The organism is Chitinophaga sp. 05T412 (assembly GCF_056396465.1).
Genome location: NZ_JBFTLN010000024.1, coordinates 1 through 57671, shown reverse-complemented (window position 1 = coordinate 57671; position 57671 = coordinate 1). Strand labels below are relative to the sequence as shown.

38 protein-coding genes (1 of these 38 running past the window's edge) are annotated in these 57671 nt (G+C 46.1%); 20 read left to right on the top strand and 18 right to left on the bottom strand.

Annotated elements, in window-relative coordinates; translation table 11 throughout:
* Together AC1DFM_RS33490 and AC1DFM_RS33485 are read left to right on the top strand one after the other, a co-directional pair.
* On the top strand, window positions 1–1237 hold the 3' end of the coding sequence (locus AC1DFM_RS33490; RefSeq protein ID WP_477081146.1) for a SusC/RagA family TonB-linked outer membrane protein. The gene continues 1925 nt to the left of window position 1, outside the view; only the last 1237 of its 3162 coding nucleotides appear in the window; the start codon falls outside the window, past its left edge; it ends in the stop codon at window positions 1235–1237.
* 11 nt (window positions 1238–1248) lie between these two features.
* Window positions 1249–2655 carry a SusD/RagB family nutrient-binding outer membrane lipoprotein gene (locus AC1DFM_RS33485; protein ID WP_477081145.1) on the top strand — a complete coding sequence of 469 codons (1407 nt, stop codon included), beginning with the start codon at window positions 1249–1251 and terminating at the stop codon, window positions 2653–2655.
* Window positions 2656–2729: 74 nt separating this feature from the next.
* On the opposite strand, the gene AC1DFM_RS33480 is transcribed toward AC1DFM_RS33485, so the two are convergent.
* Window positions 2730–3962, bottom strand: a complete 1233-nt coding sequence (locus AC1DFM_RS33480; protein ID WP_477081144.1) for a nucleoside recognition domain-containing protein — start codon at window positions 3960–3962, stop codon at window positions 2730–2732.
* Between the two features lie 67 nt (window positions 3963–4029).
* Between AC1DFM_RS33480 and ychF the strand changes: the two genes are divergently transcribed.
* The 4 genes from ychF (at window position 4030) to AC1DFM_RS33460 (ending at window position 12331) form a co-directional block, all read left to right on the top strand.
* Window positions 4030–5133: a redox-regulated ATPase YchF gene (ychF, locus tag AC1DFM_RS33475; protein ID WP_477081143.1), complete on the top strand. Its 1104-nt coding sequence runs from the start codon at window positions 4030–4032 to the stop codon at window positions 5131–5133.
* A 170-nt stretch (window positions 5134–5303) separates the two neighbouring features.
* The gene (locus AC1DFM_RS33470; RefSeq protein WP_477081142.1) at window positions 5304–8630 is read left to right on the top strand and encodes a HEAT repeat domain-containing protein; all 3327 of its coding nucleotides are present in this window, start codon (window positions 5304–5306) and stop codon (window positions 8628–8630) included.
* A gap of 15 nt (window positions 8631–8645) precedes the next feature.
* Window positions 8646–10298, top strand: a complete 1653-nt coding sequence (locus AC1DFM_RS33465; protein ID WP_477081141.1) for an SWIM zinc finger family protein — start codon at window positions 8646–8648, stop codon at window positions 10296–10298.
* 467 nt (window positions 10299–10765) lie between these two features.
* Window positions 10766–12331, top strand: a complete 1566-nt coding sequence (locus AC1DFM_RS33460) for a reverse transcriptase family protein (protein WP_477081140.1) — start codon at window positions 10766–10768, stop codon at window positions 12329–12331.
* A 277-nt stretch (window positions 12332–12608) separates the two neighbouring features.
* On the opposite strand, the gene AC1DFM_RS33455 is transcribed toward AC1DFM_RS33460, so the two are convergent.
* Window positions 12609–15500 (bottom strand): TonB-dependent receptor, encoded by a 2892-nt coding sequence (locus AC1DFM_RS33455; protein ID WP_477081139.1) that lies wholly within the window; start codon window positions 15498–15500, stop codon window positions 12609–12611.
* Window positions 15501–15650: 150 nt separating this feature from the next.
* On the bottom strand, window positions 15651–16691 hold the full coding sequence (gene metX, locus AC1DFM_RS33450) for a homoserine O-acetyltransferase MetX (protein ID WP_477081138.1): 1041 nt from the start codon (window positions 16689–16691) through the stop codon (window positions 15651–15653).
* A 133-nt stretch (window positions 16692–16824) separates the two neighbouring features.
* Between metX and AC1DFM_RS33445 the strand changes: the two genes are divergently transcribed.
* The 5 genes from AC1DFM_RS33445 (at window position 16825) to AC1DFM_RS33425 (ending at window position 22281) form a co-directional block, all read left to right on the top strand.
* Window positions 16825–17244, top strand: coding sequence for an OsmC family protein (locus AC1DFM_RS33445; protein ID WP_477081137.1), 420 nt, complete (start codon window positions 16825–16827; stop codon window positions 17242–17244).
* 21 nt (window positions 17245–17265) lie between these two features.
* Entirely contained in the window at window positions 17266–18453 is a 1188-nt protein-coding gene (locus AC1DFM_RS33440) for an O-succinylhomoserine sulfhydrylase (protein ID WP_477081136.1), read from the top strand.
* A gap of 153 nt (window positions 18454–18606) precedes the next feature.
* Window positions 18607–19281: a hypothetical protein gene (locus AC1DFM_RS33435; RefSeq protein WP_477081135.1), complete on the top strand. Its 675-nt coding sequence runs from the start codon at window positions 18607–18609 to the stop codon at window positions 19279–19281.
* A 39-nt stretch (window positions 19282–19320) separates the two neighbouring features.
* The gene (locus tag AC1DFM_RS33430; protein WP_477081134.1) at window positions 19321–19674 is read left to right on the top strand and encodes a hypothetical protein; all 354 of its coding nucleotides are present in this window, start codon (window positions 19321–19323) and stop codon (window positions 19672–19674) included.
* Between the two features lie 84 nt (window positions 19675–19758).
* Window positions 19759–22281: a DUF5686 and carboxypeptidase regulatory-like domain-containing protein gene (locus tag AC1DFM_RS33425; RefSeq protein WP_477081133.1), complete on the top strand. Its 2523-nt coding sequence runs from the start codon at window positions 19759–19761 to the stop codon at window positions 22279–22281.
* 70 nt (window positions 22282–22351) lie between these two features.
* Here AC1DFM_RS33425 and AC1DFM_RS33420 read toward each other — a convergent pair whose 3' ends face one another.
* Window positions 22352–22477, bottom strand: a complete 126-nt coding sequence (locus tag AC1DFM_RS33420) for a hypothetical protein (RefSeq protein ID WP_291923810.1) — start codon at window positions 22475–22477, stop codon at window positions 22352–22354.
* A gap of 258 nt (window positions 22478–22735) precedes the next feature.
* On the opposite strand from AC1DFM_RS33420, the gene AC1DFM_RS33415 reads away from it, so the two are divergent.
* Window positions 22736–22942: a hypothetical protein gene (locus tag AC1DFM_RS33415; protein WP_477081132.1), complete on the top strand. Its 207-nt coding sequence runs from the start codon at window positions 22736–22738 to the stop codon at window positions 22940–22942.
* A gap of 111 nt (window positions 22943–23053) precedes the next feature.
* Entirely contained in the window at window positions 23054–24073 is a 1020-nt protein-coding gene (gene trhO / locus AC1DFM_RS33410; protein WP_477081131.1) for an oxygen-dependent tRNA uridine(34) hydroxylase TrhO, read from the top strand.
* A gap of 202 nt (window positions 24074–24275) precedes the next feature.
* Here trhO and AC1DFM_RS33405 read toward each other — a convergent pair whose 3' ends face one another.
* The 7 genes from AC1DFM_RS33405 to AC1DFM_RS33375 form a co-directional block, all read right to left on the bottom strand.
* A complete protein-coding gene (locus AC1DFM_RS33405) occupies window positions 24276–27377 on the bottom strand; it encodes an efflux RND transporter permease subunit (RefSeq protein WP_477081130.1) in 3102 nt (1033 codons plus the stop codon).
* Window positions 27378–27389: 12 nt separating this feature from the next.
* Window positions 27390–28706 carry a carbohydrate porin gene (locus AC1DFM_RS33400; RefSeq protein WP_477081129.1) on the bottom strand — a complete coding sequence of 439 codons (1317 nt, stop codon included), beginning with the start codon at window positions 28704–28706 and terminating at the stop codon, window positions 27390–27392.
* 4 nt (window positions 28707–28710) lie between these two features.
* Window positions 28711–29802, bottom strand: coding sequence for an efflux RND transporter periplasmic adaptor subunit (locus tag AC1DFM_RS33395; RefSeq protein WP_477081128.1), 1092 nt, complete (start codon window positions 29800–29802; stop codon window positions 28711–28713).
* 4 nt (window positions 29803–29806) lie between these two features.
* On the bottom strand, window positions 29807–31084 hold the full coding sequence (locus tag AC1DFM_RS33390; protein ID WP_477081127.1) for a TolC family protein: 1278 nt from the start codon (window positions 31082–31084) through the stop codon (window positions 29807–29809).
* A gap of 93 nt (window positions 31085–31177) precedes the next feature.
* On the bottom strand, window positions 31178–32548 hold the full coding sequence (locus tag AC1DFM_RS33385) for a HAMP domain-containing sensor histidine kinase (protein WP_477081126.1): 1371 nt from the start codon (window positions 32546–32548) through the stop codon (window positions 31178–31180).
* Window positions 32549–32564: 16 nt separating this feature from the next.
* The gene (locus AC1DFM_RS33380; protein ID WP_477081125.1) at window positions 32565–33251 is read right to left on the bottom strand and encodes a response regulator; all 687 of its coding nucleotides are present in this window, start codon (window positions 33249–33251) and stop codon (window positions 32565–32567) included.
* A gap of 92 nt (window positions 33252–33343) precedes the next feature.
* Window positions 33344–35305, bottom strand: a complete 1962-nt coding sequence (locus tag AC1DFM_RS33375) for an ABC-F family ATP-binding cassette domain-containing protein (protein ID WP_477081124.1) — start codon at window positions 35303–35305, stop codon at window positions 33344–33346.
* Between the two features lie 132 nt (window positions 35306–35437).
* Between AC1DFM_RS33375 and AC1DFM_RS33370 the strand changes: the two genes are divergently transcribed.
* Both AC1DFM_RS33370 and AC1DFM_RS33365 read left to right on the top strand, forming a co-directional pair.
* Entirely contained in the window at window positions 35438–36022 is a 585-nt protein-coding gene (locus AC1DFM_RS33370; protein WP_477081123.1) for a DUF3347 domain-containing protein, read from the top strand.
* 67 nt (window positions 36023–36089) lie between these two features.
* Entirely contained in the window at window positions 36090–38453 is a 2364-nt protein-coding gene (locus tag AC1DFM_RS33365) for a TonB-dependent receptor (protein ID WP_477081122.1), read from the top strand.
* A gap of 108 nt (window positions 38454–38561) precedes the next feature.
* On the opposite strand, the gene AC1DFM_RS33360 is transcribed toward AC1DFM_RS33365, so the two are convergent.
* A complete protein-coding gene (locus AC1DFM_RS33360) occupies window positions 38562–38933 on the bottom strand; it encodes a hypothetical protein (RefSeq protein WP_477081121.1) in 372 nt (123 codons plus the stop codon).
* 609 nt (window positions 38934–39542) lie between these two features.
* Between AC1DFM_RS33360 and thrS the strand changes: the two genes are divergently transcribed.
* Complete coding sequence (thrS, locus tag AC1DFM_RS33355) at window positions 39543–41483, top strand: threonine--tRNA ligase (RefSeq protein ID WP_477081120.1); 1941 nt, start codon at window positions 39543–39545, stop codon at window positions 41481–41483.
* 172 nt (window positions 41484–41655) lie between these two features.
* Window positions 41656–42354, top strand: a complete 699-nt coding sequence (infC, locus tag AC1DFM_RS33350) for a translation initiation factor IF-3 (protein WP_477081119.1) — start codon at window positions 41656–41658, stop codon at window positions 42352–42354.
* Between the two features lie 137 nt (window positions 42355–42491).
* Here the strand turns inward: infC and AC1DFM_RS33345 are convergent, their stop codons facing one another.
* The 3 genes from AC1DFM_RS33345 to AC1DFM_RS33335 form a co-directional block, all read right to left on the bottom strand.
* Window positions 42492–43010: a hypothetical protein gene (locus tag AC1DFM_RS33345; RefSeq protein WP_477081118.1), complete on the bottom strand. Its 519-nt coding sequence runs from the start codon at window positions 43008–43010 to the stop codon at window positions 42492–42494.
* Between the two features lie 26 nt (window positions 43011–43036).
* Window positions 43037–43615: an HD domain-containing protein gene (locus AC1DFM_RS33340; protein WP_477081117.1), complete on the bottom strand. Its 579-nt coding sequence runs from the start codon at window positions 43613–43615 to the stop codon at window positions 43037–43039.
* Between the two features lie 295 nt (window positions 43616–43910).
* On the bottom strand, window positions 43911–45122 hold the full coding sequence (locus tag AC1DFM_RS33335; RefSeq protein WP_477081116.1) for a serine hydrolase domain-containing protein: 1212 nt from the start codon (window positions 45120–45122) through the stop codon (window positions 43911–43913).
* A gap of 313 nt (window positions 45123–45435) precedes the next feature.
* Between AC1DFM_RS33335 and serA the strand changes: the two genes are divergently transcribed.
* The 3 genes from serA (at window position 45436) to AC1DFM_RS33320 (ending at window position 49225) form a co-directional block, all read left to right on the top strand.
* On the top strand, window positions 45436–46671 hold the full coding sequence (serA, locus tag AC1DFM_RS33330) for a phosphoglycerate dehydrogenase (protein WP_477081115.1): 1236 nt from the start codon (window positions 45436–45438) through the stop codon (window positions 46669–46671).
* A gap of 184 nt (window positions 46672–46855) precedes the next feature.
* The gene (locus AC1DFM_RS33325; protein ID WP_477081114.1) at window positions 46856–47614 is read left to right on the top strand and encodes a hypothetical protein; all 759 of its coding nucleotides are present in this window, start codon (window positions 46856–46858) and stop codon (window positions 47612–47614) included.
* A gap of 33 nt (window positions 47615–47647) precedes the next feature.
* Window positions 47648–49225, top strand: coding sequence for a S41 family peptidase (locus AC1DFM_RS33320; protein ID WP_477081113.1), 1578 nt, complete (start codon window positions 47648–47650; stop codon window positions 49223–49225).
* 49 nt (window positions 49226–49274) lie between these two features.
* Here AC1DFM_RS33320 and AC1DFM_RS33315 read toward each other — a convergent pair whose 3' ends face one another.
* The 3 genes from AC1DFM_RS33315 to AC1DFM_RS33305 form a co-directional block, all read right to left on the bottom strand.
* Window positions 49275–50528, bottom strand: a complete 1254-nt coding sequence (locus AC1DFM_RS33315; RefSeq protein ID WP_477081169.1) for a family 20 glycosylhydrolase — start codon at window positions 50526–50528, stop codon at window positions 49275–49277.
* 293 nt (window positions 50529–50821) lie between these two features.
* Window positions 50822–51115, bottom strand: coding sequence for a hypothetical protein (locus AC1DFM_RS33310; RefSeq protein ID WP_477081112.1), 294 nt, complete (start codon window positions 51113–51115; stop codon window positions 50822–50824).
* A 173-nt stretch (window positions 51116–51288) separates the two neighbouring features.
* The coding region (locus AC1DFM_RS33305) for a T9SS type B sorting domain-containing protein (RefSeq protein ID WP_477081111.1) at window positions 51289–57671 on the bottom strand (6383 nt) is incomplete at its 5' end.

The following is a 57671-nucleotide window of genomic DNA, read 5'->3' as shown; positions in this document are numbered from 1 at the left end:
GTACGGTAAAATCCGCGTGTCTTGGGCCCGGATTGGTAAAGACACAGAGCCTTATAGTACCAGCTCTGGCTACATTCCACTGGTGGATGGTCCCATCGGCGGTTCGGCTATTGGCTGGACCCGCGCCGACCAGCTGGGGGACCCGCACCTGAAACCGGAGTTTACCAATACCTTTGAAACAGGAGCGGAGTTACGGTTTCTGCATAACCGTTTAGGCGTTGACGTGACATGGTACACCGCTAAAAGTACGAAGTTGCTGATTCCGGTGAAGGTATCTAATGCTACCGGTTATGAAGACTACATCACCAATGCAGGATCTATCCGGAACACCGGGATAGAGGTATCGCTGAACGCCACTCCAGTGAAAACGAAAAACTTTAGCTGGGATGTACGGGTTAATTTCTCTTCCAACCGTAACGAAGTAGTCAGCCTGGGCAAGGGATTGAATGAGGTATTGATTGGCACCCAGTTTGGGTATGCTGGTTCTACTGCCGCTATGAAATATATAGTAGGTTATCCGGCCGGCGCCATCTTTGGAACCAGCTACCAACGCTACTATGGCAGCGATAAGGAAGATCCGCTGAAGATTGATTACAGTAAACCGGTAGTGATCGGGCAAACCGGCAGCAGCRCTGGCTTCCCATTGATAAACAGTTCACAGAAGTACCTGGGCAATTCACAACCTAAATGGATTGGTAGTATTTTCAACACCTTTAATTATGGTCCGTTTACGTTGTCGTTCCTGATTGATACCCGGCAAGGGGTGAAAAAATACAATCAGCTGGCCAACTTTATGTCGGCATTCGGGGAATCAGCAATAACCGGCAACAGGGCAGATCAGGTAACATTCCCTGGTGTGCTGGCAGATGGCACACCGAATACCCAGAAGGTATATTTGCAGCAGGGCAAAGGACCTGATGGTCGTAACTATGGCGCAGGCTTCTATCGTAACGTATACCGCGGGGTAACAGAAAATTTTGTGGARGATGCTGCCTGGGTGAGATTGCGTAATATCAGCTTCACTTATCAGTTGCCGGCTTCTCTGCTCAGTGCCACCCACCTGATTTCCGGCGCCAGCATTACCCTTACCGGTAATAACCTTTGGCTGCATACTAAATACAGTGGCTTTGATCCGGAGTCCAGCTCCAGTCCCTCCGGCAGCAACGTGGATGCCTTCGCCGGATTCACGTATCCGACTACACGAAGTTTCCTGGCAACCCTTCAAGTTACTTTCTAAAACGGCTGATTATGAAAAAATTACTCTCCATATTGTTATATACCGCTGCATCGGCAATACTGTTTACAGCCTGCGAAAAATCGCTTGATATCAACAACAACCCGAACCAGGCCACTACACCGCCGCTGAATGGGTTACTGGTGTCTGCTACCTATCATACGGCTATTAACGTGTACCAGGTCAGTAACATCACCTCTTACGTGGTACAATACCTCGCTTCACCCAATGCAGATGGGGCAACAGATACCTATCAATCCACCGACTACAGCGCCACCTGGAAACTGCTGTATCATAATATGACCGATATCCATGACCTGATAGAGCAGGCAGGCAAGGTGGGAGCGGCCCGCCACATAGGCGCCGGCAAAGTAATGATGGCCCTCAACCTGGAAATGCTGAACGACCTGTGGGGAAGTGTGCCTTACTCCAGTGCATTTAATGCTAACATCATCCAACCACCTTATACGGCCGATGATAGCGTGTATACTTACTGTCTCACTTTACTGACCGAGGGCATTGCACAACTGGAAGCTACTGACACCAAATATGAACTGGATGGCACCAAAGACCTGCTCTTCGGCGGTAATACCAGCGCCTGGATTAAAACGGCGTATGCGGTCAGGGCCCGTTTACTCAATCATCTCTCTAAAAAAACTACCTACGATGCCACCGCTATTTTGGCGGCATTGGACCATGCGTACACCACTAATGCAGACGATGCGCAGATGCTGCAGTTTCAGTCGCTCAGTCCCTGGAACCAGGCGGCTGTCAACAATACCAATAACAGCCTGGATGGCTGGCTCAGTGCTCATTTTGTAGACGCGTTGAACGGAAAAACCTATGGTGTATTTGATCCGCGCCTGCCGCTGATAACCGATACGACTAAGTTTGGGGACTATAGGGGCACCATTAACGGTGCGGGACGCATAGGGTCCGGAACCAATAAGGAAGAATGTTACCTGTCGCTTAAAGGATTTTATTCAAAGCCTGGTGCACCTTTACTGGTGGCCACTTACGCAGAATGCCGCTTTATCGCCGCAGAAGCAGCTTTCCGGCAGGGCGATAAAAAGAAAGCTTATGGCGCCTACATCGACGGCATCACCGCTAACATGGATAAAATAGGCGTGGATACTGCCAAACGGAATGCTTACCTACGCAATCCCGTGGTGGGCGTGGGAGAAGGAGCCATTACCCTGGATCTTATTTTGAAAGAAAAATACGCCGCACAGTTCCTGCATCCTGATACCTGGAACGATGCCCGCCGGTATGATTATAAGTATAAAAACTTCAATCTGCCGGAAAACGCCAAGCTGACCACGTTTATCAGGCGCCTGGCTTATCCGGACACCGAGAAAAGCCGTAATGGAGCCAATATGCCGGTAGTGCAACTGACCGATCATATCTGGTGGGACCAATAAGTATTCATCTTCATAAAAAATGGCTGACGGGATATCCGCCAGCCATTTTTGTTATAAAACAATGATGTAATTAATTAGTGAAAGAAGAAATACCCCAGCAAAATAGCGCAGAGCATTCCGAAGAAATCKGCTATCAGGCCCGCTGCCAGGGCATACCGGGTTTGTTTGATATTAACGGACCCAAAGTATACCGCCAGTACGTAGAAGGTCGTTTCTGTAGTACCCTGGATGATGCTGGCCAGCTTGCCCACAAAGGAATCTACTCCATGTGTTTTCAGGATATCCACCATCAGGGCACGGGCGCCACCACCACTCAGCGGCTTCATAAAGGCTACCGGTAACGCCGGTACGAAATCAGTATTGAGCCCCATTTTACCAACGAGGTATCCGATGGCATTGGTCACATAGTCCAGGCACCCTGTGGTACGGAATACGCTGATGGCTACCAGCATCCCCACCAGGTAAGGAATAATCCGCACAGATACCTGGAATCCTTCTTTGGCGCCTTCAATAAAAGCGTCATATACATTTATCTTTTTTACCATGCCTGCAATGAGGAAAGTAACAATAATCACGAAGATCACGGCGCCGCCAAGAGAGGCGGTTTTAGGCCCAATTTCCGCTGCCGGTAGGCTATTCACCCAAAACCAAAGCAAGGCCATAATACCCGCGAAAATGCCCATAGCAATTAATACAGTCAGCTTAAAGAGATTAATTTTTTGGAAGATGGATACGGTCACCATACCCATAATAAACGCCATAAACGTAGATATGACCGTAGGGATGAAGATATCCGCGGGATTGGCTGCGCCTGCTGCCAGCCGGATGGCAATCACCGAGGTCGGAATCAGCACCATGCCAGCGGTGTTCAGCACCAGAAACATGATTTGCGGATTGCTGGCCTCTTCCGGTTTAGGGTTAATTTCCTGCAATTCCTTCATGGCTTTGAGTCCCATAGGGGTGGCGGCATTGTCGAGCCCCAGCAGGGTAGCTGAAAAGTTCATCATCATAGACCCCATGGCCGGATGCCCCTTGGGTACATCAGGGAACAGCTTGGAGAAAAAGGGATTCACCAGCCGGGAAAAGCGGTTAATCATGCCGGCTACCTCGCCAATACGCATGATACCCAGCCATAGCGTCATAATCCCCGCCAGGCCCAGTGAAATTTCTGCGCCGGTTTTAGCGCTGGCAAACATGCCATTCATAATGTCGCCGAATACCGATGCGTCCTGTAAAACTACCGACTTGAAAACTGCTACAACGAATGCAATAAGAAAAAATCCCAGCCATACGTAGTTTAATGCCATTAGATTATTGGTTTATTCAATCAACAAATAAACTAAAATAAACCTATCTTTGCGCAAATTTTAAAAAATGGCTTTGCAAGTTGGAATTGTAGGATTGCCGAATGTAGGAAAATCGACTTTATTTAATGCGGTGAGCAACAGCGCTAAGGCGCAGGCCAGTAACTACCGCTTCTGTACGATAGAACCGAACGTAGGACAGGTAGATGTGCCCGACGAACGTATGTATAAACTGGAAGAGCTGGTAAAACCAGAACGCGTGGTGCCTACAACCATCGAGTTCGTGGATATTGCCGGTCTCGTTAAAGGCGCCAGTAAAGGAGAAGGTCTCGGAAATAAATTCCTGGCTAACATCCGTGAGGTAGATGCTATCGTACACGTGATCCGCTGCTTCGAAGATGAAAACATTCTTCGCGAAGAAGGCGAAATCAACCCCGTAAGCGATAAGGAAATCATTGACACCGAGTTACAGTTGAAAGATCTCGACAGCGTGGAACGTAAAGTAGCCCGCACCGAGAAAATGGCGAAAACCGGCGGCGATCCTAAAGCGAAAATAGAATTTGAAGTACTGAAAAGATGCCAGGAACACCTGGAAAAAGGACGCAATATCCGCGAACTGGGCCTCGACAAAGAGGAACGCGTAGCCATTGCCGACCTGTTCCTCCTCACCGAAAAACCCGTGTTATACGTGGCTAACGTAGATGAGGCGTCTTTACATACAGGTAATAAATATTCTGAAGCCCTGCAGGAAGCAGTGAAAGCAGAACGTGCTACTGTCATCGTGATGAACAACACCATTGAAGCACAGATCTCCGAAATGGAAGAGCCAGCTGATAAGGAACTGTTCCTCGGTGAATACGGTCTGACAGAACCAGGTCTGAACCGCCTGATCCGCTCTGCCTACAACCTGCTGGAACTGATCACCTACTTCACTGCCGGCGTGCAGGAAGTACGTGCCTGGACCATCCACAAAGGCTGGAAAGCACCACAGGCGGCCAGCGTGATCCATACCGATTTCGAGAAAGGATTTATCAAGGCAGAAGTAATTGCTTATGATGACTACGTGAAATACGGTTCCGAAGCAGCAGCCCGCGATAACGGCCGCTTGCGTATTGAAGGAAAAGAATATGTGGTAGCTGATGGAGATGTAATGCATTTCCGCTTCAACGTGTAAAATATTCGTTTAAAGATGATAACAGCGAAAGGGCCGGAGTACATCCGGCCCTTTCTTATTTTACCCCACTAACGGTTACGTATATATACTTATTTATCCACGTTTTTATATTCAGGACTTTGTTTTTGTAAATCTTTTATTAGCTTAGCCCACTATTATTATTGTAGCACATGCGAATAGTCAAAAACGTAAAACTCTTTTTCCGTGAAGGAAACTCGGATAAGACGTATGAAATTGACCTTTGTGAAGTTGGCCCGGACCAGTATCTTGTTAATTTCCGATATGGAAAAAGATTTGGAAACCTGAAGGATGGAACCAAAACCGTTAACCCGGTAGCTCTTCCCGCCGCCACTACCATATTCGACGCCCTTGAAAAGGAGAAGCGAAGCAAAGGATATCTTGGAGAACAGGAAGCAACACAGGACTTATCATTTGTTCCGGTAGATACTACTGCCGTGGAAAATGTTAAGCACCGCGCTATTCTACGACGTCTACAGGACGCCATAGAAGGAAAATCTTCCTATAAAACCAGCTGGAATACTCCCCGCGTTATCTGGCGGGCAGGGGAAGAGAAGCTGAAAGAGGCCGTACCTTACCTGATTAAGCTGGTAGAAAAAGGAGACGCGTTGCAACGCTATAACGCCTTATGGGCATTGGGTAAATGCGCCGATCCTGCCGCTATTCCGGCACTTCGTTCTTATGCAGACAACAGCTCCTGGAAACTCAACGTCCGGATGCTGGCTGCCAACGGACTGTTGCTGGTATTGCCGCCGGAAGAACGGACAACGCATATACAATCCTATCTTCAACGGCTACCCGAAATTTTCCAGACCACCATTGCCACCAATGATGTGGGAGCGCTGTTCCAGCTCTTGCAGGAAAGAATAGTGAACCAGCAACAACCGAATTATGATGTACTGGAAGAACTATTCCTGGTAGCATATGAAAATGCCACCGTGAAACAGGCCATGATTGCCTTGTTACATCAGTTGCCATTCAGACCTTCCTACTTCCAGCATATCCGCCATATTTTCAAACAGGCTGAACTCCGCGACGATCAGGGCATTGTTGCCATCCTGGCCGCGAGATTTGAAAGGGAAGCCGCCATGTTTGTCAATCCCGGCAGTTACTTCAATTACGATGACGAAAAGGTAGCTGGAAAAGTTTACGTTCCTGAACTGCAGGAAACGATGCAGCCAGATAAAGAACTTCGTCGCCCTACGAGCAGACTGTCGTATTCCAATAAAACACGGGCTTACCTCCATCGTCGCGTAATGCGTCACCTGCAACAGTTCGGCGACACCAGCGACACGCAGTACGTACGCCTGGCCACCGCATTGCTGCTGCAATACGAAGAAGGAAGAGATGCTACCAAAGAATACCAGGTGCGCGATTATGCCTGGGAGAATGGTCGCTATGTAACCACCTACCGGCAGTTTCCGGCTAACTCCCGCGCCGTATTCCTGAATTATATATTACGTGGCAACGCCGCCAATCTCATACTACTGCCCCGTGGCAACGAATGGATGTTCAAAAAAGAGGACAGCACCGCTGCCTCCGGTCAGAATAAACCCGTACTGGGCGCCAATCCGGATGCCACTAAAAATCAGGATAAAAATGGACTGCTGAGGAAATTATTCGGCTGGCTGGGTGGAACAGAGAAAAACCTCACCACTGCCGCAGTGCCGCCAGAATACCAACCAGAGAAGGCGCCCGAAGTAGTAAGTGATGTACCTCACCTGAATCTATGGCAACAGTTGCCACAGGCATTCGTCCAATTGCTGATATCTGCACGGATGGAAGTGGTACATATTTTTGCCATGGAGCAGCTGAAACAACATCCCGACTATGTGTCCCTGAAAGCGAAGATGGATGAAAAAGTGATTGCCGGTTTACTGTCAAATCCTTTCAGCATCCCTTCCATGTTCGGACTGGAACTGGCGAAGGAAAGATACAATCCGGCCAATCCGGAACTGGGCCTGTTCTATGTGCTGATTAAAAGTCCGCTGGAACTGGCAAGGGTACAGGGTTTGCAATGGATCAGCGAGCATGAAGCCCTTTGCTTTGGCGATGCGGACTTCCTCATGCAGCTCATCTTCTCGCCTTACCAGGAAGTACGCAACTTTGTACGCAAACAGTTGAAGCCTGCGCACCTGCCGCTGGACAAAGCCAGGGTACTGGCTTCCAAGGCTATCAGTGGTTTACTTGCCCTGAAAACAGCTACGGAAGCAGGGAACGTAAACCTGAATGATGGCTGTGATATCATTGAAACCTTCTGTAAAGAAGCCCTCACGGAAACGGGTATACCAGTAATAGAAGACCTGCTGAAAAGCCCGGTGGCAGCCTGTCATGCTTTTGCTGCGCGCCTGCTGCTGCTCAAACAGGGTCATTTTAATTATACTGAAATATCAGATGGTCTGGTGAATAACCTACTGGCCAATAGCTTCCAACCGGTAAGAGAAGCTGGTGTGAAAGTGCTGACCGCCATGGGGACCACTGAATTGCTGGCCCGGCCAGAACTTGTACTTCAAATTATATTAAATACGTACACGGATGTACGAAACGGTATTCGTCCGCTGATCCATCAACTGGTAGAACAGGATCACCGCCTGGCGGTGTACCTTGTTAATGAGTTGGTACCACGGCTGATGCGTAAGGAAACCGCGGAAGGTATGCATGCGGATATCGCTGCTATTCTCGGTAATGAACTGGTAAATTATTTACAGGATGTAGATACCGACACTGCATTACGCCTGCTGTATTCCAATTATCGCGCAGCACAGGAATTCGGGTTGATCGTACTCAACAAATACATTCCGGCATCCGCATTATCGTTGAAACAAGTGATCGCCGCCGGTAGCCATGAATTGCTCGCCGTGAGAGAATGGTGCTGGCAGTTCTACTATACCAACATAGAACGCATCCGCTACGAACGCGATGCAGCTATCGGTTTACTGGATGCGAAATGGGAGGATAGCCGGCGCAGTGCCATGGAGTTTTTCCGTACACAGTTTAGTGAAAACGACTGGAGTCCTGAAACATTGGTAGCCGTTGCGGATAGCGTAAGGTCAGATATCCAGACCTTCGGCCGGGAACTGCTGATGCGCTTCTTCCGCGAAGAAGATGGCACCAGCTATCTCCTGAAACTGAGTCAGCATCCCAGCGAATCCATGCAGTTATTTGCGACCAATTACCTGGAGCGCTACGCCGCAGGTAACCTGGATTATCTGCAGCAACTGGAACCATATTTCCGGATCGTGTTAAGCCGGGTCAATAAAGCCCGTGTTGCGAAAGAAAGGATTTTTGGATTCCTGGAGAAAGAAGCCTTGAAATCAGCAGATGCCGCTACTTACATCGGACATATCATTGCGCATATTTCCGCTACCGTAGCCATTGGAGATAAAGCCCGCTGTATTGATATTATGTATCGCATACAGCAGCAGTTCACCATTGATCTGCCTATCCATATAGTGCCAACAGCGATAAGAGTATCTTAAAAAGTAATCCATTTTATGTTATTCAATTATAGATACAGTGGTAATTCTCAGGTGTACAGCAATGCTACTTCTGCCGGCATTTCCTTTGCACCGGACACCCACCGTGACCCGACTTTCTTTGTAGGGAAGCTGCACAAAAAAATAGCTTTCCGTGAAGCCATATCCGCCCTGCATGATGTAGTGGTGTCTGATTTGCGCTTTAAACCCAAAGATAAAACCGCTTATAAAGAATGGGCTGCCCAGCAGGAATCACTCTGGCTGGCGGAGTACATGAATCAATACGACGAGAAAGCTGCTGATGCGCGAATAGAAGCGGTCAGAGAAGAGCTGAAGGATATTGCGGTAGAGAAGGACAAAGTGATGGGACCTTTTTATAAAGCCCGGAAACAGTATTTCGACTTTCTATACCAGAAAGATCGCGACGCCTGGTTTGTGCTGGACCCCGTGATTACCGTACATCCGGATGAAATGTTCTTTGAATGTTTCAGCCAGGATGAATCTACTTACGGAAAACTAAGTGCCAGCTATAACGTATTCAAAGAGGTCAATGAATTTGAATGTGGTACTACCAACATCGATTATTCTGCGGCTTTGTATAATGAGTTCCAGAAGATCCGGGATTATAAAGAAACAGATTTTAAGATAGATCCGGGTGGCTTCCAGGTGCAAACTTCCCAGGAAGAATTATATCATGAGGTAAAGATTGATTTACCAGATAGCTGGGTGAGAGGATTTTTGCAGGTGAGTTCAGCGATGACATTACCCGCAGCCAGCTTCGATCTGCATCCGATGGATGTATATAATTTCTGTTCCTGGTTACGCCGGTTCAAAGAAAAAAATGGCCCGCGGTCTATCCGTTTTATTCTGGAACCAGGTAAACCAGTACGCGCCGTATTTGAACCCTGGAACCATGAAATCGTATGTGCGAGATCGTTATACACCGGTCCGCAGCGCCGGGAAATACGGATCTGGGGTAGGAGAAGGATGTTGATCCTGGAAAGACTGATCCCGATTGCCCGCAAATTTACGGTACATCTTACCGGTAATGGGTTGCCATCTTTCTATGTGGCAGATCTGGGTGATATGCAGTTTACACTGGGATTAAGTGGCTGGACTACCAACGACTGGTCACGCGCCGGACAATTTGATCTCATGGCGCCGAGAGCAGCAGTAGATGATGCCGCCAAGATCAAAGTAATGAATGACCTGAAAACACGTTGGATGGCGAAACCAGCCACCATTGCCAGTGCTACCGGTTTGGACAAGGCAACGGTGTTAGGCGCTCTGGGCATTTATACACAGGCGGGTAAAGTGATCTATGACCTGCATACAGGGCTGTATCGCTTGCGGGAACTGAGCCGGGAGCCATTGCCGCTGGATCAGTTGCGCTTCTCCAATCCACAGGAAGAATCCGCCAACAAATATATTAAAGAAGGGAAGGTAAGCGTAACGGAAACAGACGTTCCTKGCGTTGGATTACAACTAAAAGGAAATGTACAGTTAACACAGCGTGTATACCATCCCGTTATTACCATAGATGGAGATGAAAGATTAAGTGAAGGACATTGTGATTGTAGCTTTTTTGGTACGAATAAATTATACAAAGGGCCTTGCGAACACATGCTGGCACTGCGTATAGCGCATTCGGAAAGTAAAGCGGTGAAATAATTTTTTAGGGAGATATTTTATTTTCCGAAAATTATTTCTACCTTGCTGACTCGTTAATAACAAAGATCTTTGTAAAGAGGAATTGATTGCACTTGCGCCCGAAAAGGGACGAATGATGTTTCGTCATTCAGGTTTATTGACTATACATGCTTCACTAAATGCAATCTTTACTTTGGGAGGGGCCTACCATACGCATATTTCCGGTAGTAGCCCCGAGGGCTGAAATATACGTATGGTAGGCCCCTCCCTGGAGTTGATTGATTTAGTCAATGGTTCGCACGAAGGCCTTTCCTCTTTACAGAATTTTGTTTCTTCCCACTCAGCAAGGCTACACTGCCAGTCACCTTTCACCACCATCATTGTATTTTATTATTAAGCTTTTTGGGCGATTGTATGCCAATAGCAGCATGCTGTTGAGTCATATAGTTCCCCTTCAGAAAAAATGAATAAATACCAAAATATTTATCATGTCTTTAACCCGTCAACAGCTCTACGATCAAATACGTGCTTCCTCTAAAGAGGAATATATACTGGAAGAAATGTCCCGCCTGGGGTTCTGGCCTAATAATGTGGGACAGCCTACACCTGCGGTAACATTGATTCGTAAGGAGGGAGAGTTGCATCGTCAGCTGAATGAGCTCCTGGCTGAAAAGCAAAAATATCGCAACAAACGCAAGATGCTGGAAGACATGCGCAAAGACCGCATGGCCAAAGCAAAACTCAAGCGCGTAGAAACTAAAAAACGCAGAGAAGAAGAGCGGGCGAAACGCGCGGCAGAATGGGCCGTTGCTAAAAATCTGCAAATCGTATATCTGGGTGAAGACGTATCCGCCGGACTCAACAAAGTAACACCAGATGCCGCACAACTCGCAAAATTTGGTTTACCGGTATTGTCAGATGCGGTGGCATTAGCCAACGCAATGGATATTACCATTGGAAAACTGCGCTATCTGTCGTTTAGCCGGAAAGTAGGGCACCATACCCACTATCAGCGTTTTCTGGTGCCAAAAAAATCAGGCGGTACCCGCGTGATTTCTGCACCCATGCCACAGCTGAAAGCCGCGCAACACTGGATATTGGAGAACATCCTGTATAAAATAAAAAACAACGATGCCGCACACGGCTTCGTTCCGGGAAAATCTATCGTGACCAATGCTACGCCACATATAGGCCAGGATATTGTGATCAATCTTGATCTGAAAGATTTCTTCCCATCTGTAGCCTACAAAAGAGTAAAAGGACTTTTCTGTAAACTGGGTTATGCCGAACAGGTAGCTACGATATTGGGCCTCATTTGCACCGAGCCGGAAGTAGATGAAGTACTGATGGATGGCCGCAAATATTACGTTGCCAAAACAGAAAGACACCTTCCTCAAGGGGCGCCTACCAGTCCGGCTATCACCAACCTGATCTGCTATAAGCTGGATCAGCGTTTCGCAGGACTGGCAAATAAATACGGTTACGCCTACACGCGATATGCAGATGATATGACTTTCTCCGCAAAAGGAGATGTGGCAGATAAAGCAGGACAACTGCTCCGCGCCATTAAAATGTTTGTGAAAGAAGAAGGGTTTACCCTGCATCCGGAGAAACTGAAAGTTATGCGTCGCGGCGACAAACAAGAAGTAACCGGCATTGTGGTAAATGAAAAGCTGAGCCTTGATCGTACTACGTTGCGTAGATTTCGTGCGCTGCTGCATCAGATAGGACATACCGGTTTATCCGGTAAATCCTGGGGCAAAGGAAAGAACATTATCAGCAGCATGGAAGGCTATGCCAATTTCGTATACATGGTGAAGCCTGATCTGGGAACGAAGCTGAAAGCCTCCCTGACAGCATTACTGCAAAGAGAGGATATCAAAGCGGAAGCCCGTAGTATCTGGACTGGTGAGCAATTACCAGCTACACCCAGTGTTACAGGTGTTCATATCAATACTGCCCAACCCGTTGCACCGGCAGCTAACGTGCCTCCTGCAAATCCATCCACAGATAAACCCGCCACACCAGATAAACCCTGGTGGGATGTGTTGTAGCGGTTGGCCTGATCAGCGTACAAGACAATTGGTTTTTATATAAAAAGAGCCTTGCGTATTTATCTTTCTAAACACAATTGTTTAGAAGAATAAATGCACAAGGCTTTTGATATTTTAACGCGCTACACTTCCCTGAAAGCCACTGGCACAAGGCTTACACGGCGCCTGATGCTTCACATAGCAAAGGCCTTGCGTATGTATCTTCCTAAATATTTTTACTTAGGAAAATAACCCGCAAGGCCTTTGTTATTTTGTATTATCTGCTAAAAGAAAGCTATTACAAATTATATCCTAATGAAACATAATACTGCGATCCGATAGTAGGGTTACCCCATGATTGAATATATTTTTTATTCAACAGGTTCACCGCACCCAGTTTCACCGTAGTTTTAGCTTTCGGGAAAAATTTGCTCACCATCGCATCCAGCGTACCAAATGATGGCATTTCGCTGAGTCCTGCTACGTTTACAGCAGGTCCAACAAACGCAGATTGCCATACGAAGGAGTCCTGCCATTTCCATAAAACGTTCACCGCAAAATTTGAATTGGCAATGTTGCGATTGCCTACATTCAGGCTGTAACGAACTTTTGGTGTATTGTACATGGCGAGGAAAGTACCCAGATCCTTTTGATTGGTCAACTCATTGTAGGATACATTACCACCAGCCGTGAAATTCAGTGGCAGGCTGTAATCCAGTCCCAGTGCCCAACCCCATGAATGTACGGTTTGTTGTGCACTCACTGGAATAGAGAAAATATTACGCTTGGTAGGGTCAATTTTATCAGGTTGTACCAGTACCTGTGTACCATTCATGTGTTTAAAGTCATTTTTATAGATGTAGGCATCTATTAATAACTGCTTCGCGATGACCGCTTTGTAACCCAGTTCATATGCCTGGATTTGTTCAGGTAAGAACTCATTGAAGGTATACTGTTTGGGAGCGCCCGCCTGTACAGATTGCAGTGAAAATACCGGACCTGTATTCAAGCCATAACGTTCAATCATAAACGGTAAACCACCAATCAGGTGAGCCTGTGGCGTAACGAGATCAATGTATTGATCCTGGTTATGCGGAATACGGAAACCGGTTTGATAAGAAACGCGGATATTCTGTGTTTGCAGGAAGGTGTATACGGCTGACAAACGAGGACTGAACTGACCTTTGAAGTTCATGTTCTTGTCGTAACGTATAGAACCTGTCAGTTTCAGATGATCATTGATCAGTTTCTTCATTATCTGCACATAGCCGCCATATTCGTTGATACGGAATTCATTGCCGTTGTTATCCAGGGCAAAAAGTGTTTTCTCTGAATTGAGGGCATAGCGGCGATAGTTACCACCGACGAGGATTTCGGCGAAGGGTATCAGCTTATGGAAGTTGTACATGAATTCAGCCTGATACAGGTTAGTTTTATCTGTAAACTTCGCACCTACGCCAGAGGAGTCTCCTGGGATGGCTTTGTTTTTTACTTTGTCAGCAGCAGCATCAAAAGCAGCGGTACCGGGTATTAAGCGGCCTTCGTCTGCCTTGGTTCTGGCAGCCGTGTTAAAGGCGCCGCGATTACCGTTCACTGCATTCTGGGCGGCTGCAAGTGCAGCTGCCGGGGAGGCTCCTCCCTGTAATGCAGCACCGTATGCCTGTGCAAAGGTGCCAATGGAAGCGCCGGCATAAGTTTGAAAATAGTCGCCATACCATTTCTGACTGGTTTTCCATGCTTCATTAATACCGGAAGCCAGCGTACCGCCGGCATAGCTATCGCCGGATCTTTCCTGTGTAGTATATAATCTTACATAGAAGTCAGGGCTCTTTAATTCTACTTTATATTGGCCCATATTGAAGTTCTTCAGGGAGTAACGATCAGCCCCGGTGTATACGGTAGTACCGGCGCCATAACTACCCTGGATCAACGCTTCCAGGTTTTCATTAATCTTATAATGCAGGGCGCCATTCAATTTCAGATTCTTAGTGGTATAATCAACCACATCTGATTCGTTATAACCGGTACGGGTAATACTGCTGTTGGCTGCACCCGGAATGGCAGCTGCAAAAATCTGCGCAGGTGTTACCAGCCCATGTAACAGGCCAGATACCTGACTTAATTGTTTGGAGAAGTCGGAATTAGGATTGGCCGCCTGTGCGGCAAAGGTATTATACATGTTTACGGTATTTTCGTCACCATAAACATTCACACCATTATATCCTTCATTATTCGCGCGGGTGCCGTCGGCCAGCGTATGCCCGTTAGCAAGGCTCTGGTCGCGGTGATCATACGCCTGCCAGTCTTTCGCCTGCAGGTAGCCTACGTTTAATTTAAATGCCCATTTGTTATTAAAGGCATGTGCATACCGCACTGCTACATCATAATAGCCGGTAGTAGCACTGGTGCGACCGTTATCATTCAAAAAGCCGGTCTTTACCTGAGCGCTGACGCCCTGGTATTGAAAAGGGTTTTTGCTGGTCATCAGCACAATACCATTGAGGGCGTTCGGACCATAGAGGGCAGAAGCAGCGCCGGGAATCAACTCTACGTTGTCAAGGTCCAGTTCGGGAATACCCACCATGTTGCCTACGGCAAAGTTGAGGCCGGGAGCCTGGTTGTCCATACCATCATTCAGTTGTAACACGCGGGTATTACCATTGCTGTTGAACCCACGGGTGTTCACTGATTTGAAAGTTAAGCTCTGGGTGCTCATTTCCACACCTTTCAGGTTGCCGATGGCATCATAAAAGGAGGGGGCCGGAGAAGCTCTGATGGCGCGCGCATCCAGCTTTTCGATAGATACAGGTGATTGCAGGATGCTTTCCTGTACACGGCTGGCGGCTACCACCACTTCCTGGCCGAGGATTTCGGTGGTACTGAGTTCTACTGATACGTTGTCTGTAGCAGCACTGACTTGTCTCTCTTCAGTTTTGTAACCTACATACGAAAATACAAGCGTTAGCGGGAAAGCGTGCGTGGTTTTAAGAGTAAACGTTCCGCTACTGCCTGTAATAGTACCAGCAGTAGCGCCTTTGACACTAACAGTTACACCGGGGAGTACATGGCCATTGCCTTTTTCATGGACAACGCCACTAATACTCGTAGATGTTTGGGCTGAAATTACCTGGGTTAGGGATAATAAAAGCACCAGAACGCCCCATAGGGCTTTGATAGAAATGCTTTTCATACGCAGTGGATTAATACTTTAGATTTGGTCTTAATTTAAATATACCGAAAAAAAACTGCTTTGGACATTTTGGGAGATGGGATTAAAATAAAAAAGCAGCGGAACTGTCCGCTGCTTTTCTCTTCTTCGTATCTGATTGGGATACAAGCTTTATTTAGCCATCCATTCCCGGAGGATGCGACCTATTTTTTCAAATTCTATCAGGAAACCATCATGGCCATACGTAGAATCTATTTCATGATAAGTTGCCTGTGGGAGGTGGGCAGCCATGAACTGCTGTTCTTCCGGCGGACATAAAATATCGCTGCTGATGCCTATCAGCAGTGTTGGCTGCTGAATATGAGATAGGGTAGCGGTAATATTTTCGTGGCGACCACGTGCGATGTTGTGGCTGTCCATCGCTTTGGTGAGCAGCCAGTAGGTTTGCGCATTGAAGCGTTTCACCAGTTTATCGCCCTGGTAGTTGATATAGGAAGAAGCCCGGAAATGATCGGTTTTCTCTTTGTCTTCATCTGATTGCGCTTTTACAAAAGTCTGGTAATTGCGATAGGTGAGCATACCAATCGCCCTGGCAGCCTTGAGCCCTTTTGAACCAGCATGGTGAATGTCGTCCTGCCAGGTGGTATCCGCTTCTATGGCCAGTCGCTGTGCCGTATGTATCGCAATACCCCAGGCGCTTTCGGCAGCGCCGGTACATAACAGGAATAAACGGTCAATGAGAGAAGGTTCTGTCAGCGACCACTCCAGCGCCTGATAGCCACCCATAGAGCCACCTATCAATAAATGGATACGTGGTATCTGCAAGTGCGCTCTCAATAATACATGCGCTTGTACCATATCCCGGATGGTAACCGCCGGAAAGCTTTGATACCAGGGCCTTCCGGTGTCAGGATTGGTGGTGTGCGGACCACTGCTGCCATAACAGGAACCAATAATATTGGCACATACAATGAAATGCTGCTCCGGATCTATCGGCTTGCCTGCGCCTATTAGGCCGGTCCACCAGTCAGCTACATCGCTGTTTGCGGTTAACGCATGACATACCCATACCACATTACTGCCATCGGCATTCATCGTTCCATACGTATGATACGCGATATGTAATCCTGGTAATACCTGACCGGACTCTAACCGGAATGCTGCTTGACTGTAAAATACCTTTGCCGACAATGCTTTTTTGAATTTGCGCAAAACTACAATATTGCCATTAAAAAATTAAGAATATACATCAAGGGATTTACAGGTAGTATCCTGCGTATGTTCATAATTTGTAATTCGTAATGGCCATGGATTTTTTTATCTTTGTTCAAGAAACGCATTAATTATGAAGATAGCATTACAAAGAGTAGACGACGGATTTAATATGGAGGCAGTAGATGAAAACGGCCACAAAGTACTGATGGACTCATCTCTGGAGAATGGCGGTAAGAATAACGGGGTACGACCTATGCAAATGGTCATCATGGGCCTCGGCGGTTGTTCTGCCATTGATGTGATGATGATCCTGAAGAAACAACGTCAGGAAGTAGAAGATTTCCGCATCGAAATTGAAGCAGAAAGAGAAAAAGGAAAAGAACCTTCTCTCTGGGAAACTGCTCACCTGATTTTCCATCTCAAAGGTAACATCGATCCCGATAAAGCTGCCCGTGCAGTGGAATTGTCCATGAACAAATACTGTTCTGTTGCAGAAACCCTGCGTCAGGGAAAAACAAAACTGACCTGGGAAGTGAAATTGAACGCTTAAACAGCTGTAATTACCATATCCATGAGCAAAGACAGAAATCAGTATCAACCGGATACCAATGCGGTAAGAATTCAAATACCCAGAACGGATCAGATGGAACACGCGTCACCAATGTTCCTGACATCCAGCTTTTGTTTTGATAATGCAGAGGAAATGCGCGCTACGTTCGCGGATGAAACTGACTTTAATATTTACAGCCGTTTCAGCAATCCCAACGTAGACGAATTTATACAAAAGATGTGCGCCCTCGAAGGCGGAGAAGCAGGTTATGCTACCTCCTCCGGCATGAGCGCTATCTTCGCCAGCTTCATGGCCCTGCTCAAAGCAGGCGACCATTTGCTGTCCGCCCGCTCTATCTTTGGCTCTACTCATACCGTGATCACGAAGTTCCTGCCTAAATGGGGCATTGAAACTTCCTATTTCGATATGACAGATCCCGCCGGTATCGAAGCCATGATTAAACCCAACACCCGGATGATCTTCGTGGAAACACCTTCCAACCCCGGACTGGAAATCATTGACCTCGAACTGCTGGCCAATATTGCCAACAAACATAATCTCATACTGAACGTAGACAACTGCTTTGCTACGCCGGTATTACAACGGCCTATCGCTGCCGGCGCCCATCTGGTAACACATTCCGCTACCAAGTGGATCGACGGACAAGGACGTGTACTCGGAGGCGTAGTAGTAGGTAAAAAAGAACTGATCAAGGAAATACATACTTTCTGCAGAAGTACCGGCCCTGCCATGTCTCCGTTTAATGCGTGGGTATTGAGCAAGAGCCTGGAAACGCTGTATGTGAGAATGGAACGCCATACAGAAAGCGCTCTCAAACTGGCGCAGGCACTGGAAAGCAATCCACACCTCTTGTCAGTGAAGTATCCTTTCCTGCCCAGCCATCCGCAATATGCTATTGCCAAAAAGCAAATGTCAGGTGGTGGCGGTATCGTTTGCTTCGAGCTGAAAGGAGGCCTGCAACAAGGCGTGAAATTTCTGGACGCGCTGGAGCTGCTGTCATTGACGGCTAATCTGGGCGACAGCCGCAGCATTGCTTCTCATCCTGCCAGCACTACACATGCTAAACTCAGCGATGCAGAAAGAGCTATTGCCGGTATCACCCCAGGATTGATCCGTATTTCAGTAGGACTGGAAAACATAAAGGATATTCTGGCAGATATTGAACAGGCACTGGAAAAAAGTAAATAAGCATACATCACGGAGCTGACGGAAAGGAATGCCTGTAAGGGTTATCCGGATCGTCAGCTCTTATTATAACCGCATAGCCGGACTATTGCGGATCACGGTACTTCGTCACCTGCTCCCAAGTTTTATTAAACCTGTATTACCTATACTGCACTTATGAAAAAGTTATTACTGTGGCTTATATTAACCGGAATTGGTCCATTGCTGACAACCGGTCAAACCAGATATAATCATAAGATCATTGCCGTGCTGCCGGTGAGAACAATGTTTGTAGATTACAACATGCTCGCTGATAGTAGTATGCAGGGGTTTCAACGAACAGAATTAACTTATGGCCTGCAACTACAGCAGGCACTTTACAACACTATTGTAAGTGATACCAATCGCTTACTGGTTGTAGTACAACCGTGGGAAGTGACAGATAGTATCCTGAAGCAGGCGGGTGTCGACTTACGGAAAATACCCTACATGGACATAGATGCCGTGGCAAAGATATTAAAAGTAGATGCCTGTATTGTCACAACAGTACGCCGCAAATCCAGGAAGGGCAGCAACGTAGGACCTACTACGGGAGCAGCTTTAGGGGTTACGCCGGTAGCGGCAGCGGCTATAGGCATTGCCGGCGCTGCAGCCGCCCAGGAAGGCAGCCGTATGATTAAGAGTGATAGCAAATTGTTTTCGTATGAGCTGGTGGACGGAAAGTCTGGTAACACCATTTGGTCTTCTTCAGATGTAATTACCTTTAAAGACCTGACATTGTATAAAGATGGTCTTGTTTGCTCGCCTAATATTTTTGCACGGTTTAAAAAACGTTTTCCCTATTGCGATTAGCCCTGATATTTATTGCATTTTTCTGCTTATATTAGAAAGATGAAATCCTTTGCACATTTTATCCTGATCCTCATTGTGGCTTATATAGCCGGTATGGTATTACCCTGGTGGAGTGTAGCACTCGTTGCTTTCCTCGTTACCCTGCTGATGCCTTTATCTCCCGCAAAATCTTTTTTCAGTGCTTTCCTTAGCATTTTTGTGCTGTGGATGATGCTGGCGTTTTATATGGACGTAAGAAACGATCACATATTGGCTAACAGAATGAGTGAGATGATTTTGAAAGTGCGCAGCGCTCCATTAATGGGAGTAGTAAGTGCGTTTCTGGGCGCATTGGTAGCCGGTTTTGGTGCCATTACCGCAGCCTTCCTGAGGGTGGCTAAAAAGCCTGCCTGATGCTACTTATCATGGCTGTTAAACTTCTGATAAAACAGCTTACCATTTAACACGGTAAGCTGCACGCCATTATTTTTGGGACTTATGATGAAACAGCTGTTTACCCTGGTTTGTATTTTTATCTCCGGTTATTGTCAGGCGAATGTGATCAAAGGCCGGGTGACGGATGAGAAAGATCAACCACTACCTTTTGCAACCGTCTTTATTAAAGGAACCACTACCGGGACCACCACTAATGCTGCGGGACAATATCAGCTTGACTTACCTCCCGGAAACTACACGATTATTTGCCAGTACATCGGATTCCGCAAAACGGAATTGCCGGTTAACGTGAACGCACCTACGCAAACGCTCGACTTTCGTCTGCAGCCAGTTAATATGCAGATCCGTGAAGTAGTGGTGAAGGCAAATGGCGAGGACCCTGCTTATGCCATCATCCGGCAGGCCATTAAAAAAAGACATTTCTATCAGCAGCAGGTAAAGGAATACACCTGTATGTCCTACATCAAAGGCACCGTTGGCATGAACAACGTGCCAGGGAGATTCATGGGGCAAAAGGTAGATAAGGATGACATGGGCGTAGACAGCGCCGGCAAAGGCATGATGTTCCTTTCCGAATCAATGACTAAAATATCTGCCCGTCAACCCGATCAGATAAAACTGGAAGTCATCTCTTCCCGTAAAAGTGGCGGCGGATTCGGTTTAAGCTTCCCCGCCATTATCAGTTTTTACGATAATAATGTGGCAGCTGTCGTCACCCAAATGGGACCACGTGGCTATATTTCTCCTATCGCAGAAAATGCCCTGGCTTACTATAAATATCAACTGGAAGGCACGTTTATAGAAGATGGGAAAACAGTCAACAGAATTAAAGTAATTCCCCGCCGTAAACAGGAGCCCCTGTTCTCCGGAACCATCTTTATTACTGACAACGACTGGCGCATTCATAGCACCGATTTAATCCTCACCAGCGAATACCAGCTGGAACTCATGGACACCCTGGAGATCCGCCAAACGCATGTACCGGTAACGGCAGACGTATGGCGTGTAAAAGACCAGGTGATGCGCTTTGCCTTCAATAAATTTGGCTTCGGCATGGGTGGTAATTTTGTGAATGTTTACTCCGACTATAACGTACATCCCAATTTACCAGCGAAATTCTTCGACAACATTTTCCTGAAATATGATACCGCTTTCGATAAGCAGCAACATGCTTATTGGGATAGCATCCGCCCGGTACCATTGGAGCCGGATGAGGTGAATGACTATCATCAGAAAGATAGCGCCGCCCAGGCAGCGCGTGACTCTGCGTCATCCCCCCATTACCTGGACTCGCTGCAACGAAAACAGAAAGGCGTGAAGCTGATGAGTATATTATGGAGCGGCGTAAGACACAAATATTATTTCCGCCGCGACAGTGCCGTTCAGTCGCATTCACTGTACATAAAAGGCCTGGCAAAATCGTTGAAATATAATACGGTAGAAGGGCTTGCCCTGGCGTTGGAACCAGAGGTGACACTGAATACCGGCAATGAAAGTGCATTAAGCATTGCACCCCGCATCCGCTACGGATTAAGCAATACTCACCTTAACGCCTATACGGAATTTACGTTTGTCAACGAGAGCCGCATCCGCAAAAAATATGGCCGCAACACCTGGACACTGGCAGGAGGGAAGCGCATCTCCCAGTTCAACAAAGAAAATCCCATTGATAATATCGCGAATGAGTTCTATACCCTGTTCCTGAAAGAAAACTACATGAAGTTGTATGAAAACTGGTTCGGGAATCTTCGCTACAGTCGTGTTTTTCAAACCAACGACCGCTTGTCTGTAGGGGTGAATTATGAAAGCAGAATGCCTGTAGAGAATACCACCGACTTTGTTTTCTTTAAGAACGACAGGAAGGCCTTTACACCCAATCATCCATACGAACTGGCCAACGTGCCTTTTGAAAAGCATCAGGCGCTGGTGGTGGACATGAGCTTTACTTTTCAGCCCGGGCAACAGTTTGTGGAATTACCAGACCGCAAAATTCCGTTCGGCTCTAAATATCCGACGTTCGTAGTGGGCTACACCAAAGGAATTCCCAATATCGGTAACAGTGTGGTTGATTTCGACAAATGGAATTTCTCTGTGAAAGATAATATGAATTTTAAACTACTGGGTGAATTCCGCTACCATATTGGGGTAGGAGGATTCCTTAACAGTCATAATGTGCAGATTCCCGATTACCAGCATTTCAATGGTAACCAAACGTTCTACAATATCCAATACCTGAATAGTTTCCAGCTGGCGCCGTATTACCGGTACAGTACTACTGCGGCATTTTATACAACAGCCAATGTGGAACACCACTTCAACGGTTTACTAACTAATAAAATCCCATTGTTCAATAAGCTGAAATGGAACCTGGTGGCAGGCGCCAATGCTTTTTATGTAAATGGAGATAATAATTATGTAGAAGTATTCGGGGGACTGGAAAACATCTTTAAAATGATCCGCGTGGACGTAGTGGCTGGTTATCAGAGCCAGGAAAATACCCGTATAGGCGTGCGCGTAGGATTTGGCGGTATATTAGGCAACATTGTTAAATTCAAGACCGACTAATAACGATGCCGGGGATTTCCTTACCAGCCGTGGTCGCGAAATCCCCGTATCTCCATACGCACATGCGCCATTAAAACTTCACGGATTTCTTTCTGCTGCTTTTCAGTTCTTTCTTTTCGTCAAAGAAATAAGCCAGTAATCTGTAGATCCAGATACCAACAACTGCATAAATAAAGTAAGTAATGTAAATACTCATAACATAACATTTTCGGGTTAAACAATATTGCTTCTCTAAAACTAATTTCCAAAAAGGGTGCCAATCGGGGTTGTAACGTACATGCAAATTTATATACAATAATTATCAAATAGTTATAAAATCAAAAATATTTTTTTTTAGATAAATGAACCTTTGGTTGATAAATTACGTTAGTAAGATAAGTATATTTGGACTGGCGCTGTGCACATTTTACTCACATGTACGTGCCAAATGATCCTTGTTTTTTGAATCATCGATATGAGAAAATTAGCCCTTTACGCGCTGCTGGCAGGAATTATCCTGGCCGCTGCCGCCTACATCACGGAATGGAACGATCTGCCAKGTGCAGTAGAATTAAGAACCCCAGGTTTTATCGGTTATATCTTCATTATCAGCGCAATAGCCTGGTTTTCTTTACAAGTATTATACGACTGGGGTAAAGAAGCCGACTCCTATCATTACTGATATTCGGGCGTTTTTGCTACCTTTGCGCACTGATTAGCTGCTTTTTATGAAGAAGAAGCACTGATTGAATTTTGTTCACAACGCAAGTGTCCTTAAAATTCACGCGAAATTATGGCATTACACAACAGAGTATCTGCCGCCGAGTTGAAACAACGGCTGGCAAAAGAAACATTTAAACGCGTTACTATTTCTTTCTACCAGTACGCGAAAATTCCCGACCCACAAGCATTCCGGGATCAGTTATACGCGGATCTCTTTAAGCTCGACACATTCGGACGTATTTATGTAGCCCATGAAGGCATCAACGCACAAATCAGTGTGCCCGAGTATCATTTTGAGGCATTTAAGCAACAGCTGTATGCCATCGACTTCCTCAACGGCATCCGGCTGAATATTGCAGTAGATGATGACGGCAAATCCTTCTTTGTATTGAAAATCAAAGTAAGAGATAAAATCGTGGCCGATGGTATCGAAGATTCCACCTTCGATATGGCAAACCGCGGTCGCTATGTCAATGCAAAAGCCTTCAATGAACTCACTGAAGACCCCAACACCGTGATTGTAGACATGCGCAATCACTATGAGTATGAAGTGGGACACTTTGAGGGCGCCATTGAAGTGCCTTCAGATACTTTCCGTGATCAGCTGCCCATGGCCGTGGATATGCTGGCTGATAAGAAAGACAAAAATATCATCATGTATTGCACTGGTGGAATCCGTTGCGAAAAGGCATCTGCCTACATGCTTCACAATGGATTTAAAAATGTATTCCACCTGGAAGGCGGAATCATTGAATACACCAATAAAGCAAAGGAACAGGGACTGCCCGTTAAATTCAAAGGTAAAAACTTTGTATTCGACGACCGGCTCGGTGAGCGCATCAGCGATGATATCATCAGTCAGTGTCACCAATGCGGCGCACCTTGTGATAGCCACACGAACTGCCTGAATGATGGTTGTCACCTGCTCTTTATTCAATGCGAGGAATGTGCTAAAAAGTATGATGGCTGCTGCAGTGAATCCTGTCAGACAACACACGCACTCCCCGTGGAAGAACAGGCAGAAATGCGCAAAGGCGTGGAAAAAGGATTGATGTTTAATAAATCAAGACGCAGAAGAATACCAGAATAAAAAATCCGCCCCGCGTTGTTTCTTCTCGGCAGGGCGGAGTAGTTGACTATAAAATTGAATTGGCTGGAGTGATCCGGCCTTTTCTTTTTATAGCCATTCTATCAACCTATATGCGAACTAAAAAATTGAGCCGTTAGCAGTTAGAAAATGTAATGAAGACCAACATCATGTAATCTTCACTACATTTTCTAACTGCTAAAAGCTAATGATTAATGGCTGTTTTACTTCTATATGCACTGTAGAAAATGATGGGGAATACCAGCAACGTCAGCACTGTTGCGGTAATCAAACCACCAATTACTACGATAGCCAAAGGCTTTTGTGTTTCGGAACCAATACCATGGGAAATGGCCGCCGGTATCAGACCAATCGCCGCCATCAAGGCGGTCATCACTACCGGCCGGATACGGCTTTGTACCCCTAGTTTAATGGATTCGTTCAGTGATAACCGGTCTTCCAGGTTTTTATGGAATACCGAAATGAGGATCACCCCATTTTGTATACAAATACCAAAGAGTGCAATAAAGCCCACACCAGCAGAGATACCAAAGTTCATATTGGTCACATGCAGCGCCAGGATACCACCAATCAATGCGAATGGCACATTCATTAACACCAGCCCGGCATCTTTTACACTACCCAACATAATAAACAACACCATGAAAATAGCGATGATACTGATCGGTACTACCTGTCCCAAACGTTGGGTAGCACGCACCTGATTCTCGAATTCCCCTGTCCAGCCAATGCTGTAGCCTTTCGGCAGCTTCACCGCTTTGTTAATACGCGCCTGTGCTTCCGCAATGGTACTACCCAGATCACGATCACGCACCGAGAATTTTACACCAATGAAACGCTTGTTGCTATCACGGTAAATGAAAGCCGGACCAGTAATGGTTTTTATTTCGGCAATCTCTTTCAGTGGCACTTTGTTATTATTGATGGTGGGTACCATCAGGTTGGCAAGATCGTCTTCTGTTTTACGATAGTTTTCATCGTAACGAATCCTGATATCAAATTTTTTCTCGCCTTCATACAGCTGTGTCGCGGTTTTACCACCAATCGCCATTTCAATCACGGCCTGCGCATCGCCGGTGGCTACGCCGTATTGGGCCATTTTATTATCATCCAGGTTAATACTCATTTCAGGCTGACCAATGTTACGGATCACCCCAAGATCTTTGATCCCCTGTACTGTTTTCAGCTGGGCTACTACCTGCTGCGACAATGCCTCTAATTTTACCAGGTCATCTCCAAATACTTTCACACCATTGGCGGCCTTGAAACCCGCCACTGCTTCAGATACGTTGTCACTGATAGGCTGAGAGAAGTTGAGGATAATACCTGGGTATTTCTTCAGGCGGCCTTCCATTTCTGAAATCAACTCGTCCTGCGAAATTTTGCGTTTCCATTCTTCTTTGGGCGCCAGATCTACCTGGTATTGCACGAAGTAAAATCCGTTAGGGTCAGTACCATCATTAGAGCGTCCTACCTGAGATAGCACCCTTTTTACTTCAGGGAATCCGCCCAGGTCTTCGCGGATGGCATGAGCCATTTTGGTACTTTCTGTCATCGACATACTCATTGGCAACTCGGTGGTTACCCAGAGGGAGCCTTCGTTGAGCTGCGGCAGGAACTCTGTTCCCAGGAATTTCGCGGATGCAAATGTTACCAGCATGAATGCAATGGCCAGCGTAATACTTAAACGCTTGTTCCGGTAAGTCCAGCCAAAGCCTCTCATCACAATACGGTCAAAGAAATTCACCAGTATATTGTGTTTTTCTTTCACATTTTTATTCAGCAAAATGGAACACAGTACTGGTACCAGTGTTAAGGTAAACAAGAGGGCGCCCAATAAGGCAAAGCCCAGTGTCCACGCCAGTGGAGAGAACATTTTACCTTCTACTTTCTGGAAGGAAAAGATAGGTATCAGGGAGATGATAATAATGAGTTTGGAAAAGAAGATGGCCTTCGCCAGTTCTCCACCGGTTTGCTTGATCCAGCCCAGCTTGGCCATTTTGTTGAAACGCGCCATGCCATACTTATTGGCCTTATGATCGAGCATCACGAAGATACCTTCCACCATTACCACGGCCCCATCTATGATGATACCGAAGTCGATAGCTCCCATCGACAACAGGTTGGCGCTCATTCCTTTCAGGCGTAAGCACATGAATGCAAAGAGCAGCGCCAGCGGAATAATGATGGACACAATTACGGTGGTACGCCAGTCGGCCATGAAGAGGAACACAATCACCGTCACGAAAATGATACCTTCTGCGAGATTGTGCATTACCGTATGGGTACAGAATTCCATGAGGTTATCCCGGTCATAGAATGTCTCCATTTTAATGTCTTCCGGCAGAATGGTTTCATTCAGTTCTTTCAGCTTCTCTTTCAGTTTGATGAGTACTTCGGTAGGATTTTCACCTTTGCGCATCACCACAATGCCTTCTACCAGGTCATCATTTTTATCAATGCCTACCTGTCCCACACGTGGGGCAGAGGCTTCGTGTACATTGGCGAGGTCTTTTACCAACAGGGGCACCCCGTTGATATTTTGTACAATGATGTTATTAATATCCTGTATACTGTTCAGCAAACCAATACCGCGTACAACGTAGGCCTGTCCGTTCTTTTCAATTACATCACCCCCTACATTCACATTACTTTTGGTGACGGCCTGGTATAATTCCAGGGGAGTAATATCGTATTTGGCGAGTCTTACCGGGTCGGCAGAAATCTCATAAATTTTCTCCTGGCCGCCAAAGGCTACTACATCGGCAACGCCAGGTACGCTGCGGATCTGACGGTCTATCACCCAGTTTTGCCAGGTGAGCAGATCGCGGGAATCGCGCTTATTGCTTTTCAGGTAATACCTGAAAATTTCGCCGGTAGGGCCATACGGCGGCTGTACTTCGGGGTCGGCCCCTTCGGGCAGCCCCAGGCCTCCCAGCATGTTGTTAACCTGTTGTCGGGCGAAGAAGTCTTCTACGTCATCTTCAAACATGATTTTCACCACAGACAAGCCGAACATGGTCACGGAGCGCACACTGGTTTTCTTTTGTACTGCGTTCATGGCCACTTCTATGGGAAGCGTTACAAAACGTTCTACTTCCTGAGCACTGCGTCCGTTCCATTTGGTAACAATCACAATCTGTGTATTGGTTACATCCGGAAATGCTTCAATCGGCGTATGCAGGAAGGAAAATATGCCTGCAGCAACCAGCGTAGCTACGCTGATGAAAACAAACAACTTATTCCTCAGCGAAAAAGCTACAATATTTCTAATGAATTTATTCATAACTCCTGTTCTTTAGAATGCCACTCTGGTCCTTATACCCAGGATATTTACCGGTCCGCGGTCCTTGTTGTAGGCAGGATGCAGCACAAACTGATAATCCGGGCTCAGGGCAATATGTAGCCTGGTAATGTTACATTGATAGAATACTTCAGCAATCATTTCGGGGGCATAGTTAAGTTGGCCGTCGCCCACCATAAATCCACTGCCACCGGCAGCCAGATAGTTGCGGTGGTCTTTGGACAAACCATTTACCACCAATGCTACGCCTGCATTGTCTTGTCCACGGTGCCAGCTGCTGCCGTTCTGCAGCCATCCGGCACTGATGGAACGATCTATTTCGGTATAGGCCCAGGTTTCATTATGACCATCATTCCACGATGCTTTCAGAAAAGCACCGCCGCTGTTGGTAAGCGCCTGGTCTATATTGATACCAAAACCGTATTTGGTACGGCCATCTTTGCGGACAGCTGCGATGTCTGGTGTATCTGTAGCCATTTTCACCGCTTCGTTATAGTTGCCCATCGGCGCCTGGTTAATGAAAGCCATTACACGCACATTGCCTTCCCGTTTGTGGAGTGTATGCGTGTGCGTTACTTCCAGTATTTCGCCGTTGGATTTTCCATAATTGTAATTCAGCGTAGGTCCGTTGGCGGTAGTGGGTTCCAGCGAAGTGGCAGCTTGTACCATCCAGTTATTTTTCCGGTATTGTATGGTCAGTGCCATGGTATAGCCACGTACATCTGCCGGATAATCCCACGCAGCATTACTCATCAGCGCCCAGTTCAGGAACTGGGTCCGGGGATCATGTGCGTAGGCGTTCTGGTCAAAGAAGTCAGCCAGGCAGTATTTACCGCCAATAAAGCGCAGATAATGTGTAGGCGTAGTGCCAGCCACGTTATTCAGGTCGTCCTCGTCCGCTTCCCGTTGTGTGGTTAACGGCAGCGTATAGATCGCGAAAGCACGGGCCAGGTATATCTTAGGTTTTGGATCACCTACCCGAAATGTTTCCCCGTTAGGGAAGCCCGCAATGCCGGTAGCGTGGCTGAGACCTTCGCCACCAGCGAGTTCCGGGTTTACATATATTTCAAGATCTTTTAGCGGACGAATGCCGGCGTAAATAGTACTGGTAATAGATGTCGCACTTTTTTCATGGGTAAGAAAGCTGTTGGGCCCGGAATACTTTGCGGAAAAGTCCGGGTGCCACTGTGTGACCAACGTCTGCTGGAAATGGAAAGTGTAGGGGATAATGCTATCCGTCTTCTTATCCTGCGCCAGTAAACGTACGCTGCTACAGGCCAGCATTCCTATGAAAAATAAAGCCTTTTTCACCAGTCTAGTCTTTAAGGGCATCGTAAATGAGTAGTTGATTTTTGGAGATTACTTTCTCGTCCGGATTGAGTCCGGAAGCGATATACGTAAGATCACCAGATGTTTTAGCTACTTCCACCTGTCGTACTGCAATGTTGAATTTATCTTTAAATACCAGCACATAGTTCTTGCTGTTATCAAAGATGACGGCCGCCGATGGGATCGCTATTTTCTGGTCGTTATCCTGGTACTTAATATATACGGTGGCAAACATTTCAGGTTTTAACTGCATGTTTTTATTGTCGATGCTGATACGCACCTGCATAGTTTTGGTAGCCGGATCAAGGAAGTTGTAGATCTTATCAATTTTGCCATGGAAGGGCTGGTCCGGATAGCTCACCGTTACCACATTGGCCTCGTAGCCTTCTTTAATGCGGGCAATATCCGTTTCAAATACGTTGGCCATTACCCACACATCATCCAGCTCGGAAATAGTGAAAATGTTGGCACTGTTGTCCGAACGGATTTCCATGTTGTTGTTGATATTTTTTTCAATAATATAACCGGAGATAGGAGCCGTTACCAGGTAGGTGGCGCCTTTACCTTTACGGTAAATCTTAAAGAGGTCATTCAGCCGGTTGATTTCAGCGGAAGACTTCTGTACTTCTCCTTTTGCGTTGACTACATCTTTTTCAGTACTCAGCCGGCTGTCGTATAAGTCCTGCGCTACTTTCAGGTTTTTCTCCGCCACATTGTGATCAGAGTTGGCCTGTGCCAGTTGCTTTTCATAGTCGGCAATTTCAGCACTATGTATTACTGCCAGTACCTGGCCTTTTTGTACATAATCACCCAGCTGCACTTTAATATCTTCCACATAACCACTTACCAGCGGATATACTTTCAATACCTTACCGCCATTGGGCGTTACCTTACCGGAAAGACGCAATTCATTCAATACCGGTTGCATACGCGCTGTGTCAATGCGGATGTTTTTCAACATGGTGTCACTGAGTACAAAAGTGGTCTTCTCTGTATCTTCTGCCTGGCTGTGTTTGCAGCCGCTCCATAAAATGGCGGCCAGCAGCGAAAAGCCGATAATAAGGATAGGCTGTTTCATGCGCTTAGTTTTTAAATAGTTCTTGTCCTGTTGCATAGTTGAGTTCTTCGTAAGCATTTACCCGGTTGGATAAAAACTTGTTAATATTTTTCGCGTTGTCGCTGTAGCTATTGAAATAGTCAATAAACTGAAGCAGGGAAATATTGCCTTTACTGAAGTTTTTGGCTACCTCATCAATGAGGGTATMAAATTCACCCTGGAACTGATGGAGGTCAAATCCCTTGTAACGCTTTTCCAGTGCGATGATGCGCTGATAAGCATTCAGCACTTCTGTTTGTGCGATTGATTGTTGTTGCAGCAATTGTTGTTTTTCGCTGCCAATCTGTAATTGTGCGGAACGAATGTTTCCCTGGTTACGATTCCACACCGGCAGGTCAATACCCAATGTGAGGCCTACGAAATTATTGACATAGCTGCCTTGCTTGTCATAAGTAGCCCCGAGGTGTAAATCAGGTACTGCCAGCGATTTCTGTAAGCGGTAATTCAGCTGGGCCGTTTGGTATTCCATGTCGGCAATCCTTACGTCCGGCCTGTTTTGCGCAACACTGTCGAGCAAAGGTTGTAACTGGATTTTATCCAGGCTATATGAAACCAGGTCGGCGGGTTGCAGCCTGGCTTCATAAAAGGCCGTGGTATGTAACAATTGCTGCAGGTTTTTTTGAGATTCTAATTCCTGTTGTTTCAGATCGGCAAAATCATTCTCGATGCCTACCTGCAGGGCTTGTAGCCGGATCAGGTCCGAATGAGCTACTGCGCCTTTTTTATCTGCAGTAACATAAGCATCTACTATTTTTTGCAGATTTTCCAGCTGTTCTTTCAATACCGTTTCGGTTTGTTGCTGGTAATAGATATTGTAGAAGTTTTCGCGCAACTGTAGGCGGAGGGTGCGCACCAGCTCATCAAAGTTGGCTTCGCTCATTTTCGCTGCAGCGGCAGCAAGTTGTATACTCTTGTTTCTTTTGCCTGCCAGCTGTATGAGCTGGTCAATATTATATTGCGTTTCGCCACCGGAGCCCACATTGAAGGGCTTAAATTTATCGGTACTGCCGAAACCGAGTACGCTGCTGAAAGAGGGATTACTCCACATCTTGGCTTGTCGTATCAAGGCTTTTGCAGCGTCTACCTGGTAGCGTTGTGCCAGCAAAGAATAGTTTTTCAGGAGGAAGGAATCCTCTACGGCTTGCAGGGTGATAGGTTGTGAAGACGTTTGTGCCCGTGAAGGTTGAATAAAGCCCAGGCAACACACGCACGCTGTTAGGAACAGCATCCTTTTAGTTCGCATACATCCAAATTTCATGATACAAAGCTCATGAAGCAGAATTAAAGGGGCCTTTAACGGACATTAAAATAACCTTAAAGAATTATTAGGCCGGGATTATAAATGGGGAAGCATTACAGTAAAAGTAGTGCCTTCAGCAGGAGTGGAGGTCACCGTAATATGCCCTTCGTGGATTTGTACGATTTTTTTACAGATAGACAAACCTAGGCCATGGCCGCGGATTTGAAGGGCGTTTTGGCCGCGATAGAAGGGCTCAAATATTTTATTGATTTCATCCGGAAGAATACCAATACCGGTATCTTTTATTTGTATCAGGATGTATTGCGTGAAAAAATCAATGGTGACCAATGCGGTGTTATTCTTCGAAAATTTACAGGCATTATCAATAAGGTTCAGGAAAAGCACCTTCAGCAGGTTTTCATTTCCATAGCAGGTTACCAGCAAATCATTGTCCGGAACTTTCACAAAATGAATTTCCACTTTGCTGGCCGTTTTGTGTTTAAGCCGTATCAGCGTGGTCATTTCCATGAGCAATTCATCAATGCGCACATTGCTCAACACAAATTCCTGTTGCCGCATTTCCGACTGCGCCAGCTGTAACAGGCCATTGGAGAGGTCCGACATGTTTTCAGCATCTTCCAGTACAGACGTTAGCAAAGCCAGGTATTCTTCATTGGACCGGTCTTTAGACAACGCCACCTGTAATTGGCTGATAATGGCCGCCAACGGGGTACGCAGCTCATGGGAGGCGTTGCTGACAAAGCTTTTTTGGAGATGGAATGACTCACTTAAACGCTGCAACATGGTGTTAAAGTTGGCGCCCAGCGTGGCAATTTCATCTTTTCCTTTCACCGCCACCTGTGTATCGTGCATATTGTTGGCGTTGATGCTATCCACCTGCTGCACCAGCTGGTCAATAGGCTGCACCATTTTTCTGGCGAAGAAATAACCCACGCCTACCAGGATAATTACAGCCGTAATCAGCTCCAGCAGCAGGATCTGGCTGAGGTTCTGCAGATTCTGAAAACCATATTTATCAAAAGAGGATACCAGCACAATCACCGAAACATCCCCCTCCGTGTAATAAACGCCTACTACTTCGCCACCATTTTTTTCATAGCTGTACAACTTGTTTTCCTTAATATAGTTCAGCAAAGAAGGATGGGTGCGAACAGTGGTGTCTTTCAGGTTGCTATACAGCAAATCATAGTTGGGGTTGTATACCAGGATAGTTTCCTTGTAGAGGTCCTGGAAAGTGGTGCGATCCAGTTTCCGCAACAGATCCACCTTGACATTCCCATCTTCAATAATTACATTGGCAATGGAACGGGCCCGGTATTCCAGTCGTTCCAGGTACTCTGCCTTTCTCGACTTAGCAGAAAAATAGTAGGCCAACACCGCAAATGCAATCAGCATCAGCGTTGCCGAGATCGTATAATAGAGCGCTATTTTGTACTTAATCTTCAATCAGCCTAAGCGGGGATTATTCTTCAGAGAGATAATAGCCCATACCGGTTTTGGTATGTAGTAGCTTCTGGTCAAAATCCTTGTCTATTTTTTTGCGCAGGAAGTTCATATATACTTCAATGACGTTGGTACCGGTATCAAAATCGATATCCCATACTTTTTCTGCGATGGTGAGCTTGGAAATCACTTTGCCCTTGTGCATGGCCAGGAATTCCAGTAGTTGATATTCTTTGGCGGTGAGGGCAATTTTTTTGCCGCCACGACTAACATCTTTTTTCTCCCGGTCTATTTCCAGATCAGCGATACTGATTTTATACTGGGTGCCATGGGTGGCTTCAGAACCGGCTCTTTTGAGGAATACGCGGATACGTGCCAGCAGCTCCCGGAAATCGAATGGCTTGATAAGATAGTCGTCGGCGCCAATTTCAAACGCCTGCATTTTATCTTCCATGCCGCCCAGCGCGGTGAGCATAATGACCGGTACCCGGTTGTTTTTGTGGCGGATGACTTCACAAAGTTCGTAGCCGTTGTGATGGGGGAGGTTCAGGTCAAGGATCACCAGGTCGTAGTTGTTGCTGGTGGCAAGTCCTTTGCCAATGCGGCCATCATAGGCTACATCCACGYCAAAACCATTTTCTTCCAGCCCTTTCTTAACGGCATTGGCCACTTTAACTTCGTCTTCAACTACCAGTATTTTTTGCATAATACAGGAAAGGGAAATGGTTAAAAAATATAATCAGACACATCGCAACGGGCTATGTACACATTGCGATGTGTGGTGAATGTACAGATATTTTAGTTCGTAAGGCTCGCTTCCAGCTGCATTATTTTTTCAAATAACTGCTCGTATTGCTCATTGGCACGGTCCAGGTATTTTTGTACGTCCTGGTATTCACTTTCCACCTGTGCAAATTTTGTTTTGTCGTTGTAGATATCAGGCATGCCTAAGCTGGCTTCCAGACCGGCTTTGCGTTCCTTTAAGCTGGCAACCTGACCTTCCACCTGCGAAAACTGTTTCTGCTGTTTTTGTAATTCGCGCTGTACATCTTTATTGATAGCGCCTTTACCAGCTTCTACAGCAGGGGCATTATTCTGCTGACGGGTATCTTTTTTCGTTTCAGCGTTGGCGTTAGTTTTTGCGGGTGCCTGTTGCTGAGCGGCCATTCTCTTCTTCCATTCTTCATACTCCGTGTAGGTACCTTTGAATTCCTTGATTTCGCCGTCCACAATTTCCCAGATCTTATTGGCGGTTTGGCTAACGAAGTAACGGTCGTGCGATACGAGTACCAAACTACCGTCATATTTGTTCAGGGCGTCAATCAGCATCTGTACAGAGTTCATGTCCAGGTGGTTCGTGGGCTCATCCAGCATCAGGAAGTTCGCCTGACTGATGATGGTTTTGGCCAGCGCCACACGTGCTTTTTCACCTCCGGACAGGATCTTGATCTTTTTGAATACATCGTCGCCGGTGAAGAGGAAGCAACCTAACAACTGGCGTAATTCCAGTTCGGTGCGGCCGCTGCCGAAGTTCTTCAGCTCATCCAGTATTTCACTGCCCATATCCAGCGATTCCAGCTGGTGCTGCGCATAGAAACTGGTCACTACATTGTGGCCAGGTACTCTTTCTCCTTCCATCGGCTCCATACCGAAGATGATGCGTAGGAGGGTTGACTTACCCTTACCATTGGCCCCGATCAGGGCTATTTTATCGCCACGGTTGATTTCTGCACTGGTATTTTTCAGGATTTCGATGTTCCCGAAACTTTTGCTGATATTATTCAGGGTACATAAAATCTTACCAGGTGTTTTGTCAACAGTAAAGTTAATTTTGATTTTAGACGGACCATTATCCGTTTGTTCCACACGCTCCAGTTTATCCAGCCTTTTGGCGATACTCTGTGCCTGTGCGGCTTTAGAGGCTTTGGCCTTAAAACGTTCAATGAAGCGTTCCTGCTGACGGATATAATCCTGCTGGTTTTCGTAAGCACGTTGCTGCATTTCACGACGCAATTCTTTCTCCACTTCATAGTCGGCATAAGAACCGGCATAGTGATGCAGCTGTTGCTGATACACTTCCACGATCTTATTCACCATACGATCCAGGAAGTACCGGTCATGCGATACAATGATCACGGCGCCATTGTAACCAACCAGGTATCTCTCCAGCCATTCGATAGACGGGAGATCCAGGTGGTTCGTGGGCTCATCCAGCATCAGTACATCCGGTTGCTGGAGAATTAAGCGGGCCAGGAGTACACGCATACGCCATCCTCCCGAAAACTGACTGTAAGGACGCTCGAGGTCGGCCGTGGTAAAACCTAAGCCTTCCAGCACCTGTGCGGTTTTATGCTTCATGTTATAGCCATCCAGCGCCTCAAATTCATGCAGTTTATCGCTGAATTCATGCAGCAGCTCATCAGTCTGGCTATCTTCCAGTTCTTTGGTAATACGTTCAATATCTTTCTCCAGCTCCAGCGCTTTACCAAACGCCATCATGCCTACCGTGAGAATAGATTCATCGGTTTCAAAGCTGAGCAGGTCCTGGTTAAAGAAGCCAATCGTCAGACTTTTACTTTTATTAATACTTCCTTTCGAAATTGAATATTCCCCATTGATAATGCGTAACAGGGTGGATTTACCGGTACCATTTAATCCGATAAGACCTACACGGTCGCCCGGTTCTATATGCCAGGAAGAATCTTCCAGTATCACCCTGGATCCAAACTCAAACGTAATGTCCTGTAATGCGATCAACATAAAAAATAAAAAAAAATTGAATAAAAAACGTGCAAAGTTAAGGATAAATGTCCGTATTTGGTGGATTTTGTCTGTTGTTATGCTCCACAAATGCCACGGTATTTATTTAGCTTTGCTTCAAAGCACAAAATTATGAATTTTAAAGTATGCGTTCCCGTTGGACTGGCAATGCTCGTAAGTTCCCTGTTAGCCTGCCACCAGCAAGCTCCGGAGGCTACCGAAACCGTTAGTACTTCTGCGGCTTTGCAGGCGCCCTATAGCCAGGTGTTTTACGATTCGCTGACGAATACCATGAATACCTATTATCAGCTGACAGATGCGCTGGTGCAGGCCGACAGTAGTCGCGCCAATACGCTGGCAGCGGCGGTGAAAGGGCATATCGATAGTTTGCCGGTATCGCTTTTACAGATGGATAGCAGCCACCTGGCAGAAATAGCAGGTATTACGGGCAGTATCAGCGCGGAACTGGCGGGTTTTGAAGGGGAAACCGGCCTGGAAGGCAAACGGGCCTCTTTTCAAATGGTGTCCGACATGTTGTTTGATCTTGTGAAGAATACCGGATTAAAAGGAGATACTATTTATCACCAGTTCTGCCCCATGGCTTTCGACGATAAGGGCGCCTACTGGCTCAGTAACAAGTCTGCCATACAAAATCCCTACTTCGGTCATAAAATGCTCACCTGCGGAGAAACCAGGGATACTTTAATCTATAAATAAGTTGTCGTTAAATCATGAACAGTAAATCGTAAATTACTCCGGTATTTGCTGTCCATGATTTAACGGTATGATCAAACGCTATGGTCCCATTTTACTGTTTCTCTATTGCCTATGTGCCTTTACAGGCGTACAGGGACAGCAATATACCATCAGTGGTTTCATAAAAGACAGTACCAACGGCGAATCTCTGCCCGGAGCCACTATACAGGTACTGCATTCTTCCAATGGGGTACACACCAACAATTACGGCTTCTATTCCATTACCCTGCCTGCCGGCAACTACATCCTGCTGTATTCTTTTCTGGGATATGAATCCAAAGCCATTGCCTTCTCACTGAAGGATGATATGACCCAGCACCTGGAGCTATCTCCGCGCTCTTATCAGGCAAAAGAAGTGGTGATCACCGATAAAAGGAAGGACGCCAATATAAAAAGTACAGACATGGGCAGGGCAGAGCTGACTGCTTTACAGGTAAAGAAATTACCAGCTTTGATGGGAGAGGTGGACGTACTCAAAGCCCTGCAGCTAATGCCCGGCGTACAGGCCGCGGGTGAAGGTAACGCCGGATTTTATGTGCGCGGTGGTGGTCCTGATCAAAACCTCATCCTGCTGGATGAAGCTCCCGTATACAACACCGGCCATCTTTTCGGCTTTTTCTCAGTATTCAATGCGGATGCCATCCGGAACACGACCCTTATTAAAGGTGGAATGCCCGCCAATTATGGCGGCCGGATATCCTCGGTGGTGGATATTGCCATGAAAGAAGGGAATAATAAAAATTTTCAGGGAGAAGGAGGAATAGGACTCATCTCTTCCCGGCTCTCTTTCCAGGGGCCACTGAAGAAAGACAAGGCCTCATTTATCGTCAGCGCCAGACGCACATATATAGACCTTGTCACCAAACCCTTTATCAATAATACTTCGTATAAGGGATCGGGTTATTATTTCTATGACCTCAACCTAAAAATGAATTACATCTTTTCCGATAAGGACCGGGTGTATTTAAGCGGATATATTGGGAAAGATGTTTTTAGCTTTAATAATAAGGATCGTACGTTCAATGTAAAAATTCCCTGGGGCAATGCCACGGCCACTTTACGCTGGAATCACGTGTTCAATAAAAAGCTGTTTGCCAATACATCCCTGTTGTACAACGATTACAAATTTCAGTTCAGCGCCCTGCAGAATAACTTTGACCTCCGGCTGTCCTCCGGTATCAGTGATCTGAACGCTAAAACAGATATCGATTATTATCCCAATATCAACCACCATATCAAATTTGGAGGTAACTATATTCATCACACCTTTACCCCGTCTACTATTTCGGGAAACCAGGACAGCACGAAGTTTTCGCCGGAAAATGCGTTTAAGAAATATGCACATGAAGTAGCGCTCTATTTCATGGACGACTGGGAAATATCACCGCACCTGCAACTCAATGCTGGCGTACGTTTTAGTGGTTTTATGCAGATCGGTCCTTATACGCGCTATACCCGCGACGAGGCCGGCAACAAAACTGATAGCACCGTGTATCGGCGCGGAGAGTCTGTAGTGAGCTATGGTGGCCTGGAACCGAGGGTGATCCTGCGCTGGTCCTGGAATAACAAGAGCTCCATCAAAGCGGCGGTAACCCGCAACTACCAGTTTATTCACCTGGTATCCAATGCTGGTACCACGTTGCCTACGGATGTGTGGGTACCCAGTACCTATTTGGTAAAGCCGCAGCTGTCGTGGCAATACACCGCCGGATACTTCCGCAACTTTAAAGACAACGCCTACGAGGCTTCCGCAGAAATCTATTACAAAGACATGCACCACCAGATTGAGTACAGGGAAGGTTATACTCCTAGTTTGAATGATCCGGAGCGCGACTTTGTATTTGGTAAAGGATGGGCCTACGGCATGGAGTTATTCCTGAATAAAAAGAAGGGGCGCTTTACCGGTTGGCTAGGCTATACGCTGGCCTGGACCTGGCGCCAATTCCCTGATTTAAATGATGGAAAGCCTTATCCGGCCAAGTATGACCGTCGCCATGATCTGGCGCTGGTAGGCACTTACGAATGGAGTAAACGCTGGACTTTTTCGGGCATATTTATCTACGGCACTGGCAATACCACTACGTTGCCCGAGAAATTTTATTTAATAGAAACCACGCTGGTGCAGGATTACGGAAAAATTAACGGTTACCGGATGGCAGCGTATCACCGGCTGGATTTATCGGCTACCTACACGCCAACGCCTAAGAAGCCGAACCGGCGTATCAAAAGCAGCTGGTCATTTTCTATCTACAATGTGTACAGTAGAAAAAATCCTTATTTCATTTATCTGGATCAAACGGGAAGCGCGCTGGATGGGACATTAAAGGTGAACGCAAAACAGGTGTCTTTATTTCCGGTTATACCGTCTGTGACGTATAATTTCAGGTTTTAAATACGATGGAAGCTTTAAGTAAAATAGAGGTGGAGCGCAAATATATAATGGATCGGACATACTAAATGGATCGAACATACGCGATGGAAGCTACTTTATACTATCAAATTATTTCAGTATGAAAAGTTTAAGGAGGCCAAATAGTGCCCCTATAATGGTAACAACTTGCGCGATGGTAAGGGTGGCGTTAAATGTTTGCATGGACGTTTTAGCCTTTTCCAGGTCAACTTTGGAGGCCATATGATTATCCATTTTATAAGCCAGATTTTCAACTCTCACGGAAACCGTATGGATTTCCTGCTTAAGTTCATTTTTGGTTACCAGTAACTCATCMCTTGTCGCTAATTGCTCAAGTTTGACGGACGTTTTTTTGTCGAAAAAATCATCCAATGCAACTACTGCTTCCAATGCCCTGTCATCTGGCATGTGCATGTCCTTTCGGAAAATGTCATAAATCTTTAAACTTCCAATTGTGTTCATGGTGTAATCAAATTTTGTTACAAGATTGAAATTAAACTATTCCTGTTTTTTAAATTCAAAAATTGACAGATATCTTTTTTAACTATATTATTTTTTTATCTTAGGTATCAAGTTTAGAAAATAAGAATCATACTTAGAAGAACAAGAGGCTGATTAACGAGCCCATGATCATAATTGTAAGAAGTGTGTAATGTGCAATAGTCCAACGCTTGGCCCTTCTTGCCAGTCTGGCTAAATCTTTACGTTGTTGTTCCTTAGCCAACATATCTGCAATTCATTGACTATCTCCGGCAGCATGTTTTTCAGCACTTTCTTAAATCATAATCAGCAGTTGTTTGGCTTTAGCTTCCGGTATGTACAATTCTTTCGTTAGAGTGTCGTACAGATTGAAATAATTCCTGATCATATTTGTAAGTTTTTTAGTTTACAAACGTAAAAATAACACCTTTTTCAACTGAACTCATACCGCTGTATAAATAATTATTTTTAAAATCCTTAAATTCAATAACATCGTTATCAAAAAGCTAACGAACTATTTCTTAACTTCGCAAACATTTTATAAAGGAAATATAGCCCATATGAAAAAGTATGGTGCTAACAGCAAAACGTATGATAAATATCACTTTTCCGGATGGCGCAGTTCGTCAGTATGAACCAGGAGTAACTGCATTGGACATTGCCAAATCCATCAGCGAGGGATTGGCACGCAAAGTATTGGCCGCTAATGTTAATGGGCAGGTAGTTGACGCTACGCGCCCGATTATAACGGATAGCACGCTGCAACTGCTTACGTGGGTGGATAAAGATGGTAAGGCTACGATGTGGCATTCCTCTGCGCATCTCATGGCAGAAGCCCTGGAAGCCCTGTACCCCGGTGTGAAACTGGGTTATGGCCCCTCTATTGAAAATGGATTCTATTACGATATTGATTTAGGCGACCGTACCATTTCAGAAGAAGACCTGAAAAAGGTAGAAGCGAAAATGGTGGAACTGTCTAAACAAAATAGTGTGTATGTGCGCAAAGAAGTCAGCAAAGCAGATGCGCTGGCTTACTTTACAGAAAAAGGCGACCAGTACAAACTGGAAACCATCGGTGAACTGACAGACGGTAATATCACTTTCTACACGCAGGGAGGATTTACAGATTTGTGTCGTGGCCCGCATATTCCCAACACCGGCTTTATCAAATCTATTAAGCTCATGAGCATCGCCGGTGCTTACTGGCGCGGTAGTGAGAAAAATAAGATGCTGACCCGCATCTACGGTATCACTTTCCCTAACCAGAAAGAACTGGACGAGTACCTGACCCTGATTGAGGAAGCGAAGAAACGCGATCACCGCAAATTGGGTAAGGAACTGGAGCTGTTCGCCTTCTCTGAGAAGGTAGGATTGGGGCTGCCTATGTGGTTGCCTAAAGGCGCCATGCTGCGGGAACGTCTGCAACGTTTCCTCCAGGAAGCACAGCTTGAAAGCGGCTACCTGCCGGTAGTTACACCGCATATCGGTAATAAAAATCTCTACATCACTTCCGGTCACTACGAGAAGTATGGTAAGGATAGTTTTCAGCCTATTTCCACACCGGAAGAAGGTGAGGAGTTTATGCTGAAGCCCATGAACTGCCCGCATCACTGCGAGTTGTATAAAGTATCGCCTAAATCCTACAAAGATTTACCGGTGCGTTTCGCGGAATTCGGTACCGTATATCGTTACGAGCAACATGGTGAGCTGCATGGATTAACCCGTGTGAGAGGATTTACTCAGGATGATGCGCACTTATTCTGCCGTCCTGACCAGGTGAAGGAAGAATTCCAGAAAGTAATTGATCTGGTGATGTATGTATTCAACAGCTTAAGCTTTACAGATTTTACCGCACAGATTTCCTTACGCCACCAGACTGACCGTGCCAAATACATTGGCTCTGAAGAAAACTGGGAGCTGGCAGAACAGGCTATTATCGAGTCTGCCGCCGAGAAAGGATTGAACACAGTGATCGAATATGATGAAGCCGCCTTCTACGGTCCGAAGCTCGACTTCATGGTGAAGGATGCGCTGGGCCGCAAATGGCAGCTGGGAACCATCCAGGTGGATTACAACCTGCCAGAGCGCTTCGAACTCGAATACATCGGCGCTGATAATCAAAAACACCGTCCGGTAATGATTCACCGTGCACCATTTGGTTCACTGGAAAGATTTATCGCGGTACTGATTGAGCATTGCGCCGGTAAATTCCCGCTGTGGTTAGCGCCTACCCAGGTGAAAATCCTGCCTATCAGCGATAAGAGCCAGGACTATGCAGAAAAAGTAGCAGAATTGCTAAAAAAAGCGGAAATTCGCGCTGAAATAGATGACAGAAGCGAAAAAATCGGTAAAAAGATCCGGGAAGCAGAGCTGGCAAAAATTCCATACATGCTCGTACTTGGTGAAAAAGAAGCAACCGACAATGTAGTAGCTGTTCGTCGTCAATCTAAAGGAGATCTCGGAACCATGTCGCTCGAAGCATTTGCTGCTTTGATAAACGAAGAAGTGGCCAACCGGAAGCCAATAGAATAACGAAGTAAATGAATGTGGAAAAAAGGTATATAAAACAATGAACATTACTTAATTGAGGTATGTTTATTGCTGTAATTTTCCTCTTATTTTTGTAAATATTGTTTTTGGTCCATGGACGATATGTGGACCATGGACTAATTGGACAATTTATCAATTAATTTTAATTTTCTTAATGCAACAAAGACCCAGACCAAGTTTTGGCGGCAACAACAACAACCGGGGCAGAAACCCCAATTTCCGCAGAGAACAACAACAAGAACATCGTACCAACAGGATGATACGCGTCCCAGAGGTAAGACTTGTAGGTGAAAACATTGAGGTAGGTGTCTACAGAACTGAGGAGGCGTTGAAAATGGCGGAAGATCAAGGTTTAGACCTGGTTGAAATTTCTCCGAATGCCGTACCCCCCGTTTGCCGGATCATCGACTACAACAAATTCCTTTACGAAAAGAAGAAGAAGGAAAAGGAAATGAAGGCGAAGGCGCACAAAAGCGAAGTGAAAGAAATTCGTTTTACGCCTAATACCGACGACCATGACTTCGACTTTAAAGCCAAGCATGCTGAAAGCTTCCTGAAAGACGGTAACAAGGTGAAAACCTATGTACAGTTTAAAGGTCGTGCTATCATGTTTAAAGAGCGTGGTGAATTGATTCTTCTGAAGTTTGCTGAAAGACTGGCAGAAGTAGGTGGTCTCGAAAGTATGCCTACCATGGAAGGTAAGCGTATGATCGCCATCTTCGCTCCTAAAGCGGCTAAGAAGAAAGAAAAGGAACCTAAGGAACCAAGGGAGCCAAGAGAACCAAGAGAACCAAAGGCGCCAGTTACACCTCCTGCAGCTGATGCAGCTCCAGCAGATGATGCTAACGCCTAACTTCTGGCAATATATCTTTAAAGAGCTGAAAGCATAAAGCCGAAAGCAAAAAGCTATTGGCGCGAATAATAAAGCGGAGGAGATTAAATCCTTCATCCGCTCTTTTCATTCGCGCCAATAGCTTTTTGCTTTCGGATTTATGCTTTCAGCTCCTTTAATACCTTCCTGGCTTTCGACCGAATGCCGGGAGTGGGATTATTTTCCAGTTGATCTTCTATCAACAGCCGGATTTCATTTTTGATTTCCGGGTAATCTGTTGCCAAACGGGCCAGTATCGTCATAGAAAAAGACTTCACGGCCACCGTTTCCTGTGGATCTTCCAGGAAGGCAAAGCAACTGTTCATCACCGGGCCATGGAGGCTTTCGGGGAGAGGGACGTCCTGCAATACCCCTAATACATTTCTTTTCACGGCTACCGGAACACCCGGTTCTTCCATCCTGCCTACAATAACAGGCAGGTGAGGGGACAGTATTGCCKGATGTTTTTCCGCCACCAAACGCATGACCCAGGCCGAACGTTGTACTACCCGGTATTCATCGTAAAGAAAGAGGTCGAGTAGCTGTTGAAAGCGCTGCGTATCCTTACCCACCCATTTCGCTATGTGGAGCGATTGGGTACGGGAATGTTCTGCTAATATTTCCGAGCGAAGATCCATATGCCCGGMAATATAATGCATGTGGCTTAATTGCCGTATTGCATTAAATAAGAGAGTGTTTTTTGCTTCATGCGGGCCACATCTTCGGGATGTACTGGTTGATCGGTTTCTTTTCCCATATCGTCCCAGATCCGGAGCTGAATGTATTGTGAAAACAAAGGATCTTTACGGAAGGCGAGGGCTTCTTCCTCCGTCATAGGTCCGCCCTGGAAGGTGAGGGTTTGTTTGCTGGCTTCGGAAAGCGTATCATAATAAGCACTGTCGGACCAGGTCAGATAACGTTTGGCTGCCACATGACTTCCCACCAGCTTCGCTAATTTTTCAGGGAAACCACATTGCAGCAGGTATGCACTACCCAGGTCATCATGCGCTCTGGAGCCATATTCACTCATCTGATCGGCCTGTTCAAAAAAATGGCCAATATCATGCAGGAAAGCAGCGATGATCATCTCGTCTTCAAACCCCGTTTTCTCTGCTATCAGCGCGGCTTGCATCATATGCATGAGCATAGTCACTTCTTCACCGTATTCGTGATTACCGTATTGTTCATACAGTCCAAAGATCCTTTCAATAACATGGTGCGCGTGTAATTCGTTGTCGGTCATTTTCGTACGTTAATAAGGGTTAGTACTGTATTTTCATAGTATACCGTGACACTATCGCAAATGTAATGGCTGTTGCTGCGATATCCGCCTGCACATTGTTATCTTTTTATTAATACCGGTGGAGTAGTAGGGGCGTTTTTAGGGAGATGGATAGGTAGTGGGGTATCAGGCGCCACCAATAGTTCCCGGGCATTTTACCCAGTAGAAAGGTTTACGTATAGACGTTCGCGTAATAATAAAAAAGCAGCCCCACTATAGCGGGGCTGCTTTTTTATATCTGAAAGATGTTGATGCGTTATTCTTCTCCCGCTTCCTCACCATCACCATGGCCAAGGATATCACGTACCGGTTTCACCGCCTGATAAATACCGCGGTTATATTTATTACCTAAGATGATTAAGGTAGTAGAATCCTGTACAAAGCGGTAAAACACCGTGTTGTTACCATGCCACCAGCCATTGTGATAAATGATGTTTTTAGTACTGTCGGGGTATACCATTAAACGCCATCCCAGTCCGTAGTTACGGATGCCTGGTTTTTCGTGGCTGTATGGTGTGTAGGCTTGCTTCAGCGTAGCTTCATTTAACAGTTGACCGGAATAAAGTGCCTGGTCCCATTTCAGCATATCGCGGGCGCTGCTATAAATACCTTTGTCGCCCATCACGCCATCGAAGTAGGTGTCTGGTTCAAATTGTCCGTTGTACTTATGGCTTTGGGTTTGATGCGACCGTGCAGCAGAGGCAGGATCATATACAAATGTATTGGTCATCCCTAACGGACGGAAAATAGTTTGTTCCATGAACTCCGCATATTTCTGACCACTCACCTTTTCAATGATAGAAGCCAGCAGCAGATAATTGGTATTGCAATATTGGAAATGCGTTCCTGGCAAGTGTTGCATAGGAGGCTTGTGCACTTCCATTAATTTGATCACTTCATTGTTGGTAATGAAGCGGGATTCATCTTTCCATAAACTATCACAAAAATAAAGGTAGTTCGGCAGGCCGCTACGATGACTCAGCAGCATGCGTACATTAATGCCTTTATAGGGGAACTGGGGAAAGAATTTTTGTAATGAATCGTCAAGGCTGAGTTTTTCCTTTTGTGCTAACCACAATACAGCCGCACCAGTAAAGGTTTTAGAAACAGACGCCAGTTGAAACGAAGAACTATCCATTACAGGTGTCTTCGTTCTTGAGTTTTCATAACCGTGATATTGTTCGAAAATAACAACACCTTTTCTGGCTACCAGTATGGCGCCGTTGAATCCGGTGCGCAATAATTTGCCGTTGTAAAATGCATCCAGCTCGCGTTGCATCTGAATGGTGCGGGGCGATTTCAATATCGCCTCTTTCTCTGCTGCACTTAACCCCAGGGTGTAAAGAACGCTGTCTGTTGCTGCTTTAGTTTTTTCGGCTGCCCGTTTTGCTGCATTACTCTGACAACTTGTTATTATTGCAATTCCCGATATAGTTAAAATGATCCTTACTGCTTTCAATCGCTTCATTAGAGGAGTATACTACTTGCTTAATTCAAAATGACCCTTAAAAAATACAAAGCGCTAAATTTATACCCAAAGTAAAAGACTGCCAAATAAATACAGCGTTTTCAAATCCTTTTAATTGATTTTTAAGCTGAAATGCTGAAAAAAGTTAAAAAAAAGGCGCTGAGAACTGCGTTTTTTTGATAAAATCGAATTTGATTACACTACTATTTGATTATTCCCCAACATCGAGTAGGTTTGTGCCCTGTTTCCCCGCTATCAGCAATTATTAAGCCAATTGCAACATATAGATACACATATAATTTAGTATAATATTATGGACCAGCAAAAGTCGACAAGTTATCCGAAAGAGAAGATCAGCATTTTATTATTAGAGAACATCAGCGATGCAGCGGTAGCAGAATTTACTACAGCCGGGTATCAGGTGCGCAAATTGTCGGGCGCATTAAGCGAAGAAGATCTCATTAATGAAATCAAGGACGTACACCTTCTGGGCATTCGCTCTAAAACCAAGGTAACCCGTAAAGTGCTGGAGTCGGCAAGGAAACTGCAGGCAGTAGGATGTTTTTGTATTGGTACCAACCAGGTAGATCTGAAAGCAGCTACCGAACATGGTGTTGCCGTATTCAATGCGCCTTATTCCAACACCCGCTCCGTGGCTGAGTTGGTAATAGGCTTGTCGATTATTCTCATCCGCCGCATTGTTGATAAGAACGCGGCCGCTCATAAAGGCATCTGGATGAAAGAAGCCACCGGCAGCTATGAGCTCAGGGGTAAAACACTGGGTATTGTAGGATACGGTAATATCGGTAGTCAGGTAAGCGTACTGGCAGAAGGAATGGGGATGAACGTGATCTATTACGATGCAGAAACCAAATTACCGCTGGGTAATGCAGAACAGATCCGCTCTATGAAAGAACTGTTTGGTAAATCAGACATTATTTCCCTGCATGTGCCTTCCAGCAAAACAACGGCTAACATGATCACCGCAGAAGTACTGGCAGACGCCAAACCCGGTGCTATTTTCATTAATTATGCCCGCGGGGAAGTGGTAGATCTGGAAGCACTGAAAGAGGCGTTGGTGAGCGGAAGGTTATCCGGCGCCGCCATCGATGTGTTCCCGGTAGAGCCAGAAAAGAATGGCGCGGCTTTCAGCACACCACTGCAGCAATTGTCGAACGTAATTCTGACACCACATATCGGAGGTAGTACAGAAGAAGCACAACATAATATAGGCCTGGACGTGAGTAGCAAAATGCTGAACTACCTGGAGAAAGGTGCCAGCTTTGGTTCACACACGGTGCCAGCCATCAGCGTACCACCTATTGAAAATACACACCGTATTTTACATATTCACCAGAACGTACCTGGGGTGTTATCTGCTATCAATACCGCTTTGTCTGCCAATAAAATTAATATCCTGGGTCAGTACCTGAAAACCAACGACCAGATTGGTTACGTGGTACTGGACGTGGATACTAAACTGTCGCAGGAAGCATTAGCGCTGTTAAAAGAAGTAGCACATACTATTAAGACAAGATTACTGTATTAAGCAGTCAAGGGTAATGGATTTGCGGAGAGAGGAACTACCGAAGGTATTCATCTCCCGTAAATCCATTATTTTTTCAACCCCTATATCACCTCATTCACCGATTCTTTTTACGGATATATGCTTTTTCTTAGCATATTTTGAAAATTCTTTGTTAACCTTGTAGTGCAACTGAAAAAAATAGCACATGAAAATGAACAGGATACTGATAACCGGGGTCGGGCTGATTGCCGGGCTTTTGTTATACGTAAATGCCTCCGCACAAGACGAACCTAACAAATGGGCGCCAGCCAATATGAAAGTGGACGGACAAGCCACCGAATGGCCTAAACCCCTACAGTTCTATAATAACGTTACCAAGTTATTTTACACCATAGCCAACGATAAAGAAAATATATACGTAATCGTAAGTGTGCCTGATCCGCAAAGCCAGATGAAAATTATGCGCTCCGGCATTACCATTTCATTAAATCCAACCGGTAAAAAGAAGGGGGGAGCCGCCGTTACTTTTCCGATCACGGAAAATGTAAGCACAGGCGCGCCTGATGTACCAGAAGCTTCCCGGGCCCTTATCGCCGGAGAGTTGAAAAAGCAAATTCTGGCTAATCTGAAAGATATAAAAGTGGATGGATTCGACAGCATCCCTAATGGCAATATTTCAGTTCGCAATACGTTTGGTATTCAAACAGCTGCTTCCTACGAAGCCTCCGGTAACCTGGTATGTGAACTGGCTATTCCACTGAAAATGCTGGGTATTACCACACTGACAGAGCAACCCATTGCTTATCATTTTAAGGTAAACGCGATGAAGAGAGAAGATAAAAAGGAAATGGAAGCCAAGCGGGCCAAAGGCCAGCCAGCCCCCATGCCTGGTGAATACGCTGATCATTTCGCATTGTATTATTCCGCAGACTTCTGGACCAGACAAACATTGGCTACTCACTAGGCTGCTGACCCTGAAATTGTCTTAATCGTTTTTATGTATAAGAAACTGTTTACTACGGGAACTAAAGCTGTACTGGCCATTGCTTTCTGTGCCAGTGTTTTTATGGCTTGTCATAAAGACAATAATAATGGGCCGGCAAATAATGGGGAGCTAACTGCCACCGAAGCCGAAGACTCTCTCAAGTACCTCATGTATCAGATCATGCAGGTTAGCTATGGGGATGGTGGGCGTAATGCGAATAGCGGACTGCCTACCTATTTCTGGTATTCTTCCGTACCTAAGCTGGACCCATTCAGCAGCAGCTATCCCAATGCAGATACGCTGCTGAATGTTATGAAAAGATATGCGATCAACCCCGCTACGTCGGCGCCGTATGATCATTATAGCTTCCTGGACCGGAATGGAACGTTGACAAATAAGCTCATGAATGGTGTTTCTGCCAGTACGTTTGCCGCAACCAACAGCGATTTCGGATTCGACTATGCACCAGTGCTCGCATCAGCCGATACCAATCTGGTACGCCTGTTTGTGCTGTATGCGGATAAAAACGGCCCTGCAGGACTGGCCGGAATCGACAGAGGATGCGAAATTACCTCTGTTAACGGAACAACGGCATTTGTTAACACAGACGCCTCATTAAGGGCCGTGTATAATCAAATCATGGTGTCTACCGGCGACGTAACACTTGGGATTAAGCGGCCCAATAATCAAGGTTCGTTCATTGTTACCCTTAAGCCAAATACTGCCGGCTATAAAGTGAATCCGGTATTATTTGATACCATATATACGGCCGCCAATAATACTAAAGTCGGTTATTTTGGTTTGTATACTTTCGCCAGTGTCTTCAACGAAAAGGGACAGCCTACCAATACCAAAATAGTGCTGGATCAGGTGTTTGCCAGATTTAGATCCAATGGTATCAGAAATCTGATCGTGGATTTACGGTATAACGGAGGAGGAGCCACTACTACTGCGGAATACCTGGACAGTGCCATTGCGCCGGCTTCTGCAGCAGGTAAAATAATGTATACTTATAAGTACAATGATAAGCTCATGGCGCAGTTGTCTGATGTTAAGCTCACAGAAACTGTGAACTTCCCCGCAGGAACAGGTGGTCTCGCACTGGATCATGTATTTTTCATTACCAGCGGTAGTACCGCCTCCGCCAGCGAGTTAACATTAAATAACCTCAAGCCTTACAGTACAGTGCTGTTAGTGGGAGAGAAGACATTTGGTAAACCAGTTGGCTTTATCGATTTTAATATTTCTGCTTACAATCATAATGGTACAGCGAAATACCTGGCAGACCTTTACGCCATTAATTTTGCMACACATAATGCCAGAGGTGTCGGTGATTATTATACCGGGATTAATGTAGATAAGGCCGCTGTAGATTATGTAAACGTCCCATGGGGCTTAACTGACAAAGATGACAATCTTATAAAAATTATGACCTATATCAATACCGGGTCATTTCCCACCCCCAGGGCGGCTCAGTTTAGTACAGGTGGAAGTGAATTGCGTATTGCTATTCCTAACAGTAAACCACTCAATAATTTCAACGGCATGGTGGATTACCGCTTAAGTAAAGAAATATTGAAATTAAAATAATCGTATAACCGTAGCTGTTAGTGACTGCCAACAGCTACGGTTTATCTTCTTAATAGATGATCACCTCATCGGCGAACATAAAGCCATGTTGGTCATTTTTGGCGCGAACCCGGATGTATCGCGCTGTTTGCCCACTCAGATCAAACCTGAAATCTTTAAACGTCAAGGTAGCATTACTGGTAGGAACATCATTGTTTACCTGCTTTACCGGTTTGAAATTTTTCCCATCATCACTGGTTAACACTTCCACATGCGCAGGCATGTATACCCCCGGACCTGTCAGCTGCATAAATGTAACGGATAAACGATGCAGTGCCGTTGCCTGATCCATATCAATGGTAATATCCATGTCGCCTTCAAACCCTTGCCACTGGCCATCTCCATAGGTGAGAGAACCGCGGTATCCATTTACAAATGTGGMATTTTTTTGTGCAGGATATTTCTCGCTATAAGGGAGATTATAGATTACTTTTTTGCCAATGGCGAGATGATCATCTAACTGCAGAAAAGCAGGCGTTCCCTGAAGTTGATTGTCTTTGAAAATAGCGGCGCGGACAGGAGCAGAGCCGGTAACGGTTAACGGACCGGTGTATCGTGTGGACTGGCTGCCCGGCAGGGTACTGTCCAGTGTGTAACGGATCTCCGGCTGGTATTGCTCTGAGCCAAATGATATCACGGTGCGATGATGCGCCGCATCTATTTCCGGATGAATAGTCACCGCATAGGAAGGTCGATAATAATTTACGTTTAGCCGTTGAAGTAAGTGATACTGTGACTGCATCCGTTGTTGAAAATTGGCGAAATTCTTATGCGCTGTATCCGACCATACTACCTCAGACAATGCCAGCAAACGTGGATACACCATGTATTCCAGGTGATAGGAGGTGGGGATGTATTCGGTCCAGATATTGGCTTGTGCACCTAGCACATGTTTCGCGTTTTCTGCATCCAGTTCTTTAGGAATGGGTTCATAGCTGTATACTTTTTCCAGCGGCAGATAGCCGCCAATGGCCTCCGGTTGTGTGGCCGGATCGGCCTGATAGCTATCGAAGTAGCAATAGCCGCCTGGCGTCATGATGACGTCGTGATTTGCTTTGGCCGCTGCGATGCCACCACTTTCGCCCCGCCATGACATGACCGTAGTTGCTGGTGCGAGGCCACCCTCCAGTATTTCGTCCCATCCCAACAGTTTACGATGATGTGCCGACAGGAATTTTTCCATCCGTTTAATGGCGTAACTCTGCAACTCATTTTCATCTTTCAGCTTTTCATTGCGGATACGTTGCTGAAAAAGCGGGGACAGTGTATACCGGGGTTTGCGGTGTAAGGGAAAAAGAACCGGGTTGCGCTTTGATAGTCGTTGGACGTGGAATCAAATCAAGATTCCCGACCGACTGACCGTTGGCGGATATACCTAAACCGGCCGTTAGTAGTAATAAAATAAGCTGTTTTTTCATGTACACATTGCTGATAACCCGCTAAAGTAGGACCATTTGCGGCAAAAAGCAAAAAGCGGTTGCTGTAAAAATGCAACCGGGCAAAACACAAAGGAGATTACTTTGCGTTTTGCCCGGTTGAGCCTTTGTGGGAAGGCGATTATTTATGTCCTAATTTACGGATCATATCTTCTGACATATCTTCTGAATAGACTCCATATCCGTACATTAAAACTCCTTTGGTACCGGATTTCGTCTGGATGGCGTATACCACTGCTTCATCGCCCGGATCGGTGTTTCCTTCGAAGCGATAGGTCTCTGTAATTTCAAAATCCTGTGGGTGCACTTTGGTGTCTTTCTCGTGTATAGCATCAAAAACGAGATTGAAATCTGCCGTGTATCCGCGTTTGCGGAGATCTTCCATCGCGGCCGTTACGGTATCATAAGTTTTCATATAGTAAAATTATTGCTGTTGAGAACATTCGCTGGGTAACTAAGTTAAGCAAAAAAGTATACAGCAAAAATGTAAAACAAATGAACGTTTCTTTTTGGGTGGCTGTTTCTTAAAAAGCGAAACGCAAAAGGTGAAAACCTTTTGCGTTTCGCGGTATGTTATATGCTTTCGGATTAGCGAACTACTGTTACTTCACCTTTGAGCACATTGGAAACTCCTCCGGCAACTTTCTTGTAGCTGAGCCACCATACATAGGTGCCTACATCTACCGGAACGCCTTTGTATTTACCATCCCATCCTTTATGGTCATCTGAAGTCATAAAGATTAATTCACCCCAGCGGTTAAAGATCCGCAGTTCGTAGCTGAACATTTGTCCTCTTACTACTGGTCTGAACACATCATTACGTCCATCGCCATTTGGAGAGAAGGCATTTGGTACTGTTGGTTTTGGTTCACATTGTACGAAGTCTACTGTGATATCATCTGTAGCAGATCCGCAATCGTTGAACACAGTTACCGTGTAAGTACCTCCGTTGGTCACCTGGTAAGTAGAAGCGGAAGATCCGTTATCCCAACGTACTCCGGTGATACCGCCGCCTTCAGCATGGAGGGTCAGTGTTTCACCTTTACACATTACGGTGTCTCTACCGAGGTTGATAACAGGTAAACCAGTGATATTTACTTTCACGCTATCCATGAATACGCGTTGGCAATATTTGTCCATTACTGCCAGTTTGTATTTACCGGCCTGTGTGATTTGTTTAACCGGGTTAGGATCACCATCATTCCAGAGGTAGGAGATCGCATCCGGATTTGTACCATCCAGTGTGATGCTGCCACCAGGACAAATATTTCTATCTGGTCCCAGCTCCAGGTTGAGTGTTGGTTTCAGACGTACGTTCACAGTATCTCTTACCACACAATTGTCTCTGCTCACTGCTACCCAGTAACCGCCTGGTTTATTTACCACGATAGAGTTACCGGTTTCGCCTGTCTGCCATTTGATACGGCCGCCGTTTGAATTCACGGTGAGCATGATAGACTGATCAGGGCAGATAGATGTATCACGACTCAGGCTGATATCTGGTGGAGGATTCACGCTTACTTTCACGGTATCGATGGTGATACATCCTGCTTTTATCACTTTCACCCAGAATTGTTCCTGTGTACCTACCAGTATGGAGGATGCAGTAGAACCATTGCTCCAGAGGTATTGCGCACCATTTACATAGGCATCCAGTTTTACGGTTTGACCGCGGCAGATAGTAGTATCAGGGATATCTACCAGTGGTGTTGGTATCAGACCAACTTGGATGGTATCTGTAGTCGCACATTCTCCGTTGCTCACATTCACCCAGTAAGTACCGGCCTGGTTGATATTGATCCGTTGCGTAGTAGCACCGGTAGACCAGGTAATCTTGTAGGCGAAGTTAGCAGGACCCGCATCCAGTACCAGGCTGTTGCCACCGCAGATAGTGGTGTCGTTGCCCAGGTTCACCATTGGTTGCTGGATGTAGTTGAGTTTATAAGTAACGGTATCGGAAGAGCAACCGGTTCTGCCATCTGTGATGATGAAGGAAGCAGAAGTAGCGCCATTCAGGTTGAACACATTATTGTTTTGTGTGAGCGGCAAGCCGGTTACTACATTGGAAGGTGTTACCGCTACCAGGGTGTAGGTTGGCATGTATACATCGCCCACTCTGCGTAATGCTATTCTACCGTTGTTGGAACAGTTGGACGGCAGCGTAGCTTCCAGCTGTGGTTTAGCACAAGGCTTGATGACTACACGCTGGGTTACGTCGTTGGCTTTGTTACCGCAGGCGTCCATAATGCTCCATCTTCTCACAATCGTATAGCCGTTACAGATATCTACTACAAATGGATCTTCTGTATAGATAGCTCTTTTCGGGAAGGTATTATCACAGTTGTCTGTGGCTGTGAGTACCGGTGGAGCAGGTATTTTATCCTGGCAATAGAGTTCGATATCTGCCGGTGCAGGCATGATAACAGGTCTGGTGGTATCTTTCACCGTTACTACCTGCGTCATGGTGGTGGTATTACCACAGGCATCTTTCGCAATCCAGGTTCTGATGATGCGGTAGTTACCGGCACAGTCACCAGGTGTTCTTTCGGTAGTGATACGACGTATTACGGTCAGGCCATTTCCGATGCTGCTGCAATTGTCTGTTACCTGTACATCTGTAGCAGGAGGAGGGATATTGTCACAGCTCACGGTGGTGTCTGTGGGCGGTTTCACAGTGAATACCGGTTTAGTGGTATCCTGAACAGTGATGGTTTGCTGCATGGTCTGTTTGTTACCGCAATCGTCTGTAACGGTCCAGGTACGGATTTCCTGGTAGTTGTTACCACAGCTGTTCGGAAGTGTTACCGTTTTGCTGCTGGTGAATACCTGCACTTTAGCGGTACAGTTATCGGCAGCGGTAATAACCGGCCATCCTGGAACCTTATCGCAATCTACTGTGGTGTCTTTCGGAGCAGGCATACTGAATACCGGTTTAGTGGTATCCTGTACCTGGATGATTTGTTGTACTGCGCTGGCATTACCACATTCATCAAAGGCAGTCCATTTTCTGAAGATGATGTATTTGCTGTTGCAATCATTCAGATTACGTACGACAGAGTCTTTCGGAACCACTGTGATTACACCAGGTGTACAGTTGTCGCTCGCGGTGAGATTGAAGCCGTTCGGTACTTTGTCGCAATCTACCGTAGTGTCGGCAGGTGTAGCCATATTGAATACCGGAGCAGTCATATCTTTCACCGTAATTACCTGTTTCAGGGTGATGCCGGTGTTGCACTCGTCTTTCGCGGTCCAGGTACGGATCAGGAGGTAGCTATTAGCGCAGCTGCCTGGAATATCCTGACGAACTTCCACTACCGGGATGATGATTTCACCTGCACAGTCGTCGTTCGCTTTCAGGTCCACCTTAGCAGGCACTTTATCACAGTCAACCGTGATATCGGCAGGAGCAGGGGTGGTGAACACCGGTGCTTTTGTATCCTTTATCGTAATGGTCTGTGAAGCGCTTACGGATAATCCGCATCTGTCAGTAGCTGTCCAGGTACGGGTAATATTGCTGAGACAAGGTGAAGTAACCACGGTTACATCATGGTGTTGTACATCGAGCACTTCATTATCATAAGGCGCATGACTAAATACCGGTTCACCGAAGAGGGTAGTGTAGTCTTTACCTTTTTCGCATTCTGTTGTGATAGCAGGCGGCGTGAAGGTAACAATCGGTCTGATGGTTACTACAGTGATTTTCACGGCATTGCTGATGTTGTTAACACAAGCACCGGAAGCAACCACTCTTCTAAACCAGGTGTTGACAGCAAGTGCATTTGGTTGGTACACATCGCTGGTAGCACCGCTGATGTTGGTAAACGGTCCGGTAGCGCCAGTGGTGCTTTGCTGCCACTGGTAAGTGTAGCTACCGTTACCACCGGTTAATGTGTTACCACGTAACGCCATTGGTACTTCTGTTAAGCAAACGGTTTGATCGTTAGCGATGGTATTACCCAGAATTGGTTTGCGGTTGATCAGCATCACACTGGAGGTGGTTGMGTCGCAAACACCGTTGCTTACTACCCAGGTCAGTTGTGCGGTTTCGCCGGCAGGAACCGTGATAGTAGCATCTTTCGCGTTAATGTCGCTGATAGTGATCAGTGCCGCGTTGCTACTGGTAACAATCCAGGTACCTTTTGCACCTGCMACACCAGGATCGCTGGCATTCATTTTAAAGGTAGCGTCATCACAGTGTTCCTGGTTAGGTCCTGCGTTAGCAGCTACCGGTAAGCGGTAGTTAATGAGTGTCACATCATCCCAGGTAGCGCTACATACGCCGTTGGTGACTGTCCAGCGTAAGGTAACGGTGTCACCTACGTTAACATTTACCGCAGAAGTAGGGCTATTGATGGATTTGATCACAGCATTGCCTTTAATAATAGACCAGAAGCCTCTGGCACTTGGAACAGATGGGGTAGCGGCTGCCATAGTGAAATCGCCTGTGTTGTTACACATTTCAATATCCTTACCGGCGTCTGCATCATCTGCTTTCTTATAGTTAATCAGCGTTACAATGCTGTTGCTGCTGGTACAAGTACCGTTGGTAACGGTCCATTTCAGGATAACGGTGTCGCCTATTGGAACAGTTACACTGGTGAATGGATCATTTGGTGACTTGATAGTAGCGGCACCAGGGATACGGCTGATGTCTGTCCAAACACCTACTGCACTGCTTGATCCAGTTTGGCTGGCCTTCATGATGAAGTCGGCAGTAGTGTTACATTTTTCCTGGTCAGGGCCAGCGTTAGCTGTGATGGCTGCTTTGTAGTTGATGATAGTCACTCTGCTGAAAGTAGAGTCACACACACCATTTGCAATAGACCACTGAAGAACAGCGGTATCGCCTATCGGCACCGTCACCGCAGATATTGGACTGTTTGGTGATTTAATAGTAGCAGTTCCGCTGAGGAGTGTCCAGGTGCCTTTGGCAGTTGGAACACCAGGTGCATTTGCCTGCATAATGAAGTCGTCTGTTTTGTTACAGATAGACTGATCAGGGCCGGCATTTGCTTTTGCGGCTACCGCGTAGTTGGTTAATAATACCGTGTCAGAAGTAGCGGCACAAGTACCGTTGGTGATGGTCCATATCAGGGTAGCAGTATTGCCAGCCAGAACTTTCACGGTGGTGTTATTGATGGAGTCTTTCGTTACCGTTACCCATGTTGGCTTACCAACAACGGTCCAGTAGCTGTATGCACCATACTGAGTAGGAGCGTTAGCGGCCATTGTAAAGATGGAATCATTACAATGTTCCTGGTCAGGTCCTGCCAGCGCTTTGTTCGCCAGTGTATAGTTGGTCAGAAGCACTGTGTCGGTATTGTTTGCGCAAGTACCGTTACCAGTTGTCCATACCAGGGTAGCGGTGTGACCAGCCAGTACTTTCACGCTGGTGTTGTTCACAGAATCCTTCGTAATGGTTACCCATGCAGGGTTACCTATTGCAGTCCAGAATCCGTATGCACCAAATTGAGTAACTGGCTTGGCTGCCATTGTGAAGATGGAGTCGTTACAGTGTAACTGATCCGGACCCGCTACAGCTGCATTTGGTACAGCATAGTTGGTGAGCAGTACTGTATCTGCATTGTCTGCACAAGTGCCATTACCCGTAGTCCATATCATGGTGGCAGTATGACCAGCCAGAACTTTCACTGTGGTGTTGTTTACAGAGTCTTTCGTAATAGTTACCCATGCAGGTTTACCTACTGCCGTCCAGAATCCGTATGCACCATATTGTGTTACCGGTTTAGCCGCCATCGTAAAGATAGAATCGTTACAATGTAACTGGTCAGGACCAGCCACTGCTGCAGATGGCACTTCGTAGTTGGTCAGTTTCACCTGGCTTGTAGTGGCCGCACAGGTACTGTTGGTAATGGTCCATACCAGTGTAGCGGTATGACCGGCCAGCAGTGTCACCTTGGTATTGTATGCAGCAGTATCAGCAATAGTGATCCAGGACTGTTTACCACCAACAATGCTCCACGCGCCGTATGCACCTATTTGTGCAGGCTTGTTAGCAGCCATGGTAAAGATGGAGTCATTACAGTGTTTCTGTTCAGGACCGGCAACTGCAGTAGAAGGCACTTCATAGTTGGTCAGTTTCACCTGAGAAGTGGTAGCGGCACAGGTACCGTTGGTAATGGTCCATACCAGTGTAGCGGTATGACCAGCCAGCAGTGTCACTTTGGTATTGTATGCAGAAGTATCTGCAATGGTGATCCATGATTGTTTACCACCAATAATGGTCCATGCACCGTATGCTCCGAACTGAGCAGGCTTGTTAGCCGCGAGGGTGAAGATGGAGTCATTACAGTGTTTCTGCTCAGGACCGGCCACTGCTGTAGAAGGTACTTCGTAGTTGGTGAGTTTCACCTGGCTTGTAGTAGCTGCACAAATGCCGTTGGTAATGGTCCATACCAGTGTAGCGGTATGACCAGCCAGCAGGGTCACCTTGGTATTGTATGCAGAAGTATCTGCAATAGTGATCCAGGACTGTTTACCACCAACAATGGTCCATGCACCGTATGCACCCATTTGTGCAGGCTTGTTAGCTGCGAGCGTGAAGATGGAGTCATTACAGTGTTTTTGTTCAGGACCAGCTACTGAAGTAGAAGGCACTTCGTAGTTGGTGAGTTTCACCTGGCTGGTAGTAGCGGCACAAGTGCCGTTAGTGATGGTCCATATCAGTGTAGCGGTATGACCAGCCAGCAGTGTCACTTTGGTATTGTATGCAGAAGTATCTGCAATAGTGATCCATGATTGTTTACCACCAACAATGGTCCATGCACCGTATGCTCCGAACTGCGCCGGCTTGTTAGCCGCGAGGGTGAAGATGGAATCATTACAGTGTTTTTGCTCAGGACCAGCTACTGAAGTAGAAGGCACTTCGTAGTTGGTGAGTTTCACCTGGCTGGTAGTAGCGGCACAAGTGCCGTTAGTGATTGTCCATACCAGTGTAGCGGTATGGTATG

Coding starts and splice junctions, on each gene's coding strand:
- AC1DFM_RS33485 (WP_477081145.1), top strand. CDS start 1,249: ATGAAAAAATTACTCTCCATATTGTTATATACCGCTGCATCGGCAATA.
- ychF (WP_477081143.1), top strand. CDS start 4,030: ATGGCTTTGCAAGTTGGAATTGTAGGATTGCCGAATGTAGGAAAATCG.
- AC1DFM_RS33470 (WP_477081142.1), top strand. CDS start 5,304: ATGCGAATAGTCAAAAACGTAAAACTCTTTTTCCGTGAAGGAAACTCG.
- AC1DFM_RS33460 (WP_477081140.1), top strand. CDS start 10,766: ATGTCTTTAACCCGTCAACAGCTCTACGATCAAATACGTGCTTCCTCT.
- AC1DFM_RS33455 (WP_477081139.1), bottom strand. CDS start 15,500: ATGAAAAGCATTTCTATCAAAGCCCTATGGGGCGTTCTGGTGCTTTTA.
- AC1DFM_RS33445 (WP_477081137.1), top strand. CDS start 16,825: ATGAAGATAGCATTACAAAGAGTAGACGACGGATTTAATATGGAGGCA.
- AC1DFM_RS33440 (WP_477081136.1), top strand. CDS start 17,266: ATGAGCAAAGACAGAAATCAGTATCAACCGGATACCAATGCGGTAAGA.
- AC1DFM_RS33435 (WP_477081135.1), top strand. CDS start 18,607: ATGAAAAAGTTATTACTGTGGCTTATATTAACCGGAATTGGTCCATTG.
- AC1DFM_RS33430 (WP_477081134.1), top strand. CDS start 19,321: ATGAAATCCTTTGCACATTTTATCCTGATCCTCATTGTGGCTTATATA.
- AC1DFM_RS33425 (WP_477081133.1), top strand. CDS start 19,759: ATGATGAAACAGCTGTTTACCCTGGTTTGTATTTTTATCTCCGGTTAT.
- AC1DFM_RS33420 (WP_291923810.1), bottom strand. CDS start 22,477: ATGAGTATTTACATTACTTACTTTATTTATGCAGTTGTTGGTATCTGG.
- trhO (WP_477081131.1), top strand. CDS start 23,054: ATGGCATTACACAACAGAGTATCTGCCGCCGAGTTGAAACAACGGCTG.
- AC1DFM_RS33405 (WP_477081130.1), bottom strand. CDS start 27,377: ATGAATAAATTCATTAGAAATATTGTAGCTTTTTCGCTGAGGAATAAG.
- AC1DFM_RS33395 (WP_477081128.1), bottom strand. CDS start 29,802: ATGAAACAGCCTATCCTTATTATCGGCTTTTCGCTGCTGGCCGCCATT.
- AC1DFM_RS33375 (WP_477081124.1), bottom strand. CDS start 35,305: ATGTTGATCGCATTACAGGACATTACGTTTGAGTTTGGATCCAGGGTG.
- AC1DFM_RS33370 (WP_477081123.1), top strand. CDS start 35,438: ATGAATTTTAAAGTATGCGTTCCCGTTGGACTGGCAATGCTCGTAAGT.
- AC1DFM_RS33365 (WP_477081122.1), top strand. CDS start 36,090: ATGATCAAACGCTATGGTCCCATTTTACTGTTTCTCTATTGCCTATGT.
- thrS (WP_477081120.1), top strand. CDS start 39,543: ATGATAAATATCACTTTTCCGGATGGCGCAGTTCGTCAGTATGAACCA.
- infC (WP_477081119.1), top strand. CDS start 41,656: ATGCAACAAAGACCCAGACCAAGTTTTGGCGGCAACAACAACAACCGG.
- AC1DFM_RS33340 (WP_477081117.1), bottom strand. CDS start 43,615: ATGACCGACAACGAATTACACGCGCACCATGTTATTGAAAGGATCTTT.
- AC1DFM_RS33335 (WP_477081116.1), bottom strand. CDS start 45,122: ATGAAGCGATTGAAAGCAGTAAGGATCATTTTAACTATATCGGGAATT.
- serA (WP_477081115.1), top strand. CDS start 45,436: ATGGACCAGCAAAAGTCGACAAGTTATCCGAAAGAGAAGATCAGCATT.
- AC1DFM_RS33325 (WP_477081114.1), top strand. CDS start 46,856: ATGAAAATGAACAGGATACTGATAACCGGGGTCGGGCTGATTGCCGGG.
- AC1DFM_RS33310 (WP_477081112.1), bottom strand. CDS start 51,115: ATGAAAACTTATGATACCGTAACGGCCGCGATGGAAGATCTCCGCAAA.